This is a genomic window from Stenotrophomonas sp. S49 (assembly GCF_016624905.1).
Lineage (GTDB): Bacteria > Pseudomonadota > Gammaproteobacteria > Xanthomonadales > Xanthomonadaceae > Stenotrophomonas.
The window spans coordinates 1-55,438 of the sequence record NZ_JACVUD010000010.1 but is presented as its reverse complement, the minus strand read 5'-3'; the positions used below and the strand labels follow the sequence as shown (position 1 = coordinate 55,438).

Sequence of the window (55,438 nt, the reverse complement as noted above, 5' to 3'; positions counted from 1 at the left end):
TCGTTCTCGTTGGCGGCGTCGTTGTCGTCGAACTCGCTGCTGAACTGCAGCGGGGCGTTGGTGTTGCCGGCCGCCAGCGACTTCACGTAGATCGCCGCCAGCGGTTCTTCCTGCACGATGTCCAGCAGCTGTTCCTTGGCCAGTTCCAGCATGGCCAGGAAGGTGACCAGCACGCCCAGCTTGCCTTCCTCAGCGGTGAACAGACTTTCAAACCGGTAGAACCGGCCATCTTCCATGCGGCCCAGGATCTCGCCCATGCGCTGGCGCACGCTCAGCGCCTCGCGCTTGATCGCATGGCCAGTGAACAGCTCGGCGCGCTTGAGCACGTCGTGCAGGGCCAGCAGCATTTCCTTCAGGTCCACCGGCGGCGGCAGCTTCACCGTCGCCCGTTCCGGCATGAACGCATGCGCCACCGTGGTGTCGCGGTCCTGCCGGGGCAGGGCGTCGATATCCTCCGCCGCCTGCTTGAAACGTTCGTACTCCTGCAGCCGGCGCACCAGCTCGGCGCGCGGATCGGCCTCGTCGCCGTCCTCGCTGACCGGCCGCGGCAGCAGCATGCGCGACTTCACTTCGGCCAGGATCGCGGCCATCACCAGGTATTCGGCGGCCAGCTCGAAACGCAGCTCGCGCATCACCGTGATGTATTCCACGTACTGCCGGGTGATCTCGGCCACGGGAATGTCCAACACGTCCAGGTTCTGCCGACGGATCAGGTACAGCAGCAGGTCCAGCGGCCCTTCGAAGGCATCCAGAATGACTTCCAGCGCGTCCGGCGGGATGTACAGGTCCTGCGGAATCTGCAGGACCGGTTGCCCATGCACCACGGCCAGCGGCATTTCCTGCTGCTGGGGGGCGGGCGGCCGGGTTGGCGGGTTCGCGTCGAGCGCGAGTTCGGAAGTCATCTAATGGACGTCAGCATTGCAACGGACCAGTCGCGGTACCCGCCATGCCGGGCCAACGCCACGGCCACGGGGGCACCAGGCACGCCTGTCTCGGCGCGATTCCACACATATGAAACAGCAGCACGCGCTGCACAACAGCGGCAGCGACAAGACTACGGGGAGGTCGTCTACGTGGCCCGTCAGGAAGCGGCGGGGCGATCGTCGGGGGCTGCGGAAGCCGCGGAAACCGACGGGCTGCTGCATCCAGCCACGTGCAATTGACCCTAGGGTAAGGCTTTGCCGCGCCAGTGTCCAGCAACGGCAGGCAACCGGCTGGCATTGGCTAGAATCGGCGCACCGCAACATGAACGAGGAACCACCCCATGTGGTACGTGATTGAAGGCTATGACGGCCAGGATGTGCTGGCCCAGCGGCTGCAGGTACGCCCGCAGCACCTGGCGCGCCTGCAGGCGCTGAACGACCAGGGGCGCCTGCTGCTGGCCGGTCCATGCCCGGCCATCGACAGCGAAGACCCGGGTCCGGCCGGCTTCAGCGGCTCGGTGGTCATCGCCGCATTCGACTCGCTGGCGCAGGCACAGGAATGGGCCGAAGCCGACCCGTACGTGGCTGCGGGCGTGTACGTACGCACCCAGGTGCGTCCGTTCCGCAAGGTGCTGCCATGAACGCGCGGCGCATCGGACAGATTCGTGATGCGCTGCAACAAGCATTGGCCCCCAGCGTGCTGGAGATCGAAGACGACAGCCATCGCCATGCTGGCCATGCCGGCGCGCGCGATGGGCGCGGCCATTTCAACGTGCACGTGGTCAGCGAACGCTTCGCCGGCATGGCCCCGCTTGCGCGCCACCGCGCGGTCTACGCCGCGCTGGGCAGCCTGATGGACACCGACATCCATGCGCTGTCCATCCGTGCACATACCCCGTCAGAACAGGGCTGAAAATGACCCAGATACTGTCTTTGCAGGTCACCGTGCGGGCCTGCGCGGGACAACTTTTTGTGTCCGGAATGGGACATTCGCCTAACGGACAGTTTACAAGCGCAGATGGAAACGCTTACATTCCGCGCCAAGCTGGTAGGTCCAAGCCGTGGAGGGCGGCTTCGTGAACAAGGCAGCCATAACAATCAAAGATGTCGCACGCGAAGCCCGGGTCTCCGTGGCCACGGTTTCCCGCGCGCTCAACGGGCATGAGAACGTTGCCGAACCGGTCCGCCAGCTTGTGCTGGAAGTGGCCGCGCGGCTGCGCTACACCCCACATGCTGCCGCGCGCAGCCTCAGCAGCCGCCGTACCAATACGGTGGGCGTGGTGCTGCCCGACCTGTACGGTGAATTCTTCTCCGAACTGATGCGCGGCATCGACGGGGTGGCCCGCAGCCGCCGCCAGCACCTGCTGGTGTCCAGCTACCACGGCGACCAGGAACAGCAGGGCGCTGCGCTGCGCGCCATGCGCGGCCGCGTCGATGGCCTGCTGGTGCTGTCCCCGTATGCGGAAAGCCCGGGGTTCCTGACCGACAACCTGCCGCAGTCGCTGCCCACCGTGCTGATCAACACCTACCTGCCCACGCAGGACCACCCGGTGTTGAGCATCGACGACCACGCAGGGGCGATGGCCATGACCCGCCACCTGCTCGATGCCGGCCACCGCCGCATCGCTTTCATTTCTGGCCCGGACCTCAACTTCGACGCGCGCGAGCGCCTGCGCGGCTTCCGTGACGCGCTGGCGGCTGCTGGCAATGGCGCCGAAGGCATCGAGCTGCCCGGTGATTTCGACGAAGCTTCCGGCCATCGCGCCGGTCAGGAGTTGCTGGCAGCCGGTGCGCTGCCCGATGCCGTGTTCGCCGCCAACGACATGATGGCCCTGGGGTGTCTGTATGCGTTCGCGCAGGCAGGCGTCCACGTGCCCACCGATGTCGCCCTGGCGGGTTTCGATGACATTCCGCTGGCGCGGTTCGTACACCCATCGTTGACCACCATGCAGGTCAGTATCGCCGAGTTGGGCGATCGGGCCATGACGCGCCTGTTGCAGTTGATGGACGGCACTACCACGGAAGGGGCAGGGGACAAGCAGACGCTGGTACCCCGCCTGATCGTTCGAGATTCCACCACCTCGCCATCCGGCCGTTGAAGCCGGAGGCTTTCCTTTTCTTTTGACTGATCGCAGGAACCGCGCAAGCGGGACCACCACCCGGAGATTGAGTTGATGATGCATTCCACCATCCGCACGCCGGCACGCCGGCTGCTGAGCACCGCCCTGGTCAGCTGCCTGATGTTGGCCGCTGCCCCGAACGTGATGGCCCAGTCGGCCAACGCCAGCCTGCGTGGCCAGGTGTCCGGCGCCCAGGCCGGCGCGGAAGTGACCGCCACCAACGTGGCCACCGGTTCGGTACGTCGTGGTACCGTGCGTGCCGACGGCAGCTACTCGCTGATGGGCCTGGACCCGGGCACCTATGACGTGGTGGCCAACGGCCAGACCCAGAAGGTCACCGTCACCGTGGCCTCCACCGCCACGCTGAACTTCAGCGAAGCGGCCGCCACCGGCGGCGGCACCACCGCGGCCACCAATCTGGACACCGTGAACGTGGTCGCGCCGACCCTGCTGCAGGAAGTGCGCACCTCCGAAGTCGGCAAGACCGTCAGCCTGCAGCAGATCCAGACCACCCCGCAGGTGTCGCGCAACTTCCTGGAGTTCGCCGACGCCGTGCCGGGCATGATCTTCACCCGTGATGCCAAGGGCAACACCTCGCTGCGCGGCGGTGCCACCAATGCCGACGGCACCAACGTCTACATCGACGGCGTGGGCCAGAAGAGCTACGTGAAGGGCGGCGGCGTGGCCGGCCAGTCCGGCAGCGCCGGCAACCCGTTCCCGCAGCTGGCCATCGGCGAATACAAGGTCATCAGCGGCAACTACAAGGCCGAGTACGGCCAGGTGTCCAGCGCCGCGGTGACCGCAGCGACCAAGTCCGGTACCAATGAATTCAAGGGTGAGGCGTTCTACCGCTACACCGACGAAGACATGCGCGCCAAGACCCCGGCCGAGCGCCAGGCGGGCCAGGACAAGATGGTCTCGGCCGAGAAGGAATACGGCTTCGCCCTGGGCGGCCCGATCGTCAAGGACAAGGCCCACTTCTTCGTGACCTACGAAGCCAAGCGCTTCGACCTGCCGGTCACCATCGCGCCGGACGGTGCGGTGACCAGCAGCGTGGGTCTGCTGCCGGCTGACGGCGCTGCCGGCCTCGGCCCGGCCAGCCAGCCGTTCCAGCAGGACCTGATCTTCGCCAAGGTCGACTTCGAGCCGACCGACAACGATCGCATCGAGCTGACCTTCCAGGACCGCGACGAAACCCAGCAGCAGTTCAGTGGCCAGACCTCGCCGGAAGCCGGCCGTGAAGTGGTCAACACCGACCGCCGTTATGCGCTGCGCTGGAACCACAGCGGTGAGCGTTACTACAACGAATTGATGGTCACCCACGAAGATTCGTTCAACAACCCGACCCCGCTGACCCTGGCCAACGGCATCACCTACACCGCACCGGACGGCACCGAAGACCGCACCATCGTGAAGGTCGGTGGCGCTTCGGCACTGGATTCGCAGGTGAAGGGCCAGAAGGGCTGGTCGATCGAAGACAACCTGACCCTGGACGGCATCCAGTGGGCGGGCGACCACACCATCAAGATGGGCGTGAAGTACAAGGAAATCGATCTGTACGCGTCTGACGCGGCGCAGATCAACCCGACCTTCACCTACACCCTGGGCGATCCGGACTTCCCGTCGGACATCCCGTACAAGGCGCAGTTCGTCAAGCCGGTCACCGGCGTGTCGGGCGTGTCCGGTGAAGTGCGTTCCAAGGCCAAGCAGCTGGGTCTGTTCATCCAGGACGACTGGCAGGTCAACGACCACCTGCAGATCAACCTTGGCCTGCGCTGGGATTACGAAAAGAACCCGGCCTATCTGGATTTCGTGACCCCGCAGCAGGTGGTGGATGCCATCTACTCGCAGGACCCGCGTGCCGCCGCCGGGCAGACCTACGCCGATTCGCTGGCGCTGGGCGGCCTGGACATCAGCGATTACATCAGCAACGGCCACAACCGCAAGGCGTTCAAGGATGCCTGGCAGCCGCGCCTGGGCTTCTCGTATGACATCAACGCCGACGAGCAGCACGTGATCCACGGTGGTGCCGGCCGTTCCTACGACCGCGACCTGTTCGACAACCTGCAGCTGGAAACCACCAAGCTGGCCCTGCCGCAGCCGACCATCTACTTCCGCAACCCGGCCACCGGCACCTGCATCAACGGCCAGGCCGCCTGCTACGACTGGAACCCGAACCTGCTCAACGGCATCGGCAACCTGCAGGCCCTGGTGGGCGCCACCAGCAATGCCGGTCTGGAAGTGGACCTGCTGAACAACAAGCTGAAGGCCCCGTACTCGGATCAGTTCAGCCTGGGCATGAGCAACCAGATCGGTGACTGGCTGACCGACGCCACCATCGCCCGTACCCTGAGCTACGACGGCTTCGCCTTCACCCTGGGCAACCGTTACCCGACCGGCCAGTTCTTCGATGACCCGCGCCTGTGCGGCGGCACCGACCCGGGCCTGAGCCAGGCCTGGAGCTGCAACGTGCCGGGCTTCGGCAGCCTGATCATCGGCCAGCAGGGCATCAAGACCCGTGCCACCCAGGTGCTGCTGTCGGCGCAGAAGCCGTTCACCAAGGAAAGCGGCTGGGGCACCTCGATCGCCTACACCTGGACGACCGCGCGCCACAACCGCGACATCAATGAAAAGTACGCGTTCGACCGCGGCCTGATCGGCGATTACCCGACCATCCGTTCCAACGGCGCGCCGCGCCACCGCCTGGTGGTGACCGGTTCGTACGCGGGCTTCTGGGGCATCACCTTCGGCGGCAAGATCACCCTGGCCACCCCGACTGCCGTCAACGACTGGTACGGCATTCCGCAGGCCAGCGGCTACACCCTGCCGACCCCGCAGGCCGCCGTGCCCAACGCCAATGGCAAGTTCCTGATCGGTGGCAAGGTGTTCGGCTACCGCTCGGTCGACCTGCAGGCGACGAAGACGTTCAAGATGCCGGGTGATACCGAGCTGTACGCTCGCCTGGACATCATCAACGTGTTCAACTTCGACAACTTCTCCAGCTACAACTACATCAAGAGCAACGGCAAGCTGGAAGCCAGCTACAACGAGACCGGTGACATCATCGGTACGCCGCGCCAGATCAAGGCCGAAGTGGGCTTCCGCTTCTGATGATCGCGCTTGGTACCGCCGGTTCGCCGGCGGTACCGGTGGTGCAATGGCCGGCCGTGATGGCCGGTCCATTGCCCATGCCAGCGCACCGCGACTGCACGGTGCACTGGCATGGGCAATGACGCCGACACCCGGGCCACGGTTTTCGTGGTTTTTTAAGAGTCCGTGCTGTAAACGATTTCAGGTGTTTGGACGTTATGCTCTTCCATCGAACAGCCCACCGGAGGAACCGCGCCATGCAGGCACGCCACCTGTTGACCGCCGCTGCGATGACCCTGGCCATCGCCGCCTGCAAACCGGCCCAGCAGGAAGCGCCGGCCAAGCCCAAGCCGCAGGTGATCCTGGTCGAGGCCGACGCACCGCCGCGGCCGATGAAGCCGGAACTGCCGCCGCTGTTCGACGATATCGAGCGCCGCACCTTCCAGTTCTTCTGGGATACCACCAATGAACTGAACGGCCTGACCCCCGACCGCTATCCCTCGCGTCCGTTCGCCAGCATCGCCTCGGTGGGCTTCGCGCTGACCGCCTACCCGATCGGCATCGAGAACGGCTGGGTCAGCCGCAACCAGGCCATCGACCGCACCCTGACCACGCTGAAGTTCTTCCGCGATGTGCCGATGGGCCCGCAGCGCACCGGCAAGGCCGGTTACAAAGGCTTCTACTACCACTTCCTGGACATGCAGGAAGGCCGTCGCTACGACAGCTGGGTGGAACTGTCCTCGGTGGATACCGCACTGCTGATGATGGGCGTGCTGTTTGCCCAGTCGTACTACGACGGCGACGACCCGCGCGAAAAAGAGATCCGGCAGATCGCCGACAGCCTGTACAAGCAGGTGGACTGGCCGTGGCTGCAGCAGCGCGCACCGCTCATCTCCATGGGCTGGTTCCCCGAAAGCGGCTTCATCGACCACGACTGGATGGGCTACAACGAAGCGATGATGGTCTACATCCTCGCCCTGGGCTCGCCCAGCCACCCGGTCAGCCCGGATGCGTGGACCGTGTGGACCCGCACCTACGACAACGACTGGGGCGTCTACCAGGGCCAGGAATACCTGTCCTTCGGGCCACTGTTCGGCCACCAGTACAGCCACGTCTGGATCGATTTCCGCGATATCCAGGACGCGTACATGCGCGAACGCGGCAGCACCTACTTCCTCAACAGCCGTTCGGCGGCGCTGGCCCAGCGCGAGTACGCCATCGCCAACCCGATGAACTGGAAGGACTACGGCGAGAACGTGTGGGGCCTGACCGCCAGCGATGGCCCGCAGAACACCACTCAGGAATACCGGGGCGAGCAGCGCCAGTTCCGCCATTACTCCTCGCGCGGCGCAGGCCTGCGCGAGAACTTCGACGACGGCACCATTGCCCCGACCGCGGCGGTGTCTTCGATCGTGTTCGCACCGGAGGAAGTGATCCCGGCCACGGTGGAGATGCACAAGCGCTACGGCGACTACATCTATTCCAGCTACGGGTTCCTGGATTCGTTCAACCCCAGCTTCAACTACGACATTCCGATCAAGACCGGGCGCCTGGTGCCCGACCGCGGCTGGGTGGCCAGCGATTACATCGCCATCGACCAGGGCCCGATCCTGACCATGATCGCCAACTACCGCGATGATTTCGTCTGGGAAGTGATGAAGAAGAACCCGTACATCCGCAAGGGTCTGGAGCGGGCAGGGTTCAGTGGTGGCTGGCTGGCGCCGGAAGGCGAGTTCCAGCCGCTGCAGCTGCAGAAGGATGAGAAGGCCGCGGCGGCGCGCGCGGTGGGTATCGCAGAATCGCGCGCGGCCGCCGCGCAGGAACAGAAGAACAATGCCAACCGCAACACTGGACAGGGGAAGTAAGCCGGTGCATCCCTGGACCCACCGCCTGCGCCGCTGGGCGCTGCCGCTGCTGGCCGTGCTGGCCGTTGCCGGCTGCGCCCGCACCGAGCAGGGCACCACCACCGTGCGCTTCTGGGCCATGGGCCGCGAAGCGGAAGTGGTCAGCGAGCTGATCCACGAGTTCGAAGCCGAAAACCCCGGCATCAAGGTGGATGTGCAGAACATTCCGTGGACGGCCGCGCATGAAAAGCTGCTGACCGCCTTCGCCGCCGATGGCCTGCCCGATGTCTGCCAGCTCGGCAACACCTGGGTGCCCGAGTTCGCCGAACTGGATGCACTGACCCCGCTGCAGCCGTTCGTGCAGCGCTCGAGCGTGGTCGATCCGCAGGATTATTTCCAGGGCATATGGGATACCAACGTGATCCACGGCGAGCTGGTGGGCGTGCCGTGGTACGTCGATACGCGCCTGATCTACTACCGCAAGGACCTGCTGGCCAAGGCCGGTTTCGACCACCCGCCGCGTACCTGGGCCGAGTGGGACCAGCAGATGGCCGCGATCAAGAAGATGCAGGGGCCGAACCGCTATGCGGTGCTGATGCCGATCAACGAATTCGAGCAGCAGCTGTCGCTGGCACTGCAGCAGCCCGACCCGCTGCTGCGCGACGATGACACCCGCGGCAACTTCGCCAGCCCCGGCTTCCGCCGCACCCTGGCGTTCTACTCGAACATGTTCGAGCAGGGCTGGGCGCCGAAGATGTCCGAGACGCAGATCTCCAACGTCTGGGACGAGTTCTTCCGCGGCTTCAACGTCTTCTACATCTCCGGGCCCTGGAACATCCGCGAGTTCAAGAAGCTGCAGCCCAAGGAACTGGAAGGGCAGTGGGGCACCGCTGCGCTGCCGGGTCCGGACGGTCCGGGCGCCGGCATTGCCGGCGGCACCAGCCTGGTGATCTTCCGCAAGTCGCAGCAGAAGGAAGCCTCGTGGAAGCTGATCGAGTTCCTGTCGCGGCCGGAAATCCAGGCCCGCTTCCATTCCATCATCGGTGACCTGCCGCCGCGTCGCAGCACCTGGAACGCGCCGTCGCTGGCCGGCGATCCGCTGGCCGCGGCGTTCCGTGACCAGCTGGAGCGGGTCAAGCCCACGCCGAAGGTGCTGGAGTGGGAGCGCATCGTGCAGGAAATGCGCATCGTCACCGAAAAGGTGGTGCGCGGTGGCCTGCCGCAGGACAAGGCCGTGGAAGAGCTGGACCAGCGCGTGGACAAGGTGCTGGCCAAGCGCCGCTGGATGCATGAACAACAACGCCTGCAGGGCGGCGGTGCGCAGGCACCTGCCGATGCGCCGGCCGCAGCGGCCGGGAGCCCGCAATGAAACGTACTTCGCTTGCCGGCTGGATCTTCGCCGGCCCCTCGCTGATCGTGCTGGGCCTGTTCTTCGGCCTGCCGGTGGCCTCGGCGCTGGCGCTGAGCGTGACCGACTTCGATCTGTATGCCCTGTCCGACAGCAGCAACCTGCGGTTCGTCGGTCTGGGCAACTACATCGATCTGCTGCAGACCCCGATGTTCTGGAAGTCGCTGTGGAACACCACCTACTTCGTGCTGATCGGCGTACCGCTGTCGATCGGCGTGTCGCTGGGCGCGGCGATGCTGCTGAACGCACCGGCGGCGCGCTTCAAGGCGCTGTTCCGCACCGCGCTGTTCGCCCCGGTGGTGACCACCCTGGTGGCGGTGGCGGTGATCTGGCGCTACCTGTTCCACACCAGCTACGGCTTGGTGAACTATGGCCTGGGCCACATCGGCATCAGCCCGATCGACTGGCTGGGTGACCCGAACTGGGCCATGCCCACCATCATGCTGTTCGCCGTGTGGAAGAACTTCGGCTACAACATGGTGATCTTCCTGGCCGGCCTGCAGGCCATTCCGCATGACCTGTACGAGGCCGCGCGCATCGATGGTGCCTCGCGCTGGAAGCAGTTCCTGCACATCACCCTGCCGATGCTCGGCCCGGTGCTGCTGGTGGTCGGGGTCATTACCGTGTCCGGCTACTTCCAGCTGTTCGCCGAACCCTACGTGATGACCCGCGGCGACCCACTGCAGAGCACCGTCAGCGTGCTGTATTTCATGTTCGAGGAAGGCTTCAAGTGGTGGAACCTGGGTCGCGCCTCCGCGGTGGCGTTCCTGCTGTTCCTGATCATCCTGGCGGTGACCACCGTGATGCTGCGTTTCGGCCGCAAGAGGCAGTTGGTATGAGTCGTGAAATCGGCCAGTCGCGCTGGCACCCGTGGATGGTCAATGGTGCGTTGCTGGTGCTGGCCTTGGTCAGCCTGGCACCGCTGCTGTGGATGGTCTCGGTCTCGTTCATGCCACAGGGCGAGGCGACCCATTTCCCGCCGCCGTTGCTGCCCTCGCACGTCACCACGCGAAACTACCTGGAGTTGTTCGCGCGCACCGGCATGGGCGGCAACTTCGCCAACAGCCTGCTGGTATCGCTGGCCATCACCCTGGGTTCGCTGCTGCTCAACACCATGGCCGGCTACGCCTTCGCCAAGCTGAACTTTGTCGGCCGCGAGCGCCTGTTCCAGGTGCTGATGGCCGCGCTGGTCATTCCGGCGCAGGTGGCCATGCTGCCGCTGTTCCTGCTGATGAAGCAGCTGGGCCTGGTCAACAGCTTCGGCGGCGTGATCGTGCCGGCCCTGGCCAGCGTGTTCGGCATCTTCCTGGTGCGCCAGTACGCCCGCTCCATTCCCGATGAGCTGCTGGAAGCAGCGCGTATCGACGGGGCAGGGGAGCTGCGCATCTTCTTCCAGATCGTGCTGCCAATGCTCAAGCCGGTGCTGGTCACCCTGGCGATCTTCACCTTCATGGGTGCATGGAACGATTTCATGTGGCCGTTGATCGTGTTGACCGACCAGGAGCACTACACTTTGCCGGTGGCACTGGCCACCCTCTCGCGCGAACACATCATGGACGTGGAAATGATGATGGCCGGCGCGGTGGTCACCGTGGTTCCGGTGCTGGCGCTGTTCCTGGTGCTGCAGCGGTACTACATCCAAGGTCTGTTGCTGGGGAGTGTGAAGGGATGAAGCGTGCGATCGCCGTTGGATTGGGCCTGCTGTGGTCTTCCCTGGCGATCGCCGCACCACCGGCGCTGCCCGCGCCGAAGGTGCTGGATGACTTCGACGACATCGGCGCATGGAAGCTGGTGCTGTCCGACCAGGTCAGTGGTTCGCTGCGCCCGGTCACCGCACCGGGCGGTGGCCGCGCGCTGTGCCTGGATTACGACTTCCACAAGGTCTCCGGCTATGTGGGCCTGCGCCGTGCGCTGAACATCGAATACCCGGTCAATTACCGCTTCGGCTTCCAGCTGCGCGGCGATTCGCCGGGCAACGACCTGCAGTTCAAGCTGATCGACGCCAGCGGTGACAACGTGTGGTGGGTCAACCGCCCCGGTTACAGCTTCCCCAAGGCCTGGACGCCGGTGGAGTACCGCCGGCGCCAGATCGACAAGGCGTGGGGGCCGTCGCCGGACAAGGAGATGGCGCGCAGCGCCGCGGTCGAGTTCACCATCTACAGCAAGGTGGGTGGGCGCGGCACCGTGTGCTTCGACAAGCTGACCCTGCAGGGCCTGCCGGCGCAGGACACCTCGCCGCTGCACCCGGCGGTGATTGCCGATACCGCGCCTGCGCTGCAGGACCGCATGATCGACGGCAAGAGCGATACCTTCTGGATCAGCGGCGGGGTCAAGCAGCAGACCATCAGCCTGGATCTGCACGACACGCGCGAGATCGGCGGGGCGGTGATCGACTGGCTGCCCAGCCTGGAAGCGACCCGCTACACCGTGCGTACCTCGCAGGACGGCCGCGACTGGCGCACCGTGCGTGAGGTGACCAATGGTGGCGGTGGCCGTGATTGGCTCGCGCTGCCCGATACCGACGCGCGCTATGTGCGCTTCGACCTGCAGGGTGGCCCGAACTGGCGCTACGGCATCCGTGACATCGCGCTGAAGCCGCTGGCCTTCGCGGCTACGCCCAACGCATTCCTCTCGTCGGTGGCGGCAGACCTGCCGCGCGGCGCACTGCCGCGTGCCTTCGTGGGCGAGCAGCCGTACTGGACCCTGCTGGGCCTGGATGGTGGCCAGGAACAGGCGTTGATCAGCGAAGACGGCGCGCTGGAGCCTGCCAAGGGCAGCTTCAGCATCGAGCCGTTCGTCCGCCTGGATGGCAAGCTGCTGGACTGGTCCAACGTGGCCATCACCCAATCGCTGCAGGACCGCTACCTGCCCATCGCCAACGTCGATTGGGTGCATGAGAAGGCCGGGCTGTCGGTCACCGGTTTCGTGCAGGGCACGCCCGAGCGCGCGCAGCTGATCGGCCGCTACCGCTTGAGCAACCCGGACAAGGTGGCGCACGAATACACCCTGGCGCTGGCGATCCGGCCGTGGCAGGTGAATCCGCCGACCCAGTTCCTGAACACCACCGGCGGCTTCAGCCGCATCGACAGCCTGGACGTGGGCGAGCAGCTGGTGCGCATCAATGGCGAGCCGCGGGTCTATCCGCTGCAGGCGCCCGATGCGCGCTTCGCCACCACCTTCGATGGCAAGTTGGACGCGATGCACCTGGCCAGCGGCAAGCTGCCCGGCACCACGGCGGTGAAGGACAGCACCGGGCTGGCCTCCGGCGCCTTGCTGTACACCATCAAGCTGGAGCCGGGGCAGAGCCGCGAAGTGGCGGTGGTGCTGCCGCAGACCGGCAGCTGGGCGCCGCAGGCGCTGGACGTGGCCAAGGCACAGCAGCAGGTGGCCGCGCAGTGGCGGCAGAAGCTGGGCGTGGTGTCGCTGCAGGTGCCGGCCGCCGGCCAGCCGCTGGTGGAAACCCTGCGCACCGCCGTTGCGCACATGCTGATTTCCCGCGTGGGACCGCGCCTGCAGCCTGGCACGCGCTCCTATGCGCGCAGCTGGATCCGCGATGGCGCGATGATTTCCGAAGGGCTGCTGCGCATGGGCCGCAGCGATGCGGTGCGTGACTACGTGAACTGGTACGCGCCCTTCCAGTTCGAGAACGGCAAGGTGCCGTGCTGCGTGGATGCGCGCGGCAGCGACCCGGTGCCGGAGAACGACAGCCATGGCGAACTGATCTACAACATCGCCGAGTACTGGCGCTACACCGGCGATGGCACCTTCCTGGAACTGATGTGGCCGCATGTGCAGGGCGCCTACCAGTACATGGAACAGCTGCGCGCCAGCGAGCGCACCGAAGAGAACCGTGCGCGCAATCCCGCGTTCTACGGGATGATGCCGGCTTCGATCAGCCACGAAGGCTATTCGGCCAAGCCGATGCATTCGTACTGGGACAACTTCTGGGCGCTGCGCGGCTACAAGGACGCGGCGATCATCGCTGCGCAGCTGGGCAAGGTCGAAGCAATGCAGATCAGCGAATCGCGCGACCAGTTCCGTGATGACCTGCAGGCATCGCTGCAGTCGGCCATGCAGCAGCACCGCATCGACTTCCTGCCGGGTTCGGCCGAGCTGGGGGACTTCGATGCCACCTCCACCACCATCGCCCTGGCCCCCGGTGGTGAGCAGGGGCGCCTGCCGCAGCCCGCGCTGGACAGCACGTTCGAGCGCTACTGGAACGAATTCGTGGCGCGCCGCGACGGCAAGCGCGAATGGAAGGATTACACCCCGTACGAGTGGCGCAACGTGGCCGCGTTCGTGCGCCTGGGCTGGCGTGACCGCGCCTGGCAGGCCAGCCAGTTCTTCTTCAAGGACCGCGCGCCGCAGGCCTGGAACCAGTGGGCCGAAGTGGTCTCGCGCACGCCGCGCACGCCGTTCTTCGTGGGCGACCTGCCGCATGCCTGGGTAGCCTCGGACTTCGTGCGCTCGGCGCTGGACATGTTCGCCTACAACCGCGATGTGGATGACGCGCTGGTGCTGGCCGCAGGTATTCCCACGGCCTGGTTCCAGGGCGAGGGCATTGCCGTGCAGGGCCTGCGCACCCCGCAGGGGCAGCTGAACTACCGCCTGCAGCGCAACGACAAGCAGCTGGTGCTGGAAGTGCAGCCGGGCCTGCTGCCGCCGGTGGGTGGCGTGGTGCTGCCGTGGCCCTACAGCGGCGAACCCGGCGCGGCCACGGTCAATGGCGAGCCGGCCGAATGGGTGGACAACGAACTGCACGTACACGCGCTGCCAGCGCGTGTGGAAATTGAAGTGCCCGGTGCGGTGCGCCGCGCCGAACGCAAGGGGCAGTAAACATGGCGTTGAAGCAGGGGAGAGCGCGCGTGGCACTGCGCGCCCTGGGGTTGGCCATGGCACTGGCATTGCCCGCGTGGGCGGTGGCGCAGCAGGCAGGTGAACCTGCCGTTGCGCAGGCATCGACCGCGCCCGGCATGGGCATGGTCACCTTCAACCTGCACCATGACCGCGAAGACTGGCCAACCCGGCGGCGCACGATCTTGGCCGAGCTCAAGCGCCTGCAACCCGATGCCATTGCGCTGCAGGAAGTGATCCAGCGCCGCAACGTGCGCAACCAAGCCCAGTGGCTGGCCAGCCAGCTCGGTTACAGGTACGTCTTCGTATCCACCGATCCGGTGGGTGCACCCAAGCGTTATGGCAACGCGCTGCTGACCCGGCGCCCGATCCTGGCCCACGGCGAGCACCTGCTGCAGCCGTTGGATGACTACCGCACCGTGGCCCACCTGCGCATCGACGTGGACGGGCAGGCGGTGAACGTCTATGCCACGCATCTGAACGAGCGCAGTGACGAGCGCGGTCAGGGCATCCGCCGCAGCCAGGTGGAGGACCTGCTGCGCTTCATCACCGAAACCTCGGCCGGTGCGCCGGTGGTGATTGCCGGTGATTTCAATGCCCTGGTCGACGCCGGCGACCTGAGCGAACTGCGCAGCCACTACGGTGACAGCTACGGCAGCGTGCACGTGAACACCGACCTGGCGGCGGTCAGTACCTTGAACCGGCACTATTACCAGGCGCCCTCGCGCATCGACCACATCTTCTTCCAGCAGGACCGGATGGTGGCGCGCGAAGCCAAGATCCTGTTCGACCAGCCCGACGACAGCGGTCGCTGGGCGTCGGACCACTACGGCGTGTGGACCCGCCTGCAGTTCGCCCCGGCCCGCTGATGCCACGGGGCTTCATGCTCTGGTAGGTGCCAACCTTGGTTGGCACGGCCGCACCTGCGCGCGGTGAATCAAAGTGCCAACCAAGGTTGGCACCTACCAAGCAAGTCCCTCTCCGCGCGCATTGAATCCATGGTGCTCTGGTAGGTGCCGACCTTGGTCGGCACAGCCGTTCCGCGTGCGACCGGGCATTGGTGCGGTCCAAGGTCCGCACCCACCGGAAGTGGGCCACAGCCATTCATTGGTAGCTGCCAACCTTGGTTGGCATCCACCAAGGCCCTACGAGTCGCACAAACAAAAACGGCGGGGATCATCGATCCCCGCCGTTTCGCTTTCACGCGATCAAAGAACGATCAGTTCGCCGGCGGCGTGCGCTTGGCGGCTTCTTCGTCTTCGTCTTCGTCCGACGCCTGCGCTTCTGTCGCCTGGCTGGCTGCATCGGCGTGGCCATCGGCCACCGGGTTGATCGACGGCGTCACCACGGCTTCGACCGGAGCGGCGGCTTCGACCGGAGCGGCCTCCAGCACGACCGGGGCGACCGGCTGTTCAACAACCGGCTGAACGTCCACGACCGGCGCAGCTTCAACGACCGGAGCAGCGATCGGGGCGGCTTCGACAACCGGAGTCGGTTCAACGACCACCGGGGCGGCGTCGGTCACGACCGGAGCCGCTTCCACCACCGGAGCGGCTTCAACCACGGCCGGGGCCACCTCAGCCACCGGGGTGGCTTCAACCACGACCGGCTTCACCTCGGCCACGGGGGCGGCGGCGACCGGCTGCACCGGGGTGGCCGCATCGATGGCATCCAGCATGCTGGTCTGCACCGGGGTCGGCTTCGGCTGTTCCGGCTTCGGGGCGGCTTCGCGGGCCACCGGCACGTCCACGGACTGCACTTCGGCAACGGCTTCCAGTACGGCGCTGCTGACCGCAGCCACCGGTGCGGCAGCGGCAACAGCAGCCTGTGCGCGCGCGGGCTTCTCGGCTTCTACGCTGGCCGGCTCGATTTCGTCGTCGAAATCGAACTCGGGCTGCGAACGTGCCGGCTGCTGGGCAGCGACCGGAGCGGGCGCGCTGCTGTCGCGGTTCGGTTCGACCACGTCCTGGTCTTCGCCTTCGTCACCTTCGTCCTGGTCATCGCCCAGCACGTCGGCGCCGTTGGCGTTCTCGGCGCCACCGCGACGACGACGACGGCCACCGCGACGGCCGCGACGACGGCGGGTTGCACCTTCGCCGGCCTGCTCGCCGTTGGCCGCATCGGCTGCATCGGCCGTAGCGTCTTCATCGCCGGCAACCAGGCCTTCGGCCTCAACGGCCGGGGTCGGGGTCGGGGTCGTGTCAGCGGGGGCCGCGACATGCGCTGCCGGAGCGGCAACCGGGGTCGCCACCGGTGCGGTGGCTTCCTGCGCGGTGACCACGTTGGCGGCCACGGCAGTGGCGGCGACCGCGGCGGCCGGCACGGCGTCCACGGCCTCTTCGGCGGCGTTGCGCTGCGGCTTGTCGGTCGGCTTCTCGCCATCCTGCGGACGCGGCTGGCGCGGCTGCTTCAGCTTCGGCTGCTGCTGGCCCTGGCCCTGGTTGGGGTTCTGGCCCTGCTGCTCGTTGCGCGGCTTGTTCTGCTGCGGCTGCTGCGGCTGGGCAGCGTCCTTCTGCTGCTTGCCCTGCTGCGGCTGCTGCGCGTTGCCGTTGTTGTTGTTGTTGTTGTTGCGGCCGTCCTTGCGCTGTTCGTTGCGGTCCTTGCGGTTGCCGCCATCTTTCTGCGCGTTGCCATTGCCGCCGTTGCCACGGTTCTCGTCGCGACGGTCCTTGTTACGGTCCTTGTTGCGATCCTTGTTACGGTCCTTGCGCTGGCCGCCGTCGTGCTGCGGCTGGCGCGCGGCCGGGGCCGGCGCAGGGGCCGGGGCCGGTTCGCCACCAAAGATGCGCTTCAGCCAACCGACCACGCCGCCGCTGGCAGCGGCCGGGGCAGCCGCAGCCACCGGGGCCGGGGCCGGCGCAGCGGCCGGTTCGGCTTCGGCACGCACCGGGGCCGGCGCAGTGTGCTTGACCTGGGTGACCGCCGGCGGCGGGATGTTCAGCTGGCCCTTGGTGAGGGCATGCACCGGCAGCTTGCGCGGGGTACCGCGCTGGTAGCTGGGCTTGTTGCTCTCTTCACCCAGCTCGTTCTCGCGCAGGCGCGTAACGGTGTAGTGCGGGGTGTGCAGCTGCTCGTCGGCAACGATCACGATCGGCGCTTCGTGGCGGCGTTCGATCTCGCGCAGCGCGCTGCGCTTCTCGTTCAGCAGGTAATTGGCGATCTCCACCGGGGCCTGGACCAGCACCTGCCCGGTGTTCTCCTTCATCGCATGCTCTTCGGCCACGCGGATGATCGACAGCGACAGCGACTCGACGCTGCGCATGCGGCCATGGCCATCGCAGCGCGGGCAGACGATCTGGCTGGATTCGCCCAGGCTCGGGCGCAGGCGCTGGCGGCTCATTTCCAGCAGGCCGAAGCGCGAGATGCGGCCGACCTGCACGCGCGCACGGTCGTACTTCAGCGCGTTGGCCAGGCGGTTCTCGACCTCGCGCTGGTGCTTGTTGGAGGCCATGTCGATGAAATCGATCACCACCAGGCCGCCCAGGTCGCGCAGGCGCAGCTGGCGGGCCACTTCCTCGGCCGCTTCCAGGTTGGTCTGGAAGGCGGTGTCTTCGATGTCGCTGCCCTTGGTAGCGCGCGAGGAGTTCACGTCCACTGCGGTCAGCGCTTCGGTCTGGTCGACCACGATCGAGCCGCCCGACGGCAGGCGCACGTTGCGCTCGTAGGCACCTTCGATCTGCGATTCGATCTGGAAGCGGTTGAACAGCGGGATGTCATCCTTGTAGTGCTTGAGCTTGCGCAGGGTCTGCGGCATCACCTGCTGCATGAACTCCTTGGCGTGCTCGTACATCTCCTCGGTGTCCACCAGGATCTCGCCGATGTCGGCGCGCAGGTAGTCACGCAGGGCGCGCACGATCAGGCGCGATTCCTGGTAGATCAGGAACGGGGCCGGCTTGCTCAGGGCGGCTTCGGCAATGGCGCGCCAGACGCTCAGCAGGTAGTCCAGGTCCCACTGCAACTCTTCGGCATCGCGGCCGACGCCGGCGGTGCGGATGATCACGCCCATGTCGTCGGGGATGTTCAGCTTGTCCAGGGCGTCCTTCAACGCGGCCCGGTCTTCGCCCTCGATGCGACGGGAGACACCGCCGGCGCTGGGCGAATTCGGCATCAGCACCATGTAGCGGCCGGCCAGGGAGATGAACGTGGTCAGGGCGGCGCCCTTGTTGCCACGCTCTTCCTTGTCGACCTGCACGACCACTTCCTGGCCTTCCTTCAGCAGTTCGCGGATGCCGGCCTTGTTGTGGTCGACGCCGGCCTGGAAGTAGTCGCGGGAGATTTCCTTCAGCGGCAGGAAGCCATGGCGACCGCCGCCGTATTCGACGAAGGCCGCTTCCAGCGAGGGCTCGATGCGGAAGATACGGCCCTTGTAGATGTTGGACTTCTTCTGTTCCTTGGACGGCTGCTCGATATCGATGTCATACAACGACTGGCCATCGACGATGGCAACACGCAGCTCTTCGGCCTGCGTGGCGTTGATCAGCATTCGCTTCATTCTTGCGTTCCTCGCAAGCGGCTACCGCGCGGAACGCCATGGGGTTTCGCCTCTGGATACGGCTCGCCGCCCATTCGCGCATGCGCGGGGAGGGCAGCTTCGGTTTCCAGCGCTACGACACCACGGCAGGCCGCGGGAGCGCTTCACTCTTATGGGTTTTGGGGTGTTGCAGGGCCGCAGGCAGCTGTCAGCCAGGCTGGAGCGCCACGCGGGACATGTTCAGCTCGGTTGCGTGTCAGGCATCCGGCGATGGCCGGGAAGGCCGGTGAGCCGCTAACATGGCCGCCCCGCGGGCGGTGGTCGCGCACTGTGCCGGATTCGTCGGAAGCTGGGCTTCTGGCCCTGAGTAACTTCCAACGAAATCAATCCCTTATCTCGCCCCCCGAGTGTAACAGAATAAACAGCCCGATGACTGCATCAGACCCCACCAAGCCGGCCGGCGACAAGCCTTCCGTGCGCATGATCACCGTTCCCGAGGACCGCGCCGGCCAGCGGCTGGACAACTTCCTGCTGGGCCAGCTGAAGGGCGCCCCGCGCAGCCTGGTCTACAAGCTGGTGCGCAGCGGCCAGGTACGTGTGAATGGCGGCCGCGCCAAGGCCGAACGCAAGCTGGAGGCGGGCGACGAGGTGCGTGTGCCGCCGGTTCGTCTCACCGAAGAGGGAGACAAGGCCGGCCCGCCCGAGGCGTTCATGCGCCGGCTGGAGCAGGCGATCGTGTTCGAGGACGCGCGCCTGCTGGCCCTGAACAAGCCCACCGGCGTGGCCAGCCACGGCGGCAGCGGCATCAGCTTCGGCGCCATTGAAACCCTGCGTGCGCTGCGCCCGGGGCAGACCCTGGAGCTGGTCCACCGGTTGGATCGCGACACGTCGGGCCTGCTGATCGTGGCCAAGAAACGTTCGGCGCTGAGCGAACTGCAGGCCCTGCTGCGTGAAGACCACGGCGCCGGCATCCGCAAGCGCTACCTGACCCTGCTGGCCGGGCGCATGCCCGACGGTGTGATGACGGTGGACGCCCCGCTGCACGTGGGCCTGCGCCAGGGCGGCGAGCGCCATGTGCAGGTGAACGCGATCGGCAAGGAATCGATCAGCCACTTCCGCGTTCTTGAACGGCGCGGCGGGCATTCCTACTGCGAGGTGCGCATCGAGACCGGTCGTACCCACCAGATCCGCGTGCATGCCCAGCACCTGGGGCACCCGGTGGCTGGTGACGATAAGTACGGCGATCCTGCCGTCAACAAGCGGCTTCGTGAGCAGATCGGGCTGAAGCGCCTGTTCCTGCACGCGGCCTCGCTGGAGTTTGCGCTGGACGCGGGGAAGACCCCGTACGTGCTGAACGCGCCCCTGGCCGAAGAACTGGTGGAAGCGTTGGACCGCCTGCGCTGAGGGGAAGGTAGAGTCGAGCTTGCTCGACTGGCTTTACGCGCGACACGACCGAAGAGCCGTCGAGCAAGCTCGACGCTACGGGGCCGGGGCGGTAGATCCACGCCATGCGTGGATGCGCCGTGCGGAGGCCGTCACCACTTGAACAGCACCAGGCTGATCGCCAGCGTGCCCATGCCGGCCACCAGCCCGTACACGGTCTCGTGGCCCTTGGCATAGCGTTTGGCCGCCGGCAGCAGTTCGTCCAGCGCCAGGAACACCATCACCCCGGCAATCAGGCCGAACACCCAGCCGAACGTGGCGTGCGACAGCGCGCCCTTCAGCAGGAAATAACCGATCACCGCACCCACCGGCTCGGCCAGGCCCGACAGCAGGCTGGCGGCGAAGGCGTGCAGCTTGTTCTGCGTGGCGAAGTACACCGGCACCGCGATCGCGATGCCTTCGGGAATGTTGTGGATGGCGATGGCAAACGCCAGCGGCATGCCCACCGACGGGCTTTCCAGGGTGGCAAAGAACGTGGCCAGCCCTTCCGGGAAGTTGTGCGCGGTGATGGCGATGGCGGTCAGCAGGCCGACCCGCTTGATATACGCCTTGTTGTTGTCGCGGAACGCGGGGTCCTGCTTGTCCAGCGTCTCATGCGGGTTGGGGATCAAGTGGTCGATCACCACGATCGCCAGCATGCCCAACAGGAAGGCTGCCGTGCCGTAGGTAAAGCCGCTGCGCTCGCCGTAGGCCAGCGAGAACGAGTCGATGGCCTTGTTCAGGATTTCCGACAGCGAGACATAGACCATCGCGCCGCCGGCGAAGGCCAGGCCAAAGGCCAGCAGGCGCGGGTTGGGCCGGCGCGAGAACAGCACCAGCAGGCTGCCGATGGCCGTGGCCAAGCCGGCCGCCAGGGTGACGGCCAGCGCCATCCAGATGTTTTCAGGGGGGATCTGCAGCATGTGCCGACGCGTTCCAGGGGGGGCAGTCGACCGCCCCGGCACGGGCCGGGGCGGCAGGGGCGAGGCGGGCGTCGGCTGGCCTCGTCGCAGTCAGCGCGATCAGCCGCCGCGGCGGGCGCGCTCTTCAATGGCAAAGCACTGGTCGGGCTTGGGCTGCGGCGGGTTGAAGCTGACCGGCACCTGGATCGTGGCCGGCACCGCCGCCCCATTGCGGGTGGCGGCCTTGAACTGCCAGCCCTGCACGGCGGTGCGGGCCAGTTCGTCCAGCTGCGGGTTGCCCGCGCCGGTCAGCAGGGCCACTTCGCTGGGCTTGCCGTCGGTGCCGATCACCACCTTGAAGGTGCTGGTGCCGCCCACGCCCAGGCAGGCCAGTTCCAGCGGGTACTGCGGCGGCGGTGTCTTCACCGCGGCCACTTCGGTGGGCGGCGCGGCCGGCGCCGCCGGCGGTTCTGCGCCGCCGCAGCCGGCCAGGCCGGTGGCAGCCAACAGGGAAAGGCTCAGCAGTCGCACATTCATCACTTTTGCTCCGTCAGGGCCGAAGTCTTGGCCGCGCAGATGAAGTCGTTTTCGCTCAGGCCGCCCACGTCGTGGGTGGAATAGCGCACGACGGCACGGTCGTAGTGCACGCCCAGGTCCGGGTGGTGGTCCTCGTGGTGGGCGATCCAGGCCAGCGCGTTCACGAAGGCCATGGTTTCGTAGTAGTTCTTGAAGCGGAAGGTACGCAGCAGGGCCTGGCCGGCCTCGGCCAGCTCCCAGCCCGGCACCTGCGGCAGCAGCTCGGCCAGGCGGGCCTCGCCCAGCTTGTGGTCGCTGCCCTTTCGCGGCACGCAGTGCGCCTGTGCCAGCGGAATCAGGTCGGACATGGGTTCCTCCACCTCGTGTTGACTGAACAATGCGCCGGACAGTGTATAAAGCGAATGAGCGGCCGACGCTGACTTGGCTAGAATAGCCCGATGATCCAGATCTCCGACACTGCCCAGACCCATTTCCGCAAGCTGATCGAACGTGAGGGCGTGCCCGGCATGGGCGTGCGCCTGAGCGCCGTCGATCCCGGCACCCCACGCGCCGATGCGCGCCTGGAGTTCGCCGAGCCGACCGATCTGCTGGGCGACGAATGGGCCGTGGATTGCGACGGCTTCACCCTGTACGTCGATGCCACCAGCGTCGGCTGGCTCGATGGCGCGGAAATCGACATCGTGCCCGGCACCGCCGGTACCCAGCAGCTGACCATCAAGGCGCCGCGCATCAAGGGCGAAGCGCCCGGCGAAGCGGCTTCGCTGGTGGAGCGCGTGCATTGGGTGGTGGAAAACGAGGTGAACCCGCAGCTGGCCTCGCACGGCGGCAAGGTGGCCGTGCAGGAAGTTTCGGCCGACGGCGTGGTGCTGCTGCGCTTCGGTGGCGGCTGCCAGGGCTGCGGTATGGCCGATGTCACCCTGAAGCAGGGCATTGAAAAGACCCTGATGGGCCGGGTGCCGGGCGTGACGGCGGTGCGTGACGCCACCGACCACGACAGCGGCCACGCGCCGTACATTCCCCGCGGCAACGCCGCCTGACCGGCACCGCGTGCCTCTGCCCAGGGCTGAGCAACTTGTCGATGTGCTGCTGGCACGCCAGCAGCAGCGTCTCATTCTCGAAAAGCACACCCGCCTGCCGTATGGCTGGGCGATCTGGCTGCGCTCGCTGAAACCCCTGCCACGCCTGTTCCATGCCCGCGATGTGATTGCGGTGCTGCTGCCGCGGCCGCTGCCGGGGCGTCCGGGACGACTGCCGGCACTGTCGCCGTGGAATGCGGCGCGCCGCCTGTTCTGGCAGGACTGGGAGCCCGCGCCGCGTGACCAGCGCTGGATGCGCTGGACCTCGGCCGTGCTCAGTGCCTTGCTGCACCTGCTGTTCTTCCTGCTGCTGCTTTGGGTGGCGGTGATCCGCACCACCGAGCCCGATGCGGACGTCGCCGAAGGCGAGCGGGTGCAGATTGAATTCATCGGTGCCGGCACGCAGGAAGGCGGTGGCGACCAGGCCGGTGCCGAAGGCGCCGCTGCGGCAGCGCCAGCCGGTTCCAGCGCCGCCAGCGGTGCGCCCGGCGGTGCTGCCACTGCACCGCAGCCGCAACCGCAGCCCGTTCCGCCCGCACCTGCAACGCCCGCCGCGGCGGCTGCGGCGAGTGCGCCGCCGGTGGCAGAGCCGGCGCCTGCGGTAGAGACCGCGCCGCCGCCTTCACCGGTGCAGGCCACCGAGGTCGCTGAGGTCACGTCCGATTTCGTGGTGCCGCCAGTGACGGTGCCGCGTACCGAAGTGAGCGTGGTGCCGCGCAGTGTCACCCCCAGCGTGACCGAGCGCAGCGTGCCGCTGCTGCAGGCGCCGGCCACCCCTACGCCCGTGGCACCGACGCAGGTGGTGGTGCAGACGCCTGCACCGCGCGATATCCAGGTGCGCGAGCGCGAAGTGGCCGTGGTGGATGCACCCGTGCTGTCGCCGCAGCCGATGCGCAGCGTGGAAGTGCCGGTGTCGATGCCGCAGCGCGAAGTGCAGGTGCGCGAACGCGAAGTACAGGCGGTGGTTGATCCGCAGGTGCGCATGGCGACCGTGGCCGGCCGCGAGCCGACCGTGCGGGCGCCACAGGGCCGTGACGTGCAGGTGCGCGAGCGTGCGGTCGCCCCGGCACCGGCTGCCGCGCCGTCGTCGGCCACCGGTAATGGGGCTGCGCAGGCCGCGGCAGCCTCAGCGCAGAGCGCGGCGGCGCAGAGCGCGGCCAGCACGGCGGCCACTGCAGCGGCCACGGCCGCGGCGAAACCGGCACAGGCCGGTGCGCGGCCGGCGCCGACGCCGGGCAACTGGGCCACGCCGGCGCGCGGCGACGATTGGGGTGCCTCCAGTCGGAATCGTGACGGTGCCGCGCAGGGCAGCAGCCAGGCCAGCCGCAGTGGCCAGGGCGAGGGCTTGTTCAACGCCGACGGCAGCGTACGCGTGCCCGGCCAGGACGGCGCGGGCGCGGCCGAGCGCGGTGCCCCGGGCGGGGCCAACGATGGCTGGAGCAAGGAGCGCATCGCCCAGTCCGGCACCTGGCTCAAGCGCCCGCCGTACGACTACACGCCTACCTCGTTCGACAAGTACTGGGTGCCGCAGGAATCACTGCTGGCCGAATGGGTACGCAAGGGCATCAAGGCCATGGAGATTCCATTGCCTGGCACCAGCACGAAGATTTCCTGCGTGATCTCGATCCTGCAGGCCGGTGGCGGCTGTGGTCTGAGCGACCCGAACATGCAGGACCAGCCGGCAGTCGCGCGACCGCCGCCGGATATTCCGTTCAAGAAAGAACTACAGGAAGATAACGGCAGCCGGTAACGGAGCTGCCGCGCTGGTAAATCCACGCCATGCGTGGATGACTCGCCGAGGCCGCTGCGTGACCCTCACTCGCTCTGCGAGAGAAACACCCAGAACGGCACATCACGCCCGACCCAGTTGCGGCAGGCTTCATCCATCACGTCCAGCAGCGTGTCGAACTCCTTGCCCGCTTCGGCACGCAGGGTATCCACGTCGGCCAGGAACAGTGCATAGCCCGGCGCAGGCAGCCACTGCAGGTCGCGCAGATTGTCCGAAAGGGCATCCCAGTTGCCACCGAAGCCGGCGGGGAAGTCGAGCTGCGCCGACAGCCGCGCCAGCAATGTGCGCTTATCGGCCACGCCCTGCAGGTCGATGCGGACCACCTTCAGCTGTGCATCGCGCATGGCGGCCGACAGTGCGGCGATGTCGCCGGTATCGATGGCGTAGACGCCAGCATTGTTGATGTCGTGCAGGCCGAGGCCGAAATCATCGTGGCTCATGGGCGGTCTCCGGAAGCGGGTACGGTGAAACTGCGGAACGATTCGTAGTGGTCATCGGTGTAGTACCAGGCCTGGGCCGGGTCGCCGCCGGTAACGATGCGGCGGGCGCCGCGGTTGCGTGCGCCCGGGGTGTCGACGGTGTATTCGCGGTAATAGCCGCGGTCGCGCGGCGGCAGCCGCTGTTCGCGGTTGCCGAACGTGCTGCCATCCTGGCGGTGCGGGAACGGGCCGCCGCGCTGGATGAGGGCGATGGTCTGCCGCGCCTCGGTCGGGAGGAACGCGGGCAGCGCGTCCTGGCGGGCGCTGGCCGTGGGTGCCGTCACGGCCGGTTGGCCGGCAAGGCTGGGCGCGAACTGTGGCGGCGACGGCCGCTGCAGGAAGTGGTTGGCCAGCAGGCCCAGCAACAGCAGGGCGATGGCGGTGATCAGCAGCCGGGGGTTGCGCATGGGCGTGCGGGGCAAGGAAGGTGCATGCACTGTAGCGCCTGCGCGCTGCATCGCGCATGAGGACAGCGGCAGCGTCACCGCTGCGTAACAATTGCCGGAGGGCTCACGGGCAGGACGCAATTTCCTTTACATGCCCCTTGGTAATCTGCGCGTCTGTCCCCATCATTCAACGCGCACTGCCCGGCGACACCGCCGGGTGCCCTCGCTATCAGGAGATGCATCATGGCCTACACCCTGCCCAAGCTGTCCTACGCCTACGACGCTCTGGAACCGCATATCGATGCGGCGACGATGGAAATCCATCACACCAAGCACCACCAGACCTACATCAACAACGTCAACGCAGCGCTGGAAGGCACCGAGTACGCCGACCTGCCGGTGGACGAACTGGTGAAGAAGCTGAAGTCGCTGCCGGAAAACCTGCAGGGTCCGGTGCGCAACAACGGTGGCGGCCATGCCAACCACTCGCTGTTCTGGACCGTGATGGCCCCCAACGCCGGCGGCAACCCGGTGGGCGACGTGGCCAAGGCCATCGACAAGGACCTGGGCGGCTTCGACAAGTTCAAGGATGCCTTCACCAAGGCTGCGCTGACCCGCTTCGGCAGCGGCTGGGCCTGGCTGAGCGTCACCCCGGACAAGAAGGTCGTGGTTGAAAGCACCGGCAACCAGGACAGCCCGCTGATGGAAGGCAACACGCCGATCCTGGGCCTGGACGTGTGGGAACACGCGTACTACCTGAAGTACCAGAACCGCCGTCCGGAATACATCGGCGCGTTCTTCAACGTGATCGACTGGAACGAAGTCGAGCGTCGTTACCAGGAAGCGATCGCCTGATCGCGGCACTGGGATGAAACGAAGAGGCCGGGGCAAACCCCGGCCTTTTTGTTTGCGTGCGGTGGCATCCGCCGGGCATGGCCCGGCGCTACCGGGCGTCGGCGCGGCGCATCGGCATGCCCGGCCGGCAGGACGCGGCGATCATTCGCTGGACGCGGGCACACCCTGCAGGCGCAGCGTGGCCATCACCCCCAGCCGCACGCCGGGTGCATCCCCTGCGGCCGGCAGGTCGATGGCCTGCTGGCGGATGCCGCCGAAATGCTTGACCTGGAACAGCACGTCCAGGCCGTGCCCGCTGGCACCTCCACCATTGGCGGCCGCCGTATCCGGGCGTCCGCCGGGATTGCGCCGGGCCGGCTGGAAGCCCGGCGTGCTGCGCACCAGTTCGGTGGTGGGCGCGGCGAAGTCGCCGGCAATCAGGCTGGGCAGGCCTTCGGCGGTGGCGCCGATCCAGGCCATCAGGTCGCTGGTCTGGTGCTGGCGCGCGCTGGCCTCGTCCGCCTCAGGGCGCAGGCGCGCCACATAGACATTCAGCAGCGCCTCGCCCAGCCGCAGCCGCAGCATGCCCGCCGCACTGAAGGTGCCCGGCGGATGCAGCAGGGTCACCCCGTCTTCGCTTACTGGCAGTCGGGTCAGCATGGCGTTGCCGTGGCGCAGCGGCTGGCTTGGCGGGTCGGCGGTGACGAAGTCGCAGCTGTAACGCAGGCGGCTGGCCAGCCAGCACGCCGGGTTGCGGCCCTGTTCCTGCAGCACCTGCTGCACGGAAATCACATCGGGCTGCAGCTCGGTGAGCAGTTGCAGCACCTGTTCGCGCCGCTGCTTCCACTGCGCGTCATCGCGGCTGGGCAGTTCCAGCGCCGCCACGGTCAGCTGCCGCACGTCGCTGGCCGCGCCGGGCGCCGGCGGCAGCTGCGGGCGCGCCAGGGCAGGCAGGACCATCAGCAGCGCAAGGCTGCCGAGCACGAAGCGGGCGGGGGTGAGGGGGCGCATAACGATAAGTTTACGCTTTGGCCGTGCAGGTGCCGTGACTTCCGGCACGGTGCGGCGCGCCTGCCATGGATCGGCGGCGCTGTCATGCAGCCCTGCAGCGTGCTTCGCGGGCGCAGGTTCCGGTAACCTTCACCCTTTCGCTTTGCAGGAATGCCTTACAGGATGAGCCAAGACGCAGTCGCCCCCATCGCCGGCCAGGGAAAGATGCCGCGCCAGATTCCGTACATCATCGGCAATGAGGCCTGCGAACGGTTCAGTTTCTACGGGATGCGCAACATCCTGGTGCAGTTCCTGATCACCTCGCTGCTGCTGCAGGAAATCACTGCAGAAGGCCGCGCCGGTGAAGCCAAGGACATCATGCACAGCTTCATGATCGGCGTGTATTTCTTCCCGCTGCTCGGTGGCTGGTTGGCTGACAAGTTCTTCGGCAAGTACCACACCATCCTGTGGTTCAGCCTGGTCTACTGCGCCGGCCACCTGTGCCTGGCGCTGTTCGAGAACAGCCGCGAAGGCTTCTTCCTGGGCCTGGGCCTGATCGCGCTGGGCGCCGGTGGCATCAAGCCGCTGGTGGCCTCGTTCATGGGCGACCAGTTCGACCAGAGCAACAAGCACCTGGCCAAGATCGTCTTCGACGCCTTCTACTGGATCATCAACTTCGGCTCGCTGTTCGCCTCGCTGCTGATCCCGCTGGTGCTGAAGAACTGGGGCCCGCAGTGGGCCTTCGGCATTCCCGGCGTCCTGATGTTCATCGCCACCTTCGTGTTCTGGCTGGGCCGCAAGCGCTACGTGCTGGTGCCGCTGCCGCCGAAGGATCCGCATTCGTTCGCCAACGTGGTGCGCACCGCGCTGACCGCGCGCGTGGCCGGCCAGGGCCGTCCGGGCCTGGTGATGGCCATTGCCGGTCTGGTGCTGGCCGCCGCCTCGTTCGGCCTGGTCGGTTCGCTGGGCATCGTGATCTGCCTGTGCCTGGCGCTGGTGGCCATCCTAGCCGGCATCGGCGGCGGCACCTGGCTGCAGCTGGACCGCGCCCGCGCGCAGCATCCGGCCGAAGCCGTGGAAGGCGTGCGCGCGGTGCTGCGCGTGCTGGTCATCTTCGCCCTGACCACGCCGTTCTTCTCGCTGTTCGACCAGAAGGCCTCCACCTGGGTGCTGCAGGGCCAGCAGATGCAGATGCCGAGCTGGTTCACCGCCTCGCAGATGCAGGCGCTGAACCCGCTGCTGGTGATGATCCTGATCCCGTTCAACAACCTGGTGCTGTACCCGGCGCTGCGCCGCTTCGGCTTCGAGCCGACCGCGCTGCGCCGCATGACCGCCGGTATCGCCTTCAGCGGCCTGGCCTGGATCGTGGTGGGCGGCATCCAGGTGGTGATGGACGGTGGCAATGCCATGTCGATCTTCTGGCAGATGCTGCCGTATGCGCTGCTGACCTTCGGTGAGGTGCTGGTCTCGGCCACCGGCCTGGAGTTCGCCTACAGCCAGGCGCCGCAGGCTATGAAGGGCGTGGTGATGAGCTTCTGGAACCTGACCACCACCATCGGCAACCTGTGGGTGCTGCTGTCCAACGCGGCGGTGCGCAACGAGGCGGTGACCCACAAGATCGCCAGCACGGGCCTGAGCGAGGCGGCGTTCCTGATGTTCTTCTTCGCCGGCTTCGCCTTCATTGCGGCGTTCGCCTTCGGTTGGTACGCACGACGCTATCGTATGGTCGACAACTACCGCAGCGCCTGAGCCTGACCTGGCATGACCCCCGTCAATCTCCTGTTGATCGCCATCACCGCCGTGCTGTCCTGGATGGCGTTCAACAACCGCAAGCTGGCTGACCGCCTGATCCTGTGGCCGCCGGCGGTGGACCGCCACCGCCAGTACGACCGCCTGGTGACCTACGGCTTCATCCACGCCGACTGGCCGCACCTGATCTTCAACATGTTCACCCTGTTCTTCTTCGGGGGGTACATCGAGAGCGTGATGGTGCAGCTGACCGGCAGCTTCCTGACCTATCCGGCGTTCTATCTGGGCGCACTGCTGGTGTCGATCCTGCCCAGCTACCTGAAGAACCAGAAGAATCCGAACTACCTCAGCCTGGGCGCGTCCGGTGCGGTGTCGGCGGTGCTGTTCGCCTACATCCTGCTGAACCCCTGGAAGATCATCCTGGTGTTCTTCATTCCGGCGCCGGCGATCGTCTATGCCGCGTTCTACGTCGGCTACAGCATCTGGATGGACAAGCGCGGCGGCGATCGCATCAACCACAGCGCGCATCTGGCGGGCGCCGCGTTCGGCATCATCTTCATGCTGGCCATGCAGCCGGCCATCTTCAGCCACTTCCTGCGCGAGCTGTCCAACCCCACCTTCAGCCTGGGCGGCTGAAGCGTGCCTGGGGTCGGATCCGCTGGATCCGACCCCGGTCTACCCGGTTTCAGGCCTGGCTGGTCTGGCCGTAGGTATCCAGCAGCCGCGAATACACTTCCTCGCCGATGCGCTGGAAGTCCTGCTCTTCGGTCTGCCCTTCCACAGCCAGCTGCAGGAGGCCTTCCAGCAGGGCGCGGTCGGTATCGGATGGGGACGGGTTGGGGTGCATGACGGGCCTCCACGGCAGAGTACGGGGACATCGTTCGCAAGGGCCGTGCCAGCGCGGCCGTACCCCTGCGAAGGGGTTAGCGGCCGCCCGCGCTGCAGCTTGAGGGGCACAAACTGACGCAGCCCGGCAGTCCTTGCCCCTGTTCAGGCTTCACGCGATCATGGCGCCCGGCTGCGCACCATCCACGCAGTCGCCGCAGGAGACAGTCCCATGGCTTCGGTCACACCCCCCGGTCTGGCCTATGAGGTCGCGCATGACCAGGCCAACCACCGTTTCACCGCCCGCGTGCGCGGGCACGTGGCGGTGCTGGACTACCAGCTCAAGCGCAAGCGGATGGTGATCACCCACACCGAAGTGCCCGAGCCGATTGCCGGCCGGGGTGTTGCCGGCGAGTTGACGCGGGTGGCGCTACGCTTCGCCCGTGAGCACAAGTACAAAGTGGTGCCGGCCTGCGCGTATGCCGAGGCATTCCTGCAGCGGCATGAGGAGTTCCACGACCTGCTGGTGGGGTGATGCCGGCGGGCCACGCTTCAGCCACCGCGGGCGATGATGTACGAACATGAACAGGGGATCCCGATGAAGAACGGAAACAACCGGCCGTTGCGCGCAAGCGTGCTGGCCGGGGCAATGGGCGTGCTGCTGTTGGCCGGTTGCCAGCGCGGCGACGATGCAGCACCGGCCACCGATACCGCACCCAGCGTGGATGCCGCCGCGCCGGCCGCGGCCGATGCGCCTGCCGCCGAAGCGCCGCTGGACCTGCGCGATGTGATCGAGAACAACGAACGCGAGGTGGTGGGAATCAGCTATCCGGCCGGCATCGACCGATACCCGGGGCTGGCCCGCGCGCTGCAGGACTATGCGACCTCGGCCCGCGGCGATCTGCAGCAGGCGCTCGATGGCCTGGGCAACGACAAGCCGACCATGCCGTACGAGCTGTCGTTGAGCTTCGAGAAAGTGCTGGAAACCCCGCAGCTGGTGGTGGTCAGTGCCGATGGCAGCCGCTACACCGGTGGCGCCCACGGCGAACCGCTGGTGGCGCGCTTCGTCTGGCTGCCGCAGCAGCAGCAGATGCTGAGCGCCGACAAGCTGGTGGCCGACAGCAAGGGCTGGAAGGCGGTCAGTGATTTCGTGGCCGACCAGTTGCGCGAACGCGTGGCCACGCGCCTGAGCGGCGAAGACATGGAACCGGCCGAGCTGCAGGAATCGCTGCGCAATGCCTCGCGCATGATTGCCGAAGGCACCGGCCCGCAGGCCGACAACTTCAGCCAGTTCCAGCCGCTGACCGATGACAAGGGCCAGATCACCGCCCTGCGTTTCGTGTTCCCGCCCTACCAGGTGGGGCCGTACTCGGATGGCACGCAGACCGCCGATGTACCGGCCGCCGTGCTGTTGCCGCACGTGGCCAAGGACTACGTGGAACTGTTCGCCCGCGGTTGACCGCCCAGCAGGAGGTGTCGTGGATACAGGGTTGCAGGAGCGGGTGACCGGCCTGCTCCACGAAGCCGGGGTCCGCATTGGCGGCACCCAGCCACAGGACATCCAGGTGCATGACCCGCGCTTCTTCGCGCGGGTCATGGGCCAGGGCTCGCTCGGCCTGGGCGAAAGCTACATGGATGGCTGGTGGGACGCCAACGTGCTGGATGAATTCCTGGTGCAGCTGATGCAGGCGCATCTGGATGAGCGCGTGCACGGCTGGCGCGAAGTGGCCGATGCCTTGAAAGCGCGCCTGTTCAACCTGCAGGCCGGGCAGGGCAGCTACGAGGTGGGCCGGCGCCATTACGACCTGGGCAACGATCTCTACCAGGCCATGCTGGGCCAGTACATGGTCTACAGCTGTGGCTACTGGCGCAACGCGGTGGACCTGGATGCGGCGCAGGAGGCCAAGCTGGACCTGGTCTGCCGCAAGCTGGGGCTGCGCCCGGGCCAACGGGTGCTGGACATCGGCTGCGGCTGGGGCGAAGCACTGAAATACGCCGCCGAGCGCTACGGCGTGAGCGGTGTGGGCGTGACCATTTCCCAGGAACAGGTCGCGTTCGCCCGTGAGCGCTGTGCCGGATTGCCGATTGAGATCCGCCTGCAGGACTATCGCGAACTGGATGAACCGTTCGATGCGGTTTTCTCGATCGGCATGTTCGAACACGTGGGCGAAAAGAACTATGGCAGTTTCTTCGAGGTGGCACGGCGCTGCCTGTCGCCACGTGGCCTGCTGTTGCTGCACACCATCGGTAGCAACATTTCCCGCCACCGCACCGACCCGTGGATCGCCCGCTACATCTTCCCCAACTCGATGCTGCCCTCGGCGGTGCAGATCACCCGCGCGTTCGAAGGGCGGTTCGTGCTGGAGGACTGGCACAACTTCGGCACCGACTACGACCTGACCCTGCAGGCGTGGCGGCGGAATGTGGAAGCGGCCTGGCCGACACTGGACCCGCAGCGCTACGACGAGCGCTTCCGCCGCATGTGGCGGTTCTACCTAGCCGGTTCAATGGCCAGCTTCCGCTGCCGCCATGCGCAGCTGTGGCAGCTGGTGCTGTCGCCCGACGGCGTGCAGGGTGGATACGTCGCGCCGCGTTGAGTGCAGGCCTGGGGTCCAGGCATGGGGTCGGATCCCATTTCGTAGAAATGGGCTCTGACCCCGACCAACAAAAAACCGCCCGGTCTCCCGGGCGGTTTTCGTTTCACGCTACCAGGCGGGCGATCAGTTGCTGGCGCCGGTCAGGCCACGCTTTTCCAGCAGCGGTTCGATCTGCGGCTCGTGGCCGGCGAAATCGCGGAACAGCTGCATGGCATCCACGCTGCCGCCCTTGGACAGCAGGGTGGCGCGGAAGTGGTCGCCATTCTTGCGGCTCAGGCCGCCGTTGTCGCGGAACCACTTCTGGGTGTTGGCGTCCAGCACTTCCGACCAGATGTAGGCGTAGTAGCCGGCCGAGTAGCCGCCCATGATGTGGCTGAAGTACGGGGTCTTGTAGCGCGGCGGCACCGGCGCGTAGTAGATGCCGTCCTTTTCCAGGGCCGCACGTTCGAAGGCCATCACGTCCTTGGCCGCCGGCACCTGGTCAGCGCCGATCTGGTGCCAGCGCTGGTCCAGCATGGCCGCACCCAGGTATTCGGTGGTGGCAAAGCCCTGGTTGAACTTGGCGGCTGCCAGCACCTTGTCCAGCAGCGCCTGCGGCATGGCCGAACCGTTCTGGTAGTGCTTGGCGTAGTTCTTCAGGATGGCAGGGTTGTCCGACCACATCTCGTTCACCTGCGAGGGGAACTCGACAAAGTCACGCGGCACCGAAGTACCCGAGAAGTACGGGTACTTCACGTTGGAGAACATGCCGTGCAGGGCGTGGCCGAACTCGTGGAAGGTGGTGGTCACTTCATCCCAGGTCAGCAGGGTCGGCTGGCCGGCCGGCGGCTTGGGAATGTTCAGGTGGTTGGCCACCACCGGCTTGAAGCCGGTCAGTTCCGACTGCGAAACGTAGGAGTTCATCCACGCACCGCCACGCTTGGACGCGCGCGCGTACGGGTCGAAGATGAAGATCGCCAGCTGGCTGCCATCGGCATCGAACACGTCGTAGACGGTCACGTCATCGTGGTAGACCGGCAGGTCGGTGCGCTGCTTGAAGGTCAGGCCGAATTCCTGGTTGGCGGCGAAGAACACGCCGTTTTCCAGCACATTCTTCATTTCGAAGTACGGCTTCAGCTGCGACTCGTCGAAGTTGTACTTGGCCTGGCGCACCTTCTCGCTGTAGAACGCCCAGTCCCACGGTTCCAGGGCGAAGGTCGGCTTGCCGGCGGCCTTCTGTTCCTTGTCGATCATCGCCTGCAGGTCGGCAGCTTCGCGCTTGGCGTTGGCCACCGCGGCCGGGGCCAGCTTGCCCAGCATGGCGTTGACCGCTTCGGGGGTCTTGGCGGTCTGGTTGGTCAGGTTGTAGGCGGCGAAGTTGGCAAAGCCCATCAGCTTGGCCTTGTCGGCACGCAGCTGCATGATGCGTGAGACCAGTGCGGTGTTGTCGAACTCACCGCCACGGCTGCCGCGGCTGATCGACGCTTCGTAGATCTTTTGGCGCAGCGCGCGGTTGGCCAGGTTGGTCAGCGGCGGCTGGCCGGTGGTGTTGAGCAGGGTGATCACGTACTTGCCGTCCAGGCCACGGGCCTTGGCGGCTTCGGCAGCGGCGGCGATCTGTTCCTGCGACAGCCCGTCCAGTTCCTTCACGTCGTTGACGGTGATCGCCGAAGCATTCACTTCCGACTGCACGTTCTGGCTGAACTTGGTGCCCAGGTTGGCCAGTTCGGCATTCATCTTCTTCAGCGTGGCCTTGTCGGCCTCGGACAGCTTGGCGCCGGCGCGCACGTAGTTGTCGTAGTACTTCTCGACCAGGCGCACGCCTTCGGCATCCAGGCCCAGCTGGGTGCGGGTGTCATACAGCGCCTGGATGCGGGCGAACAGCTTGCCGTTCAGGGCGATCGCATCGCTGTGTGCGGCGAACTTCGCCGAGTAGTCGGCCTGCAGCTTCTTGCGCGCGTCGTTGGTGTCGGCGCCGACCAGGCTGAAGAAGACGGTGGTCGCGCGGTCCAGCACGTCGCCGCTCTTTTCCAGGGCGATGATGGTGTTGTCGAAGGTCGGCTTGGCCTTGTTGTTGGCAATCGCCTCCACTTCCTTCAGCTGCTGCGCCATGCCGGCGTCGAAGGCCGGGGCGAAGTCGCTGTCCTTGATCTTGTCGAACTGCGGGAAGTGCAGCGGCAGCGGGCTGTCGGCGAAGAACGGGTTGGCCTGCTGGGCGTTGGCGGCAGCGGCCGGGGTGGCAGCGCTGGCCGAATAGGCGGGCAGGGCAAGGCCGAGGGTCATGGCCACGGCAAGGGCAAGACGGGTGGTCAAGGCGGAACTCCGGTAAGACAGGCAAGGGCCCGAGCGTAACCTGCGCAGCGGGCTGGGCACTTGTGTCGAAAGGCATGGACGCCACCGGCGCGGGCGGGTCGCTGCGATTACCATGGGGTTTTCCTGTCGGAACGCTGCCATGGCCACTGCCTTCGATTTCACCTTCGTAGACTTGGACGGCCAGCCGCAGGCACTGGCCCAGTACGCCGGTCGCCCGCTGCTGTTGGTGAACGTGGCCAGCCGCTGCGGCTTCACCCCGCAGTACACCGGGCTGGAACAGCTGTGGCAGGACTACCGCGAGCGTGGCCTGGTGGTGGTCGGCTTCCCCTGCAACCAGTTCGGCGGGCAGGAGCCGGGCGATGCGGCGCAGATCCGCCGGTTCTGCTCGCTGGATTACCCGGTCAGCTTCCCGCTGTCGCAGAAGATCGAGGTCAATGGCGAAGGAGCCGACCCGCTGTGGGCGTGGCTGTCGCAGCAGAAGCGCGGGCTGCTGGGCAGCGCGCGCATCAAATGGAACTTCAGCAAGTTCCTGGTCGATCGGCAGGGCAACGTGGTGGACCGCTTCGCCCCCACCACCAAGCCCGAGCAGCTGCGCGGGGCCATCGAAGCGCTGCTGTAACCGCCCACGCCCCGGGGTAGCGCCGGGCCACGCCCCACGCCGCGCGCGCTTGCCGCCGCTCAGTCTGCTGCGGTGCCCGCCTGCGATGGGCGATTGCGCACGTCTTCAGGCAGCGCAGCGATGATTTCCTCCAGGATGCCCGGCAGGCTCGCTTCGCTGTAGCCGCGATGGGCATGGGCGACCTGTCCGTCGCGGCCGATGATGAACATGTGTGGCACCGCGGCGATGCCGTACTGCTCGGCCAAGGCGCCACGCGGATCGTGCAGGTAGTCCAGCTTGGGCCAGTCGCGGTGGCGCACCAGACGGTTGACGTCGTTGCGCGGTTCGCCCCAGTTGATCGCGTAGACCTTCATCGCGTCTTCGCCGACCACCTTCTGCAGGTGCGCCAGGATCGGCAGTTCCTTGCGGCAGGGCCCGCACCAGGACGCCCAGAAGGTCACGATGACCACCTTGCCGCGCTGGTCGGCCAGGTTGACCGGCTTGCCCTGGCGGTCGTTGCCCAGCGCCTGTGGCGGTAGGTCGCCCGGGGCGGGCGATGCGGCCAGGGCCGGAAGGGCCATGACCGCAAGCGCGGCTGCAGACATCCACGCCCGCATCAACTGCGGGAACCGCTTGTTCGTCATCCTTGAGCCCCTGTCCGGGCCGACGGCCCGTGCAGTGCAGACGATGCCGGGAAGGCGGCGTCCACGCAAGGGGCAGGGCAGGAATTACTTTTCGACGAACGCGCGCTCGAACACGTAGTGGCCCGGCTGGCCGATGCGTGGCGAGACCTGGAAGCCGCGTGCATCGAGCACCGCGCGCAGGTCGGCCAGCATCTGCGGGCTGCCGCAGATCATCGCGCGGTCGTTTTCCGGATTCAGTTCCGGCAGGCCCAGGGTGCGCTGCATTTCGCCGCTTTCCATCAGCGAGGTCAGGCGGCCCTGGTTGGCGAACGGTTCGCGGGTCACCGCCGGGTAGTACAGCAGCTTGTCGCCGATCATCTCGCCCAGGAACTCGTGCTCACGCAGTTCCTTTTCGAAGTAATCGCGGTAGGCCAGGTCCTTTTCGTAGCGCACGCCGTGGCACAGGATCACCTTGTCGAAGCGCTCGTAGGTTTCCGGGTCCTTGATGATCGACAGCCACGGCGCCATGCCGGTGCCGGTGCCCAGCAGGTACAGGTTCTTGCCCGGGTGCAGGTCGCTGATCAACAGGGTGCCGGTGGGCTTCTTGCCGACCAGTACCTTGTCGCCCGGCTTGATGTGCTGCAGGCGCGAGGTCAGCGGGCCGTCCTGCACCTTGATGCTGAAGAACTCCAGATGCTCTTCCCAGTTCGCGCTGGCGATGGAATAGGCACGCAGCAGCGGCCGCGCCTCGGTTTCCAGGCCGATCATCACAAACTGGCCGTTTTCGAAACGGAAACCGCTGTCGCGGGTCAGGGTGAAGCTGAAGTAGGCGTCGGTCCAGTGGCGGACCTCAAGCACCGTTTCGGCGCCGAAAGCAGAAGACATGGGGGTAGTCGGGGCATGGTTTCGTCCTCTCCATTCTACCCCAAATGAGAGAAGTTCTCATTGGCCGGAACGAGAGGCGTTCTCAGCGCGCCGGCACGGTTCAGCGATAGCCCGCCGCCTGCAGTTCGAACAGCTCGGCATAACGCCCGCCCTGGGCCATCAGTTCGGCGTGGGTGCCGCTGGCCTCCAGCCGACCTTCGGCCAGCACCAGGATGCGATCGGCCATGCGCACCGAAGAGAAACGGTGCGAAATGAGCACCGCGGTGCGCTGCTCGGCCAGTTCGCGGAAGCGCTGGAACACTTCGAACTCGGCGCGGGCATCCAGTGCTGCGGTGGGCTCGTCCAGGATCATCACCTGCGCATCGCGCATCCACGCGCGGGCGATGGCGATCTTCTGCCACTGCCCCCCGGACAGGTCCACGCCCTGCTTGAAGCGCCGCCCAATCAGCTGCTCGTAGCCGCCGGGCAGGGCATCGATCACTTCTTCGGCCATACCGCGGCGTGCCGCATCGGCAATGCGCGCCTGGTCGGCCATGGCCTCCACCTGGCCCACGCCGATGTTCTCGGCGGCGGTCAGGTTGTAGCGCACGAAATCCTGGAAGATCACGCCCAGGTTGGCGCGCAGGTCGTCCAGGTCGTAGTCGCGCAGGTCGCGCCCGTCCAGCAGGATGCGACCTTCATCCGGCTCGTACAGGCGTGCCAGCAGCTTCACCAGGGTGGTCTTGCCGGCGCCGTTCTCGCCCACCAGGGCCAGCACTTCGCCGGCGTGCAGCTGGAAGTCCAGGTGGCGCACCGCCCACTGCTCGGCATCGGGGTAGCGGAAGCCCACGTTGTCGAACACGAAGCCCTGCTGGATCGGGCGCGGCACCGGCAACGCGTCGGCGCGCGAATGGATTTCCGGTTGGATCTGGAAGAACGAATACAGATCGTCCAGGTACAGCGCTTGGCTGGCCACCTGCGAGAACCCGATCAGCAGCCCTTCCAGCAGCTGGCGCAGGCGCAGGAAACTGCCGGCCAGGAAGGTCAGGTCACCGATGCTGAAATCCCCGCGCACGGTGCGCCAGGCGATATAGGCGTAGGCGGTGTAGTAACCCAGCGTGCCCAGTGCCGCCAGCAGCGTGCCCCAGAACGCGCGGCGCCGCGCCAGCGAACGGTTGGCCAGGAACAGCGCCGCCGACAGCCGCCGGTAGCGCTCGACCAGGAAGCGGTGCAGGTTGAAGATCTTCACTTCCTTGGCTGTTTCCACGCTGGCGCCAAGCTGGCGCAGGTAGTCCAGCTGGCGGCGCTCGGGCGTCCACAGGAAGTTGAGGCTGTAGCCGGCCGCGTTGAAGTGCGATTCGCCAATGAAGGCGGGCACCAGGGCCAGCGCCAGCAGCACGATCAACCACGGAGCGTAGACCAGCAGGCCCACGGCCAGGCTGACCACGGTGATCGCATCCTGCACCTGGCCGAACAGCTGGCTCATCAGGTTCATCCGGCCCATGGTCTGGCGCCGGGCGCGGTCCAGCTTGTCCTGCAGGTCGGGGTCTTCGAAGTCTTCCAGGTCCAGCGTGGCGGCATGTTCCATCAAGCGCACGCTGGTGGCGTTGGCGAACAGTTCCGACAGGAGCGCGTCGGCGTAGCTGACCAGCCGCCCCAGCAGGTCCGAGGCGATGGCCAGGCCGAATTCCAGCGCCAGCAATCCCAGCAGCGGGTTCAACAGGCCGCTGGACAGCGCTTCGCCGAGCGGCGGGAAGCCGGCACCGTGCTGGCTCAGGTGCAGGGCGGTGTCGATGATCAGCTTGCCCACGTACAGCATCGCCACCGGCAGCAGGGCGCGGATGATGCGCAGGCCGAGGCTGGCCAGGGTCAATGCCGGGCTGGTCTGCCACACCTGGCGCAGGAACGGCGGCAGGTTGCGCATGGCTTTGAAGCGCTGGCGCAGGCTGGGTTTCTTTTCGTTGGCAGCAGGCATGCCGCCATTGTGCGCGCGCACGGCGTGCAGATGGGGTCAGATGGGGTCAGATCCCTTTGCAGCGCAAAGGGCTCTGACCCCGCCACCGCGCCTTGGGGTCAGAGCCCTTCGCCATGCGAAGGGAACCGACCCCATCTGAGCCCTCACATCCACGCATGAGGTGGACCCATCGTGTCGACCAAGGTCGACACCTACCACCAGCAGCGGGATATCTGTCGACGGCGGGGCGGGTCTGGTCGCAGGGGCGTGAGCCGCATGGATGCGGCGACCGAGCTTACATGGACGTACTTGCAGCGTCCCCTGCGACCTGACCCGCCCCGCCATCCCACAGAACCCCAGCTGTTGACGTTGCTCTTGCTCTGGCCGTTGCCTCTGCGGGTGCCGGGCGCAGCCCGGCCACGCAACCCCCTTACGGCAGCGGCGGCAGCAGGCCGGCACCCAGCCGGTTCCAGGCATTGATCACCGCAATGCCCATGCTCAGATCGCTGATGCCCTTCTCATCGAAGTGCGGCGCCAGTGCATCGAACGCTTCCTGCGACGGTGCGCCATCGGTCAGCCGGGTCAGCGCCTCGGCCCAGCCCAGCGCCGCGCGCTCGCGTGCATCGAAGAAGCGGCTTTCGTGCCATGCGGGCAGGGTGTCCAGCTTGCGTGGCTCGATGCCGCCCTTGCGCAGCGCGGTGCCGTGCATGTCCATGCAGTAGCCACAGCCGTTGAGCTGGGACACGCGCAGGAACACCAGTTCCATCAACGTCGGGTCGATCGAGCTGTCATGCACCGCCTTGCTGGTGGCCAGCAGGCCCTTGAAGGCCTCGGCGGCCAGGCGGGTGTAGGGAACGCGGGGAGAGGCGTGGTCGGACATGTTCGGCTCCACGGCGGCCACGATGGCCGCCTTTCACTACCAGGACGCCGCCGCGTCCGCCGCCGTGACAACCGCCGACAATTTTTCCGGATTCAGCACGCTGTAGACCTCGGCGATGCGCCCGTCCACCACCTGCACCGTGGTGACCGAATGCAGGCGCTGGCCATCGAAGCGCAGGATCGCCGGTTCGCCGTTCACATAGCCCAGCTGCGCGGTGTGGCCCAGGCCGCGCTGGGCAATGGCCCAGAACAGCCGGCCGATGCGCTCGGCGCCCAGCAGCGGCCGGATCGCGGCGGTCACCACACCGCCGCCATCGGAGACCAGGGGCGCGTTGGCATGCAGCAGGGCCTGCACGGCCTGGCTGTCGCCCTGCTGGGTGGCGTGCATGAAGCGCGCCAGCAGTTCGCGGTGCTGGCTGGCATCGGCGTTGAAGCGCGGGCGCCCGGCCTGCAGGCGCTGCCGGGCCCGATGCACCAGCTGGCGGCAGTTGGCCTGGCTGTGGCCGATCAGCTCGGCGATCTCGGCATAGTCGTGGTCGAACACCTCTTTCAGCAGGAACGCGGCGCGCTCTTCCGGTCCCAACTGTTCCAGCAGGGTCAGGAAGGCCACCGACACGTCGTCGGCCAGCGCATGGCGCTGCGCCGGGCCAGGCGCCGGGTCGGGTTCCAGGCTGATCGCCAGCGGTTCGGCCAGCCACGGTCCCACGTAGTGCGCGCGCTCGCGCCGGGCCGCGCGCAGGCGGTCCAGGCCCAGCCGCGTGGTGGCGGTCACCAGCCAGGCCTCGGCATCGCGCACGCTGGCCGGGTCGGCGCCGGACCAGCGCAGCCAGGCGTCCTGCACCACGTCCTCGGCGTCGGCGCGGCTGCCCAGCAGGCGGTAAGCCAGCGCCATCAGGCGCGGGCGGTGGGTCTGGAAGGTCGATTCAGCGTTCATGTTGGCAGGGACGCCAGAGAGGGCAGGGGCGTGACAGAGGGGGCGGGGTCAGAGCCCTTTCCCGCGGAAAGGGATCTGACCCCTGCGAATCTACGCGCAGTCGGCGGAGGGGGTAAAATGGGCGGATTACCCCCGCCAGCCTTGAGCAAGCGAGCAAGCCGTGACATCGATCAAGCAGGAAGACCTCATCCAGTCCATCGCCGACGCGCTGCAGTACATCTCGTACTACCACCCGGTCGACTACATCAAGAACCTCGCCGCTGCCTACGAGCGCGAAGAGTCGCCGGCCGCGAAGGAAGCGATGGCCCAGATCCTGATCAATTCGCGGATGTGCGCCGAAGGCCACCGTCCGATCTGCCAGGACACCGGCATCGTCACCGTGTTCCTGGAAATCGGCATGGACGTGCGCTGGGACGACGCCACCATGGGCGTGGAAGACATGGCCAATGAAGGCGTGCGCCGTGCCTACCTGCACCCGGACAACAAGCTGCGTGCCTCGGTGCTGGCCGATCCGGCGGGCAAGCGCATCAACACCAAGGACAACACCCCGGGCGTGGTGAACGTGAAGGTGGTGCCGGGCAACACGGTCGATGTGATCGTGGCCGCCAAGGGCGGTGGTTCGGAAGCCAAGACCAAGTTCGCCATGCTCAACCCGTCCGACTCCATCGTCGACTGGGTGCTGAAGACCGTGCCGACCATGGGCGCTGGCTGGTGCCCGCCGGGCATGCTCGGCATCGGCATTGGCGGCACCGCCGAAAAGGCGATGCTGCTGGCCAAGGAAGCGCTGATGGAGCCGATCGACATCACCGAGCTGCAGGCCCGTGGTGCATCCAACCGCATTGAAGAGCTGCGCCTGGAACTGTACGAAAAGGTCAATGCGCTGGGCATCGGCGCGCAGGGCCTGGGCGGCCTGACCACCGTGCTGGACATCAAGATCAACGATTACCCGACCCACGCGGCCAACCTGCCGGTGGCGATGATCCCGAACTGCGCGGCCACCCGCCATGCGCACTTCACCCTGGATGGCAGCGGCCCGGTGATGCTGGACCCGCCGTCGCTGGAAGACTGGCCGAAGCTGACCTACGACGCGTCCAAGGGCACCCGCGTGGACCTGGATACGATCACCCCCGAAGACGTGGCCAACTGGAAGCCGGGCCAGACCCTGCTGCTCAACGGCAAGCTGCTGACCGGCCGCGACGCCGCGCACAAGCGCATGGTCGACATGCTCAACAAGGGTGAGGAACTGCCGGTCGACCTGAAGGGTCGCTTCATCTACTACGTCGGCCCGGTCGATCCGGTGCGCGATGAAGTGGTGGGCCCGGCCGGCCCGACCACCGCCACCCGCATGGACAAGTTCACCGAACAGGTGTTGGCGCAGACCGGCCTGCTGGGCATGGTCGGCAAGGCCGAGCGCGGCCCGGCCGCGATCGAGGCGATCAAGAAGCACAAGTCGGCTTACCTGATGGCCGTCGGTGGTTCGGCCTACCTGGTGTCCAAGGCGATCAAGGCGGCCAAGGTGGTCGGTTTCGCAGATCTGGGCATGGAAGCGATCTACGAATTCACCGTGCAGGACATGCCGGTGACCGTGGCAGTCGATTCCACCGGCGAATCGGTGCACAAGACCGGCCCGCGCGAATGGCAGGCCCGCATCGGCAAGATTCCGGTGGTGGTGGAGTAATCCACAACGGAATTACGGAAAACGGCGCCGCAGGGCGCCGTTTTTCGTTGACCGCCCATGATCGCCCGCGACGCGACGGGGTAGAGTCGACTGTCAGTCGACTATCGCGCGCAGCGCGGGGTTTTCGTGGCCTGCGCGAAGGGCAGTCGACTGACAGTCGACTCTACCGAGCGTGCACGGTCGCCGGATCGGACGTGCATCGTCGCGCGATTGCCCGCTGCTACAGCAGCTCCAGCACGGTTTCCGGCGGGCGGCACAGCCGCGTGCCCTTGGGCGTGCGCACCACGGGCCGATTGATCAGCCGCGGGTGTTCGGCCATGGCGGCCAACAGCGTGGCGTCATCCGCGTCAGCCAGGCCCAGTCCGGTGAACTGCGCCTCCTTGCTGCGCACCAGCTCACCGGCGCTCAGGCCGGATTCGGCCAGCACCGCACGCAGGCTTGCGATGTCAGGCGGGGTGCCCAGGTAATCGACCACCACCGGTTCGATGCCAGCGTCGCGGATCAGGGCCAGGGCCCCGCGCGAATTGCTGCATGCCGGGTTGTGCCAGATCGTCACGGTCATCAGAACCACTCCAGCAGCGACACGCCCACGCCCACGTAGGTGGCCTTGTGGTTGTAGTCGATCAGGCTTTCGCCGTAGCCGTCGAAGATCTGCACGTGGCCGCGCAGCAGATTGCTGATCGGGAAGCCGTAATCGAGCTGCAGCGCGCCGTGCGAGCGGTCGCCGGTGCGCAGCGAATGGCGTGCCATCAGCGAGACCTCGTGGCCGTTGCGGTTCCAGATGAGGGTGGCATCGCCACGGCCCATGTAGTCTTCAATGTCCGGGTTGTTGTCGTCGCTGCGCGTTTCCGGAATGCGGTACCAGGGCCGCAGCACCAACGCCCAGTTCTCGCGGTCCAGGCCGATGTTGAGCATCACCCGGTTCCAGCTGCGCGACAGCGGGTCGGCGCGGCCGTTGGACTGGTGGTTCAGGCTGATTCCGGTCATGCGCCCGCGCCAGCCGCCGATCGAATAGCCGTTGCGGAACACCATCATCACTTCCGGCTCGTAGTTCGTTTCGCGGAAGGGGCGGGAATTCTCGGCGTTGTAGGCCTGCCAGCGCGAGCTTTGGGTGTAGCCGGCCCAGATATCGCCGTTGTCGCCGAACAGGTTCTCGGCGATCTTGGTCTTGAAGCTGATCTGGAACTTGAGCTCGGTGCTGTCCAGCACCTGCGGCGTGGTCACGCTGTTGACCGGGTTCGGCGACTGCGGCATCTGGTTCTTGTCGCTGGTCCAGAACGCGGGCAGCAGGTACACCGGCTTGTAGGCGCGCAGCTGGAACGGGCCCAGCTTGGAGTCTTCGGCCAGTTCCCAGCGGCTGTCCAGCAGCGAGCCGCGCCCGGCGTTGGCCAGCGCGCTGTCATCCGGGGCAGGGCGGAAGATGTCGCCCACGCGGGCGCGCAGGTTCTCTTCGCCCTGGCTCAGGCGCGCGGCGCGGCGTTGTTCGCGCAGGGCCTGTGCGGCCTCCTGCGCGGCCGCATCGGCGGCGGCGGTGGCTTCGGCACTGCGGCCGAACAGCCGGTCGTAGCAGGCCAGGCGGGCGGCATCGGTGTCGATGGCCGCGCAACCGGCCGGTGTGGTGGTGGCGGTCGGCACGATCTCCTGCGCGGCCACGGGCGCGGCGGCCAGGGCCAGCGCCAGCGGAGCAAGGCGGGGGAGCAGAGCGGGGAGGGTCATTGCAGCAGGCCCTTCAGGATGAATACGGTGGATGCACAGTGTGGCGGCTGCCCGCACCCGCGGCCAGCCCCTTCGGTTTATGCCCGGCACCGGCGTGCGCGGGGTGTGAAGACGGGGCACTAGATGAACCAGGCAAAGGCGAACAGCCCCAGCATGGCGATGACCAGCGCCAGCTTCAGTGCCAGCCCCAGCAGGATGCCCAGCCAGGTGGCCAGGCCCACCTTGGTGGAACGGCCCAGCTCGCGGCTGTGCCAGTACTCGCCCAGCAGGGCGCCCACCAGCGGGCCGGCGAACAGGCCGATGGGCATGAAGAACAGGCCCACGATGCTGCCCACGAAGGTGCCCCACAGCGCCTTGCGGCTGGCGCCGACCCGTTGCGCACCCACCACCGTCGCCAGCACGTCGACCAGCAGCGACAGCACGGTCAACACGGCCAGGATCACCAGCGTGGGCCAGCCCACATGCGTGAAACCGTCAGCCCAGGCCGCCAGCAGCAGGCCCAGGAACACCAGCGGCACCCCCGGAAGGGCCGGCAGCACGATGCCGGCCAGGCCGACCAGGACAGAAATGACCGCTAGCAGATACAAGATGAATGAGAGGTCCATGCTGTTCCGTATGGTTGGCTTTTTGGGGTTGACAGTGAAGGATTTTGCCAGTTGCTTTTTCGTTTTGGTCGGGTTAAGTTGCAGTCGCTGAGCTTGGCAAGGTCACCGTGGATCGTGGCCTGATGAAGCAAGATCTCACCGATCCGCTGCATCGTTGCACCTCGCTTCCCCCTTGCTTGTCAGCCGCCCAACCAGGCGTATCCAACAACAAGAGAGAGTCACCAGGGAGTTAGTGAGATGTCTGATCGCGAGAGCGGTACCGTCAAGTGGTTCAACGATGCGAAGGGCTTCGGCTTCATCAGCCGTGAAAACGGCGAAGATGTGTTCGTGCACTTCCGTGCCATCCAGACCCAGGGCTTCAAGAGCCTGAAGGAAGGCCAGAAGGTCACCTTCACCGTCGTGCAGGGCCAGAAGGGCCTGCAGGCCGATGCCGTGCAGCCGGTCTGACCGGAGCGCATCGCGTTGAACGAAAAAGGCCCGCGCAAGCGGGCCTTTTTCTTTGCCAGTGGCCCGGGGCAGGTCAGCGCAGGATCACCCGGCCGTTGACCACGCGCACGTAGGTGTTCTCGCGGATGCCGGCCAGGTCGCGCTGGTTCACCACCACGGTGCGGCCATCATCCATGCGCACGGTGATGTCGTAGGTATCGCTGGTCACGTTCTTCTGGATCTGGTTGCCGGCCAGCGCGCCACCCACCGCGCCTGCGGCGGCGGCGATGTTCTTGTTGCCGCGGCTGCCGCCGGTGTGGTCGGAAATCTCATGGCCGGCAACGGCGCCGACCAGGCCGCCCAGGATGGCGCCGGTGGCGGCCGGTGCGGTGCGGCCCGAGGCCACGGTGTTGATGCGGGTGACGATGCCGCAGTCCGCGCAACGGCCTTGGTTGTATCCGGAGTTGTTGCCGTAGCCGCCGTTGTTGTAGCCATTGTTGTAACCACCGCCGCCGTAGCCGGGCGAGGTGGCGCAGCCGGCCAGCGCGAGGGTGGCGATGGTGGCGGCAGCGATGAGCTGGATCTTCATGGGGCGTCTCCTGGCCGTGAAGGCGGGTGCGGGTGGTACTGCGTCATGCAGCAGGGTGGCTGGAATCGTCCGCTTTCACACGTGAACAAGGTGCCAACCGCGACAGCGCATTCCGGCTGGAAGATGAATCAGCGGAAATCCTGGTGACAGGCGCGGCAATCGTCCTGCACCCCCTGCACCAGTGTTGCCAGCGCCGTGCAGTCGGCCGGCGGCGCGGCCAGCGCGTCGTTGAGCCTGCCGCGGTAGGCACTGGCATGGGCCTGGAAGCGGCGGTCGTGCTGCAGCTGCGGGAAGGCCAGATCCAGGTCGTTGGACAGCAGGCGCAAGGCCTGCAGGCGCGGCACGCTGTCGGCCAGGCTGCAGCGGTTCTGCTGCTGGGCCTGCTGCAGCAGTTGCGACTGCCGCTCCATCACCTGCATCAGGCTGTCGGGAAACGGATCGCGACGGGCCTGCAGGGCACGGCCCACCATCACCGTGGCCACCAGGCCTATCAGCAGGCCCAGGGCCAGCACGAACAGATATCGGTAGGCCGTGGTCTGGCCGGGGGAGGGGCTGGCAGTCATGCGGGCACTCCGGGCATGCAACGGTGGGTTCGGTTGCGGCGCGCTGTGGCGACCGGCGCCTGCACGTTAAAATAGCCGCATGAACGAACAGGTCAAAGAACGCTTCGCCGGCATTGAACGGCTGTATGGCGTGGGTGCGCTCGAGCGCCTGCAGGGCAGCCGCGTGGCGGTGGTGGGCATGGGCGGCGTCGGCTCGTGGGTGGTCGAAGCGCTGGCGCGTTCGGCGGTGGGGCACCTGACCCTGATCGATGCCGACGATATCTGCGTGTCCAACACCAACCGCCAGTTGCCGGCCATGGAAGGCAACTACGGGCGCAACAAGTCGGTGGCGATGGCCGAGCGCTGCCGTGCCATCAATCCGCAGATCGAGGTGGATGCGGTGGAGGCGTTCCTGACCACCGGCAACATGGCCGAACTGCTGGACCGCGGCTTCGATCTGGTCATCGACGCCTGCGACAGCTTCCGGGTGAAGGTGGAAACCATTGCTTGGTGCCGCCGCCGCAAGCTGCCGCTGTTGACCGTGGGCGCAGCCGGTGGCCGCACCGACCCCACCCTGGTGCGCATCCGCGATGTCTCGCGCACCGAACATGACGCCATGCTGGCGCTGATCCGCAAGAAGCTGCGCAGCGAGTTCAACTTCCCCAAGAACGCCAAGCGCTACTTCGGTGTGCCGGCGGTGTATTCGCTGGAAAACGTGAAGTACCCGCAGGCCGATGGCAGCGTCTGCGGCCTGCGCCCCAACCTGGGTGCCGATGCGGCGCTGAAGCTGGATTGCGGTGCCGGCCTGGGTGCGGCCACGCACATCACCGGCGCCTTCGCCTTCGCAGCAGTGGGCAAGGCCCTGGAGATGCTGCTGGAGCCGAAGAAAGTGAAGGCCGAAGTAGACGCCGCCCAGGACCGGTAGCGCCGGGCCATGCCCGGCGACGTGTCACACCGCGGGCAGGTTGAACAACCGCCGGGCGTTGTCGGCGGTCGCCCGGGCCACTGCATCCTTGTCCATGCCGCGCAGCGCGGCCACGTGCCCGGCAATCACCGCCAGCCGCGCCGGCTCATTGCGCTGCCCGCGAATGCCGGCATCGGGCTGGTCGGGTGCGTCGGTTTCCAGCAGCAGCTGTTCCAGCGGTAGTTCGCGCACCAGCCGGTGCAGGCGCTGGGCGCGCTCATGGGTCAGCGGCCCGCCCAGCCCCAGCAGAAAGCCCTGCTTGTGCAGCTGCACGGCCTGTTCCGGGCTGCCGGAATAGCTGTGCACCACCCCGCGCAGCCCGCCGATGCGGCGGATTGCGGCGATCACCGCATCCACCGCCTTGCGCGCGTGCACGATCACCGGCAGGTCGAATTCCCGCGCCAGCTGCAACTGGCCCAGGAAATAGTCCTGCTGGGCCTGCATATCCAGATCGCCCGCGAAGAAATCCAGGCCGCATTCGCCGATCGCACACGGGCGCTCGCGCTCGATCCAGGCGCGCAGCTGCTGCAGATGCTCGGGCCGGTGTTGGGCCAGGAACATCGGGTGCAGGCCGTACGCCGGGTACAGTCCTGGCGCCTGCTGGCAGACCTGGCGCAGCTTCGGCCAGCTGGCCGCAGTAACCGCCGGCACCACCTGGGCCTGCACGCCGGCCGCCTGGGCGCGCGCGATCACCGCATCGCGGTCGGGGTCGAATTCGCTGGCATCCAGGTGGCAATGGCTGTCGATCAGCACGCTCAACCCTGCTGCAACGGCGGCGGCACGGCCGCGCCGCGCTGCTTCCAGTTGGCCAGCAGCAGCGTGCCCAGGCCCAGCAGCAGCTCATCCACGAACGGAATCGGGTCCGGGATGAAGAAGGTGATGGCAAACAGACCGGCGGTCAGCTTGAACAGGGTGGGGTAGCGCAGCCGGCGTGCCCATTGCAGAACCGGCAGCAGCATCGGGTTGACCATGGTGGAAATCCATGCGGGGAATGTGCAAACGCTACCACGGGCACAGCATTTCCAGATGCTGAATGGGTTAGGGCCATGAGCAGGAAATGTGGAGATTCCGTTCAGGCGGACCATGCTGCAATCTGTTCCAAGAACGTTGCGGATCGTCCGCAGGGAGCAGGTCATGAAAAGCACAACTACAACGGTCCTGGTCGCAGCAGGCGCACTGCTGGTCGGTGGTATCGCTACCGCCGCCTTCATGAAGAGCGGCTCGTCGGCCGACGTGGCCGGTTCGGCCCAGCCCTCGGCGGAATCCCGCCTGGCCGATGGCAACGCGGCCGATGACGGCGCGCGCACCGATACGCTCGACCCGAGCGCGCCGCGTGGGCTGGAATACGCCGATGTGCTGAAGGTCGATCCGATCACTGAAAAGCAGAAGGCCTACGCCACGGTCATCGGCACCGATGCGGTGCGCGAGACCTCCACCACCCAGACCCCGCACGAAGTCTGCCAGGACGTGGTGGTGCAGGAGCGCCTGCCCGAGCGTGATGGCAACGTCGGTGGCACCGTGGTCGGCGCCGTGGTTGGTGGCCTGCTGGGCAACCAGGTCGGTGGCGGCAACGGCAAGAAGGCCGCCACCGCTGCCGGTGCCGTGGCCGGTGGCTTCATCGGCAACCAGGTGGACAAGCGCCACGTGGGTGGCCGGGTGGTGAACCGCACCGAGCGGCAGTGCCACACCGAAACGGCCACCTCGGAATCCAGCCGCGTGACCGGCTACAACGTGACCTACCGCAACGAAGACGGCACCACCGGCACGATGCGCATGGCCAGCAAGCCGGGCAACCGCATCGCCATGGGCACCAACGACGTGGTGAAGGGTTACAACGTGACCTACCGCTACGACGGCGCCGAAAAGACCGTGCGCCTGGACAACAAGCCGGCCAGCGATCGCCTGCCGGTGGTCGATGGCCAGCTGGTCACCCAGACCGCAGCAGCGGGCGATACGGCCGCCAACCGCCAGTAACGCACGCGGGGCAATACGTATCGGACAGGCCGGCATTCGCCGGCCTGTTTCGTTTCCGGGTCTGGATTCCGGGCCGGTATCGACGATGATGTCCGGCCATGGTCTGGCAGAGGAACCGGCATGAGCATCTTCGATCTGCGCATCGAAACCGAGCGGCTGATCCTGCGTCCGCCGCAGGCGCAGGACCTGCAGCCTTACCTGGCCTTCTGTGCCGATGAGGAGGTGATGCGCAGCCTGGGCGGGGTGCAACCACCGTCGGTGGCCTGGCGCAGCTTCTGCAGCCTGGCCGGCGCCTGGCAGTTGTTCGGGTACTCGATGTTCAGCGTGATCGAAAAAGCCAGCGGCGAGTGGGTCGGCCGCATGGGCCCCTGGCAGCCGCTGGGCTGGCCCGGCCCGGAAGTGGGTTGGAGCATCCGCCGCGCCAGTTGGGGCCAGGGCTATGCGCCGGAGGCGGCGGTGGCGGCCATCGATTGGGCCTTCGCCACGCAGGACTGGCAGGAAGTGATCCATACCATTGCCGAGGACAACGAAAAATCCAGGGCCGTGGCGCGCAAGCTGGGCAGCCAGCTGCTGCGCATGGGCCAGTTGCCGCCGCCCTACCAGGGCCCGCCGCTGCAGATCTGGGGGCAGTCGCGCGCGCAGTGGCAGCAGCGCCCGCGCTGATTGTGTGACGGCCTGCGCGGCGATGCTGCATCCGCGCTTGGCAGCGCTGCCGGCAGTTGCCAGACTGCACCCAGCCGGCCGTCGGCCGGGTTTCGCTGGAGCAGGCAATGGTGGAAGAACGCGTTCCGTTGACGGTGCATGGCATGTCGGTGTCCGGCAACTGCCACAAGGTGCGATTGCTGCTGGAACAGGTGGGCAGCCGCTACCGCTGGGTGGAAGTGGACAGTGCGCATGGCCAGACCCACACGCCTGAATTCCTGGCGCTCAATCCCAATGCCAAAGTGCCGTTGATCGTGCGCGATGACGGCCGCGTACTGACCGAATCCAACGCGATCCTGTTCTGGCTGGCCGAAGGCACCCCGTACCTGCCGGTCGATGGTTGGGAGCGCGCGCAGGCGCTGAGCTGGATGTTCTTCGAGCAGTACACCCATGAGCCCTGCATCGCGGTGGCGCGCTTCATCCGCGGCTGGACCGAGCAGGATTCGCCGCGCCGGGCCGAGCTGCCGCGCCTGCACGAGCGTGCGCAGCACGCGCTGGCGGTGATGGAACAGCACCTGCGGCAGGCGATGTGGTTCACCGGCAGCCATTACGGTGTTGCCGATATCGCGCTGTTCGCCTACACGCATGTGGCCGAAGACGGTGGCATCAGCCTGCAGCCGTTCGCGGAAGTACGCGGCTGGCTGCAGCGGGTACGCGAACAGCCGCGCTTCGTGCCCATGCCGGCGGTCACCGCCGAGGTGCAGGCACGACTGGATGCACGCGCGTAGAGTCGAGCTTGCTCGACTGGTTTCCAGCGTAGTCGAGCAAGCTCGACGCTACGAAAGCTGGGCCGCGTGCCATGCCCGGCGAAATGCAGCAACGACACGGAGGGTGTTCGATGTTTGCAGTCGTTCCAGATCCGATTCCCGCACGCATGCGCGCGCTGAACCGCGCCGAGGTGTGTGACGTCAATTTCCTTGAAGCGGTGCGTGGATGGGACGGGGTGCCGCGACAGCGCCCGGCACCGGATGCACCGATCCTGCCCGGCAGCGGTCTGGGCGCCGCTGCGTTCGGCGAGCTGTTCGAATCACAGCTGGCCAGCCGCCAGCTGGACCTGATGGCCCGTGTGCTGCGGGTGCAGAACAAGGTCTTCTATACCATCGGTTCGTCCGGGCATGAAGGCAACGCGTTGCTGGCGCGGGCGTGCCGGCACACCGATCCGGCCTTCCTGCACTATCGCTCCGGGGCGTTCATGATCGAGCGTTCGCGGCATGTGCCCGGCTTGGACCCGCTGCGCGATGCGGCGCTGTCCTTCGCCGCCAGCGCCGAAGACCCGGCCAGCGGGGGGCGGCACAAGGTCTGGGGCAGCCGCCCGCTGTGGGTGCTGCCGCAGACATCGACCATCGCTTCGCACCTGCCCAAGGCGGTCGGCACCGCCTTTGCCATCGAGAGCGGCAAGCGCCTGGGGCAGCCACTGCCCATTCCGGCCGACAGCCTTGTGCTGTGTTCCTTTGGCGATGCCTCGGCCAACCATGCCACCGCGCAGACCGCCTTCAACACCGCCATGTGGGCCGCCTACCAGAAGCTGCCGGTGCCGGTGCTGTTCGTCTGCGAAGACAACGGCCTGGGTATTTCGGTGAAGACGCCCGAAGGCTGGATCGCCGAACGCTTCAGCCGCCAGCCGGGCCTGGACTACTTCTTTGCCGATGGCCTGGACCTGGCCGCCGGCCACAGCCAGGTGCAGGCCGCGGTGGAGCACTGCCGGCGCACGCGGCGGCCCACCTTCCTGCACCTGCGCACCACGCGGCTGATGGGCCACGCCGGCACCGATTTCGAAGTGGAATGGCGCGCGCTGGCCGACCTGTGCGCGGCCGAGGCGCAGGACCCGCTGCTGCGCTCGGTGCAGATTGCGCTGGAATCGGGCTGGATGACCGCTGCGCAGATCGAGCAGGCCTACGAAGACCTGCGCGCGAGCTGCCTGGCAGCCGCCCACCAGGCTGATGCACGGCCCAAGCTGCAGTCGCTGGACGAAGTGCTGGCGCCGCTGGCGCCGTACTCGCCGGCCGCGGTGCAGGCCGAAGCGGAGCGGGTGCTGGCGCCGGCACTGCGTGAATCGATGTACGGCGGCGCCGACCATCTACCCGAGGTGCAGCCGCCACGGCATCTGGTGGTGCAGATCAACCAGGCCCTGCAGGAGCTGCTGGGCAAGTATCCGCAGGCGGTGCTGTTCGGCGAAGACGTGGCGCAGAAAGGCGGGGTCTACACCGTCACCCGCGACCTGCTGCGCCGCTTTGGTCCACGCCGGGTGTTCAACACCCTGCTGGATGAAACCATGATCCTGGGCATGGCCCAGGGCCTGGCCAACCTGGGCCTGCTGCCGATACCGGAAATCCAGTACCTGGCTTACCTGCACAACGCCATCGACCAGCTGCGTGGCGAGGCCTGCTCGCTGCAGTTTTTCTCCAACGACCAGTTCCGCAACCCGATGCTGGTGCGGGTGGCCGGCCTGGGCTACCAGAAAGGCTTCGGCGGCCACTTCCACAACGACAACTCCATTACCGCCCTGCGCGATATTCCCGGGCTGGTGGTCGGCTGCCCCTCGCGCGGCGACGATGCGGTGATGATGCTGCGCACGCTGGCAGCGCTGGCGCGGGTGGATGGGCGGGTGTCGGTGTTCCTGGAGCCGATCGCGCTGTACATGACCAAGGACCTGCACGCAGCAGGCGATGGCCAGTGGCTGTTCGACTATCCGCCGCCGGGGCAGGCACTGGTGCCCGGCGAAGGGCGCATCTATGCGCCCGAGGCCCAGGACCTGCTGGTGATCACCTATGGCAACGGCGTGCCGATGGCCCTGCGCGCGGCACGCAGTATCGAGCATCAGCTGGGCTGGCAGGTGCGCGTGCTCGACCTGCGCTGGCTGGTGCCGCTGCCGGCGGCGTTCATTGCCGCCCAGGCCGCCGACGCACGGCGGGTGCTGGTGCTGGACGAGGGCCGCCACAGCGGCGGGGTGGGCGAGGGCGTGGTGACCGCCCTGGTCGAGGCCGGGCTGGGCCACCTGCCGCTGCGCCGGGTCTGCGGCGCCGATACCTATACGCCGCTGGCGGGGGCAGCAATGTTCGGGCTTCCAAGCGACAATGCAGTGGTTGGCGCCGCCCTGGACCTGGCGCAGGAAACCTGATGCATGTGTGGATTGGCGGGAATGTTGTTGCCGGCGGCGCAGGCCCCGGCCGAGCAGCTGCAGGCGCAGGCGCTGGCCATGGGCCAGGCGCTGCACCACCGTGGGCCCGATGACGGTGGCACCTGGGTGGACGCGGCCGCCGGCATTGCCCTGGCCCACCGGCGGCTGAGCATCCTCGACCTGTCGCCGCTGGGGCATCAGCCCATGGCGTCCAGCGATGGCCGTTACGTGATGGCCTACAACGGCGAGGTCTACAACTTCGCCACGCTGCGTGCCGAGCTGGAACCGCTGGGCCACAGCTTCCGCGGTCATTCCGATACCGAAGTGCTGCTGGCGGCGGTGCTGCAATGGGGCGTGGAAGATACCCTGCAGCGCGCCAACGGCATGTTCGCCATCGCCCTGTGGGACCGCCAGCAGCAGTGCCTGTGGCTGGCCCGCGACCGGGTGGGCAAGAAACCGCTGTACTACGGCTGGGCCGGCGACACCCTGGTGTTCGGCTCGGAGCTGAAGGCGCTGTGGCAGCACCCGGAGTTCGACAACGAGATCGACCGCGATGCGCTGACCCTGCTGCTGCGCCTGGATTACATTCCCGCCCCGCACAGCATCCACCAGCGCTGCTTCAAGCTGATGCCCGGCCGGGTGCTGCGGCTGGATGCGGCCACGGTGGCCGCCGGTGCGGCCGCACACCGCCCCGAGCAGGCGCAGCGGCCGTACTGGGACGCGCGTGCGCGCATGCAGTCGGCGCTGGCCGCACCGTTCCAGGGAACCATCGAGGAGGCCGAACAACAGCTCGACGGCCTGCTGCGCGATGCGGTATCGCTGCGCATGGTGGCCGACGTGCCGGTGGGCGTGTTCCTGTCCGGCGGCACCGACTCCTCGCTGGTGGCCGCGCTGATGCAGGCGCAGAGCGCCACGCCGGTTCACAGCTTCAGCATCGGCTTTACCGGTTCGCACCACGACGAGGCGCCGCTGGCGCGGGAACTGGCCACCCACCTGGGCTGCGACCACACCGAACTGTATGTGAGCGGCGCCGATGCGCTGGCGGTGGTGCCGCAGTTGCCGGCCATGTTCGATGAACCCTTCGCCGATGCCTCGCAGGTGCCGACCGCACTGGTCGCGCGGCTGGCGCGGCAGGGCGTGACCGTGGCGCTGTCTGGTGACGGTGGCGACGAACTGTTCTTTGGCTACATGCGCTACGTGCGCGCGCTGCGCAACTGGCAGATGCTGGGGCGCGTGCCGGCGCCGCTGCGGCGCTGGATGGGCGCGCGTGCGCACCAGCAGGGCGAGGCCTCGCGTACCGGTGGGCTGGCCGCGCTGCTGGCCGAAACCGGCGCGCGCGGCATTGGCGATGTGTACCGCAACCGCATTTCGCGCTGGCGCGACCCGGCGGCGGCGGTGATCGGTGCACGCGAGGCGGGCAGCTTCTACGACCTGGCCGACCCGCTGCACGGGGCCGGCACGCCGGCCGACGCGATGATGCTGGCCGATTTCGTTTCCTACCTGCCCGACGATCTGCTGTGCAAGGTGGACCGCACCTCGATGGCGGTCAGCCTGGAGGCGCGGGCACCGCTGCTGGATTGGCGGGTGGCCGAGTTTGCCTGGTCGCTGCCGCTGGCATTCAAGCGCAGCCAGGACACCAGCAAAGTGCTGCTCAAGCGCGTGCTCGGCCGTTACGTGCCGCAGACCATGGTGCATCGACCCAAGCGCGGCTTTGGCGCACCGGTGAGCGACTGGTTGAAGGGCGACCTGCGCCCGTGGGCCGACGATCTGCTGCAACCGGCGCGGCTGGAGTGCGAAGGCGTGCTGTCGGCGGCGGCGGTGCAGCCGCTGTGGCAGCAGTTCCTGGGCGGCCAGCGCAAGTGGCATACCCATCTGTGGAACGTGCTGATGTTCCAGGCTTGGCAGGACCACTGGCGGCAGGTGCGCGCAGGCGTCACCCGCGGCTGATCTTCACCGGGGCACATCGGGCCGGCCGCTAGGCTGGTCCTTTCCCCGTCAGGAGTGTGCCGCCATGCCTGTACCCACCATCGCCGTGTTCGTTGGCAGCCTGCGCAAGGAATCGTGCAACCGCCGGCTGGCGCTGGCCCTGGAGAAGTTGGCCGGTTCGCGCGCGCGGTTCCAGTACGTGCGCATCGACGATCTGCCGCTGTACAACCAGGATTTCGATGGCAGCTACCCGGCCCAGGGCACCCGTCTGAAGGATGAGGTGCGCGGCGCCGACGCGGTGTTGTTCGTCACCCCCGAATACAACCGCTCGGTGCCGGGCGTGCTGAAGAACGCCATCGACATCGGCTCGCGGCCATATGGCGACAGCGCCTTCGGCGGCAAACCGGCGGCGGTGATCGGTGCCTCCATCGGCCAGATCGGCACGGCCGTGGCCCAGCAGCACCTGCGCAACAGCCTGGCCTTCCTGGACATGCACGTGCTCGGCCAGCCCGAAGCGTTCATCCACTTCAAGGATGAGCTGATCGGCGCCGATGGCACGATCCACAACGAGGGCACGCAGAAGTTCCTGCAGGGCTATGTGGACCGCTTCCTGCAGTTGATCGCGGTGCATGCCAAGGGCGATTGAGGTTGCCAGCGGGGTCAGAGCCCTCTGTTGCGCAGAGGGATCTGACCCCTCGCTGCCGGGGGGGGGGGGGGGGGGGGGGGGGGGGGGGGCGCGGGGGGCGGGGGCCCGGGGC

At 67.0% G+C, this 55,438-nt stretch carries 51 protein-coding genes (1 of these 51 cut by a window edge); 29 read left to right on the top strand and 22 right to left on the bottom strand.

The window, feature by feature from the left end; all coding sequences use genetic code 11:
* Positions 1–902: the 5' portion of a ScpA family protein gene (locus IAE58_RS03885; RefSeq protein WP_108750099.1), read on the bottom strand. It extends 4 nt beyond the left edge of the window; 902 of the gene's 906 nt are visible here — the first part of the coding sequence; it begins with the start codon at positions 900–902; its stop codon lies beyond the left edge, outside the window.
* A gap of 362 nt (positions 903–1,264) precedes the next feature.
* Between IAE58_RS03885 and IAE58_RS03880 the strand changes: the two genes are divergently transcribed.
* The 10 genes from IAE58_RS03880 to IAE58_RS03835 all read left to right on the top strand — a co-directional run bounded on the left by IAE58_RS03880 (position 1,265) and on the right by IAE58_RS03835 (position 15,108).
* Complete coding sequence (locus IAE58_RS03880) at positions 1,265–1,564, top strand: YciI family protein (protein ID WP_108762442.1); 300 nt, start codon at positions 1,265–1,267, stop codon at positions 1,562–1,564.
* On the top strand, positions 1,561–1,836 hold the full coding sequence (locus IAE58_RS03875; RefSeq protein ID WP_199932634.1) for a BolA family protein: 276 nt from the start codon (positions 1,561–1,563) through the stop codon (positions 1,834–1,836). The genes IAE58_RS03880 and IAE58_RS03875 overlap by 4 nt, the downstream gene beginning before the upstream one ends.
* Positions 1,837–1,984: 148 nt before the next feature.
* Positions 1,985–3,022, top strand: coding sequence for a LacI family DNA-binding transcriptional regulator (locus IAE58_RS03870; protein WP_108750096.1), 1,038 nt, complete (start codon positions 1,985–1,987; stop codon positions 3,020–3,022).
* 75 nt (positions 3,023–3,097) lie between these two features.
* Positions 3,098–6,154: a TonB-dependent receptor gene (locus IAE58_RS03865; RefSeq protein WP_108753597.1), complete on the top strand. Its 3,057-nt coding sequence runs from the start codon at positions 3,098–3,100 to the stop codon at positions 6,152–6,154.
* A 236-nt stretch (positions 6,155–6,390) separates the two neighbouring features.
* Complete coding sequence (locus tag IAE58_RS03860) at positions 6,391–7,998, top strand: glucoamylase family protein (protein ID WP_108750094.1); 1,608 nt, start codon at positions 6,391–6,393, stop codon at positions 7,996–7,998.
* Complete coding sequence (locus IAE58_RS03855; RefSeq protein WP_199932635.1) at positions 7,967–9,346, top strand: sugar ABC transporter substrate-binding protein; 1,380 nt, start codon at positions 7,967–7,969, stop codon at positions 9,344–9,346. The genes IAE58_RS03860 and IAE58_RS03855 overlap by 32 nt, the downstream gene beginning before the upstream one ends.
* Complete coding sequence (locus IAE58_RS03850; protein ID WP_108750093.1) at positions 9,343–10,224, top strand: sugar ABC transporter permease; 882 nt, start codon at positions 9,343–9,345, stop codon at positions 10,222–10,224. Before IAE58_RS03855 ends, IAE58_RS03850 begins: the two co-directional genes overlap by 4 nt.
* Positions 10,221–11,057 (top strand): carbohydrate ABC transporter permease, encoded by an 837-nt coding sequence (locus IAE58_RS03845; RefSeq protein ID WP_108750092.1) that lies wholly within the window; start codon positions 10,221–10,223, stop codon positions 11,055–11,057. The genes IAE58_RS03850 and IAE58_RS03845 overlap by 4 nt, the downstream gene beginning before the upstream one ends.
* A complete protein-coding gene (locus tag IAE58_RS03840) occupies positions 11,054–14,221 on the top strand; it encodes a discoidin domain-containing protein (protein ID WP_199932636.1) in 3,168 nt (1,055 codons plus the stop codon). Before IAE58_RS03845 ends, IAE58_RS03840 begins: the two co-directional genes overlap by 4 nt.
* Positions 14,222–14,223: 2 nt before the next feature.
* Complete coding sequence (locus IAE58_RS03835; RefSeq protein WP_199932637.1) at positions 14,224–15,108, top strand: endonuclease/exonuclease/phosphatase family protein; 885 nt, start codon at positions 14,224–14,226, stop codon at positions 15,106–15,108.
* Between the two features lie 350 nt (positions 15,109–15,458).
* On the opposite strand, the gene IAE58_RS03830 is transcribed toward IAE58_RS03835, so the two are convergent.
* The gene (locus tag IAE58_RS03830; RefSeq protein ID WP_199932638.1) at positions 15,459–18,731 is read right to left on the bottom strand and encodes an Rne/Rng family ribonuclease; all 3,273 of its coding nucleotides are present in this window, start codon (positions 18,729–18,731) and stop codon (positions 15,459–15,461) included.
* Positions 18,732–19,139: 408 nt separating this feature from the next.
* On the opposite strand from IAE58_RS03830, the gene IAE58_RS03825 reads away from it, so the two are divergent.
* Positions 19,140–20,114: an RluA family pseudouridine synthase gene (locus IAE58_RS03825; RefSeq protein WP_108771912.1), complete on the top strand. Its 975-nt coding sequence runs from the start codon at positions 19,140–19,142 to the stop codon at positions 20,112–20,114.
* 131 nt (positions 20,115–20,245) lie between these two features.
* On the opposite strand, the gene zupT is transcribed toward IAE58_RS03825, so the two are convergent.
* From zupT to IAE58_RS03810, 3 genes are all read right to left on the bottom strand, one after another.
* On the bottom strand, positions 20,246–21,055 hold the full coding sequence (gene zupT, locus IAE58_RS03820; RefSeq protein ID WP_108750087.1) for a zinc transporter ZupT: 810 nt from the start codon (positions 21,053–21,055) through the stop codon (positions 20,246–20,248).
* Positions 21,056–21,154: 99 nt separating this feature from the next.
* Positions 21,155–21,571 (bottom strand): energy transducer TonB, encoded by a 417-nt coding sequence (locus IAE58_RS03815; RefSeq protein ID WP_199932639.1) that lies wholly within the window; start codon positions 21,569–21,571, stop codon positions 21,155–21,157.
* Positions 21,571–21,918 (bottom strand): 4a-hydroxytetrahydrobiopterin dehydratase, encoded by a 348-nt coding sequence (locus tag IAE58_RS03810; RefSeq protein WP_108750085.1) that lies wholly within the window; start codon positions 21,916–21,918, stop codon positions 21,571–21,573. The genes IAE58_RS03815 and IAE58_RS03810 overlap by 1 nt, the downstream gene beginning before the upstream one ends.
* A 90-nt stretch (positions 21,919–22,008) precedes the next feature.
* On the opposite strand from IAE58_RS03810, the gene IAE58_RS03805 reads away from it, so the two are divergent.
* The gene (locus tag IAE58_RS03805; protein ID WP_108753590.1) at positions 22,009–22,608 is read left to right on the top strand and encodes an NfuA family Fe-S biogenesis protein; all 600 of its coding nucleotides are present in this window, start codon (positions 22,009–22,011) and stop codon (positions 22,606–22,608) included.
* A gap of 10 nt (positions 22,609–22,618) precedes the next feature.
* On the top strand, positions 22,619–24,397 hold the full coding sequence (locus IAE58_RS03800) for a hypothetical protein (RefSeq protein ID WP_199932640.1): 1,779 nt from the start codon (positions 22,619–22,621) through the stop codon (positions 24,395–24,397).
* Positions 24,398–24,462: 65 nt separating this feature from the next.
* Here IAE58_RS03800 and IAE58_RS03795 read toward each other — a convergent pair whose 3' ends face one another.
* Both IAE58_RS03795 and IAE58_RS03790 read right to left on the bottom strand, forming a co-directional pair.
* Positions 24,463–24,876: a barstar family protein gene (locus IAE58_RS03795; RefSeq protein WP_199932641.1), complete on the bottom strand. Its 414-nt coding sequence runs from the start codon at positions 24,874–24,876 to the stop codon at positions 24,463–24,465.
* Positions 24,873–25,322, bottom strand: a complete 450-nt coding sequence (locus IAE58_RS03790; protein ID WP_199932642.1) for a ribonuclease domain-containing protein — start codon at positions 25,320–25,322, stop codon at positions 24,873–24,875. The genes IAE58_RS03795 and IAE58_RS03790 overlap by 4 nt, the downstream gene beginning before the upstream one ends.
* Before the next feature lie 222 nt (positions 25,323–25,544).
* Between IAE58_RS03790 and IAE58_RS03785 the strand changes: the two genes are divergently transcribed.
* Positions 25,545–26,156: a superoxide dismutase gene (locus IAE58_RS03785; RefSeq protein WP_108750080.1), complete on the top strand. Its 612-nt coding sequence runs from the start codon at positions 25,545–25,547 to the stop codon at positions 26,154–26,156.
* Between the two features lie 141 nt (positions 26,157–26,297).
* Here the strand turns inward: IAE58_RS03785 and IAE58_RS03780 are convergent, their stop codons facing one another.
* Positions 26,298–27,146, bottom strand: a complete 849-nt coding sequence (locus tag IAE58_RS03780) for an endonuclease/exonuclease/phosphatase family protein (RefSeq protein WP_199932643.1) — start codon at positions 27,144–27,146, stop codon at positions 26,298–26,300.
* A 162-nt stretch (positions 27,147–27,308) separates the two neighbouring features.
* On the opposite strand from IAE58_RS03780, the gene IAE58_RS03775 reads away from it, so the two are divergent.
* Entirely contained in the window at positions 27,309–28,874 is a 1,566-nt protein-coding gene (locus tag IAE58_RS03775) for an oligopeptide:H+ symporter (RefSeq protein ID WP_199932644.1), read from the top strand.
* Positions 28,875–28,886: 12 nt separating this feature from the next.
* On the top strand, positions 28,887–29,510 hold the full coding sequence (locus IAE58_RS03770) for a rhomboid family intramembrane serine protease (protein ID WP_108750077.1): 624 nt from the start codon (positions 28,887–28,889) through the stop codon (positions 29,508–29,510).
* 49 nt (positions 29,511–29,559) lie between these two features.
* On the opposite strand, the gene IAE58_RS03765 is transcribed toward IAE58_RS03770, so the two are convergent.
* Positions 29,560–29,721, bottom strand: a complete 162-nt coding sequence (locus IAE58_RS03765) for a hypothetical protein (protein ID WP_199911370.1) — start codon at positions 29,719–29,721, stop codon at positions 29,560–29,562.
* Positions 29,722–29,931: 210 nt separating this feature from the next.
* Here IAE58_RS03765 and IAE58_RS03760 point away from each other — a divergent pair, with 210 nt between their 5' ends.
* From IAE58_RS03760 to cfa, 3 genes are read left to right on the top strand one after another with little or no spacing between them, the layout of a single operon-like run.
* A complete protein-coding gene (locus IAE58_RS03760; RefSeq protein ID WP_108750076.1) occupies positions 29,932–30,234 on the top strand; it encodes a GNAT family N-acetyltransferase in 303 nt (100 codons plus the stop codon).
* 36 nt (positions 30,235–30,270) lie between these two features.
* On the top strand, positions 30,271–31,158 hold the full coding sequence (locus tag IAE58_RS03755; RefSeq protein WP_199932663.1) for a DUF3298 and DUF4163 domain-containing protein: 888 nt from the start codon (positions 30,271–30,273) through the stop codon (positions 31,156–31,158).
* Positions 31,159–31,177: 19 nt separating this feature from the next.
* Positions 31,178–32,296: a cyclopropane fatty acyl phospholipid synthase gene (gene cfa / locus IAE58_RS03750; protein WP_199932645.1), complete on the top strand. Its 1,119-nt coding sequence runs from the start codon at positions 31,178–31,180 to the stop codon at positions 32,294–32,296.
* Positions 32,297–32,419: 123 nt separating this feature from the next.
* On the opposite strand, the gene IAE58_RS03745 is transcribed toward cfa, so the two are convergent.
* Positions 32,420–34,588 carry a M3 family metallopeptidase gene (locus IAE58_RS03745; RefSeq protein ID WP_199932646.1) on the bottom strand — a complete coding sequence of 723 codons (2,169 nt, stop codon included), beginning with the start codon at positions 34,586–34,588 and terminating at the stop codon, positions 32,420–32,422.
* 139 nt (positions 34,589–34,727) lie between these two features.
* Here IAE58_RS03745 and IAE58_RS03740 point away from each other — a divergent pair, with 139 nt between their 5' ends.
* Positions 34,728–35,207: a glutathione peroxidase gene (locus IAE58_RS03740; RefSeq protein ID WP_199932647.1), complete on the top strand. Its 480-nt coding sequence runs from the start codon at positions 34,728–34,730 to the stop codon at positions 35,205–35,207.
* Between the two features lie 59 nt (positions 35,208–35,266).
* On the opposite strand, the gene IAE58_RS03735 is transcribed toward IAE58_RS03740, so the two are convergent.
* The 5 genes from IAE58_RS03735 to IAE58_RS03715 all read right to left on the bottom strand — a co-directional run bounded on the left by IAE58_RS03735 (position 35,267) and on the right by IAE58_RS03715 (position 40,440).
* Positions 35,267–35,830, bottom strand: a complete 564-nt coding sequence (locus tag IAE58_RS03735) for a TlpA disulfide reductase family protein (protein ID WP_233614617.1) — start codon at positions 35,828–35,830, stop codon at positions 35,267–35,269.
* An 84-nt stretch (positions 35,831–35,914) separates the two neighbouring features.
* Positions 35,915–36,694: a ferredoxin--NADP reductase gene (locus tag IAE58_RS03730; RefSeq protein ID WP_199932648.1), complete on the bottom strand. Its 780-nt coding sequence runs from the start codon at positions 36,692–36,694 to the stop codon at positions 35,915–35,917.
* A 100-nt stretch (positions 36,695–36,794) separates the two neighbouring features.
* Positions 36,795–38,648 carry an ABC transporter ATP-binding protein gene (locus IAE58_RS03725; RefSeq protein WP_199932649.1) on the bottom strand — a complete coding sequence of 618 codons (1,854 nt, stop codon included), beginning with the start codon at positions 38,646–38,648 and terminating at the stop codon, positions 36,795–36,797.
* A gap of 409 nt (positions 38,649–39,057) precedes the next feature.
* Positions 39,058–39,507 (bottom strand): carboxymuconolactone decarboxylase family protein, encoded by a 450-nt coding sequence (locus IAE58_RS03720; RefSeq protein ID WP_108751586.1) that lies wholly within the window; start codon positions 39,505–39,507, stop codon positions 39,058–39,060.
* A gap of 36 nt (positions 39,508–39,543) precedes the next feature.
* Entirely contained in the window at positions 39,544–40,440 is an 897-nt protein-coding gene (locus IAE58_RS03715) for an RNA polymerase sigma-70 factor (RefSeq protein ID WP_199932650.1), read from the bottom strand.
* Positions 40,441–40,600: 160 nt separating this feature from the next.
* On the opposite strand from IAE58_RS03715, the gene IAE58_RS03710 reads away from it, so the two are divergent.
* Positions 40,601–42,118 (top strand): fumarate hydratase, encoded by a 1,518-nt coding sequence (locus IAE58_RS03710; protein WP_108753578.1) that lies wholly within the window; start codon positions 40,601–40,603, stop codon positions 42,116–42,118.
* A gap of 220 nt (positions 42,119–42,338) precedes the next feature.
* On the opposite strand, the gene arsC is transcribed toward IAE58_RS03710, so the two are convergent.
* The 3 genes from arsC to IAE58_RS03695 all read right to left on the bottom strand — a co-directional run bounded on the left by arsC (position 42,339) and on the right by IAE58_RS03695 (position 44,439).
* Positions 42,339–42,680, bottom strand: a complete 342-nt coding sequence (arsC, locus tag IAE58_RS03705) for an arsenate reductase (glutaredoxin) (protein WP_199932651.1) — start codon at positions 42,678–42,680, stop codon at positions 42,339–42,341.
* Positions 42,680–43,834 (bottom strand): phospholipase A, encoded by a 1,155-nt coding sequence (locus tag IAE58_RS03700; protein ID WP_199932652.1) that lies wholly within the window; start codon positions 43,832–43,834, stop codon positions 42,680–42,682. The genes arsC and IAE58_RS03700 overlap by 1 nt, the downstream gene beginning before the upstream one ends.
* A 119-nt stretch (positions 43,835–43,953) precedes the next feature.
* Entirely contained in the window at positions 43,954–44,439 is a 486-nt protein-coding gene (locus IAE58_RS03695; protein WP_199932653.1) for a DUF456 domain-containing protein, read from the bottom strand.
* 237 nt (positions 44,440–44,676) lie between these two features.
* On the opposite strand from IAE58_RS03695, the gene IAE58_RS03690 reads away from it, so the two are divergent.
* Positions 44,677–44,886 carry a cold-shock protein gene (locus tag IAE58_RS03690; RefSeq protein WP_065197592.1) on the top strand — a complete coding sequence of 70 codons (210 nt, stop codon included), beginning with the start codon at positions 44,677–44,679 and terminating at the stop codon, positions 44,884–44,886.
* Positions 44,887–44,959: 73 nt separating this feature from the next.
* On the opposite strand, the gene IAE58_RS03685 is transcribed toward IAE58_RS03690, so the two are convergent.
* A complete protein-coding gene (locus IAE58_RS03685) occupies positions 44,960–45,454 on the bottom strand; it encodes a glycine zipper 2TM domain-containing protein (protein WP_108750065.1) in 495 nt (164 codons plus the stop codon).
* A 128-nt stretch (positions 45,455–45,582) separates the two neighbouring features.
* Entirely contained in the window at positions 45,583–46,017 is a 435-nt protein-coding gene (locus IAE58_RS03680; RefSeq protein ID WP_199932654.1) for a cytochrome c, read from the bottom strand.
* 79 nt (positions 46,018–46,096) lie between these two features.
* On the opposite strand from IAE58_RS03680, the gene IAE58_RS03675 reads away from it, so the two are divergent.
* On the top strand, positions 46,097–46,921 hold the full coding sequence (locus IAE58_RS03675; protein WP_199932655.1) for a tRNA threonylcarbamoyladenosine dehydratase: 825 nt from the start codon (positions 46,097–46,099) through the stop codon (positions 46,919–46,921).
* 24 nt (positions 46,922–46,945) lie between these two features.
* Here IAE58_RS03675 and IAE58_RS03670 read toward each other — a convergent pair whose 3' ends face one another.
* Both IAE58_RS03670 and IAE58_RS03665 read right to left on the bottom strand, forming a co-directional pair.
* Positions 46,946–47,719 (bottom strand): TatD family hydrolase, encoded by a 774-nt coding sequence (locus tag IAE58_RS03670; protein WP_199932656.1) that lies wholly within the window; start codon positions 47,717–47,719, stop codon positions 46,946–46,948.
* Complete coding sequence (locus IAE58_RS03665; RefSeq protein WP_199932657.1) at positions 47,716–47,931, bottom strand: DUF6116 family protein; 216 nt, start codon at positions 47,929–47,931, stop codon at positions 47,716–47,718. Before IAE58_RS03665 ends, IAE58_RS03670 begins: the two co-directional genes overlap by 4 nt.
* A gap of 163 nt (positions 47,932–48,094) precedes the next feature.
* Between IAE58_RS03665 and IAE58_RS03660 the strand changes: the two genes are divergently transcribed.
* The 6 genes from IAE58_RS03660 (at position 48,095) to IAE58_RS03635 (ending at position 55,326) form a co-directional block, all read left to right on the top strand.
* Complete coding sequence (locus IAE58_RS03660; RefSeq protein ID WP_108753570.1) at positions 48,095–48,934, top strand: glycine zipper 2TM domain-containing protein; 840 nt, start codon at positions 48,095–48,097, stop codon at positions 48,932–48,934.
* Positions 48,935–49,054: 120 nt separating this feature from the next.
* Positions 49,055–49,597: a GNAT family N-acetyltransferase gene (locus tag IAE58_RS03655; RefSeq protein WP_199932658.1), complete on the top strand. Its 543-nt coding sequence runs from the start codon at positions 49,055–49,057 to the stop codon at positions 49,595–49,597.
* Between the two features lie 107 nt (positions 49,598–49,704).
* The gene (locus IAE58_RS03650; RefSeq protein WP_199932659.1) at positions 49,705–50,364 is read left to right on the top strand and encodes a glutathione S-transferase family protein; all 660 of its coding nucleotides are present in this window, start codon (positions 49,705–49,707) and stop codon (positions 50,362–50,364) included.
* A 110-nt stretch (positions 50,365–50,474) separates the two neighbouring features.
* Positions 50,475–52,754 (top strand): thiamine pyrophosphate-dependent enzyme, encoded by a 2,280-nt coding sequence (locus IAE58_RS03645; protein WP_199932660.1) that lies wholly within the window; start codon positions 50,475–50,477, stop codon positions 52,752–52,754.
* A gap of 3 nt (positions 52,755–52,757) precedes the next feature.
* Positions 52,758–54,701, top strand: a complete 1,944-nt coding sequence (gene asnB / locus IAE58_RS03640) for an asparagine synthase (glutamine-hydrolyzing) (protein WP_199932661.1) — start codon at positions 52,758–52,760, stop codon at positions 54,699–54,701.
* A 64-nt stretch (positions 54,702–54,765) separates the two neighbouring features.
* The gene (locus IAE58_RS03635; RefSeq protein ID WP_108753565.1) at positions 54,766–55,326 is read left to right on the top strand and encodes an NADPH-dependent FMN reductase; all 561 of its coding nucleotides are present in this window, start codon (positions 54,766–54,768) and stop codon (positions 55,324–55,326) included.
* The last annotated feature ends 112 nt before the right edge of the window (positions 55,327–55,438 follow it).

What these genes read in the sequence shown, in the direction of transcription:
- IAE58_RS03880 (WP_108762442.1), top strand. Translation starts at nt 1,265, where the DNA reads ATGTGGTACGTGATTGAAGGCTATGACGGCCAGGATGTGCTGGCCCAG.
- IAE58_RS03875 (WP_199932634.1), top strand. Translation starts at nt 1,561, where the DNA reads ATGAACGCGCGGCGCATCGGACAGATTCGTGATGCGCTGCAACAAGCA.
- IAE58_RS03865 (WP_108753597.1), top strand. Translation starts at nt 3,098, where the DNA reads ATGATGCATTCCACCATCCGCACGCCGGCACGCCGGCTGCTGAGCACC.
- IAE58_RS03860 (WP_108750094.1), top strand. Translation starts at nt 6,391, where the DNA reads ATGCAGGCACGCCACCTGTTGACCGCCGCTGCGATGACCCTGGCCATC.
- IAE58_RS03855 (WP_199932635.1), top strand. Translation starts at nt 7,967, where the DNA reads ATGCCAACCGCAACACTGGACAGGGGAAGTAAGCCGGTGCATCCCTGG.
- IAE58_RS03850 (WP_108750093.1), top strand. Translation starts at nt 9,343, where the DNA reads ATGAAACGTACTTCGCTTGCCGGCTGGATCTTCGCCGGCCCCTCGCTG.
- IAE58_RS03845 (WP_108750092.1), top strand. Translation starts at nt 10,221, where the DNA reads ATGAGTCGTGAAATCGGCCAGTCGCGCTGGCACCCGTGGATGGTCAAT.
- IAE58_RS03840 (WP_199932636.1), top strand. Translation starts at nt 11,054, where the DNA reads ATGAAGCGTGCGATCGCCGTTGGATTGGGCCTGCTGTGGTCTTCCCTG.
- IAE58_RS03835 (WP_199932637.1), top strand. Translation starts at nt 14,224, where the DNA reads ATGGCGTTGAAGCAGGGGAGAGCGCGCGTGGCACTGCGCGCCCTGGGG.
- IAE58_RS03830 (WP_199932638.1), bottom strand. Translation starts at nt 18,731, where the DNA reads ATGAAGCGAATGCTGATCAACGCCACGCAGGCCGAAGAGCTGCGTGTT.
- IAE58_RS03825 (WP_108771912.1), top strand. Translation starts at nt 19,140, where the DNA reads ATGACTGCATCAGACCCCACCAAGCCGGCCGGCGACAAGCCTTCCGTG.
- zupT (WP_108750087.1), bottom strand. Translation starts at nt 21,055, where the DNA reads ATGCTGCAGATCCCCCCTGAAAACATCTGGATGGCGCTGGCCGTCACC.
- IAE58_RS03815 (WP_199932639.1), bottom strand. Translation starts at nt 21,571, where the DNA reads ATGAATGTGCGACTGCTGAGCCTTTCCCTGTTGGCTGCCACCGGCCTG.
- IAE58_RS03810 (WP_108750085.1), bottom strand. Translation starts at nt 21,918, where the DNA reads ATGTCCGACCTGATTCCGCTGGCACAGGCGCACTGCGTGCCGCGAAAG.
- IAE58_RS03805 (WP_108753590.1), top strand. Translation starts at nt 22,009, where the DNA reads ATGATCCAGATCTCCGACACTGCCCAGACCCATTTCCGCAAGCTGATC.
- IAE58_RS03795 (WP_199932641.1), bottom strand. Translation starts at nt 24,876, where the DNA reads ATGAGCCACGATGATTTCGGCCTCGGCCTGCACGACATCAACAATGCT.
- IAE58_RS03790 (WP_199932642.1), bottom strand. Translation starts at nt 25,322, where the DNA reads ATGCGCAACCCCCGGCTGCTGATCACCGCCATCGCCCTGCTGTTGCTG.
- IAE58_RS03785 (WP_108750080.1), top strand. Translation starts at nt 25,545, where the DNA reads ATGGCCTACACCCTGCCCAAGCTGTCCTACGCCTACGACGCTCTGGAA.
- IAE58_RS03780 (WP_199932643.1), bottom strand. Translation starts at nt 27,146, where the DNA reads ATGCGCCCCCTCACCCCCGCCCGCTTCGTGCTCGGCAGCCTTGCGCTG.
- IAE58_RS03775 (WP_199932644.1), top strand. Translation starts at nt 27,309, where the DNA reads ATGAGCCAAGACGCAGTCGCCCCCATCGCCGGCCAGGGAAAGATGCCG.
- IAE58_RS03770 (WP_108750077.1), top strand. Translation starts at nt 28,887, where the DNA reads ATGACCCCCGTCAATCTCCTGTTGATCGCCATCACCGCCGTGCTGTCC.
- IAE58_RS03765 (WP_199911370.1), bottom strand. Translation starts at nt 29,721, where the DNA reads ATGCACCCCAACCCGTCCCCATCCGATACCGACCGCGCCCTGCTGGAA.
- IAE58_RS03760 (WP_108750076.1), top strand. Translation starts at nt 29,932, where the DNA reads ATGGCTTCGGTCACACCCCCCGGTCTGGCCTATGAGGTCGCGCATGAC.
- IAE58_RS03755 (WP_199932663.1), top strand. Translation starts at nt 30,271, where the DNA reads ATGTACGAACATGAACAGGGGATCCCGATGAAGAACGGAAACAACCGG.
- IAE58_RS03740 (WP_199932647.1), top strand. Translation starts at nt 34,728, where the DNA reads ATGGCCACTGCCTTCGATTTCACCTTCGTAGACTTGGACGGCCAGCCG.
- IAE58_RS03735 (WP_233614617.1), bottom strand. Translation starts at nt 35,830, where the DNA reads ATGACGAACAAGCGGTTCCCGCAGTTGATGCGGGCGTGGATGTCTGCA.
- IAE58_RS03730 (WP_199932648.1), bottom strand. Translation starts at nt 36,694, where the DNA reads ATGTCTTCTGCTTTCGGCGCCGAAACGGTGCTTGAGGTCCGCCACTGG.
- IAE58_RS03725 (WP_199932649.1), bottom strand. Translation starts at nt 38,648, where the DNA reads ATGCCTGCTGCCAACGAAAAGAAACCCAGCCTGCGCCAGCGCTTCAAA.
- IAE58_RS03720 (WP_108751586.1), bottom strand. Translation starts at nt 39,507, where the DNA reads ATGTCCGACCACGCCTCTCCCCGCGTTCCCTACACCCGCCTGGCCGCC.
- IAE58_RS03715 (WP_199932650.1), bottom strand. Translation starts at nt 40,440, where the DNA reads ATGAACGCTGAATCGACCTTCCAGACCCACCGCCCGCGCCTGATGGCG.
- arsC (WP_199932651.1), bottom strand. Translation starts at nt 42,680, where the DNA reads ATGACCGTGACGATCTGGCACAACCCGGCATGCAGCAATTCGCGCGGG.
- IAE58_RS03700 (WP_199932652.1), bottom strand. Translation starts at nt 43,834, where the DNA reads ATGACCCTCCCCGCTCTGCTCCCCCGCCTTGCTCCGCTGGCGCTGGCC.
- IAE58_RS03695 (WP_199932653.1), bottom strand. Translation starts at nt 44,439, where the DNA reads ATGGACCTCTCATTCATCTTGTATCTGCTAGCGGTCATTTCTGTCCTG.
- IAE58_RS03690 (WP_065197592.1), top strand. Translation starts at nt 44,677, where the DNA reads ATGTCTGATCGCGAGAGCGGTACCGTCAAGTGGTTCAACGATGCGAAG.
- IAE58_RS03685 (WP_108750065.1), bottom strand. Translation starts at nt 45,454, where the DNA reads ATGAAGATCCAGCTCATCGCTGCCGCCACCATCGCCACCCTCGCGCTG.
- IAE58_RS03680 (WP_199932654.1), bottom strand. Translation starts at nt 46,017, where the DNA reads ATGACTGCCAGCCCCTCCCCCGGCCAGACCACGGCCTACCGATATCTG.
- IAE58_RS03675 (WP_199932655.1), top strand. Translation starts at nt 46,097, where the DNA reads ATGAACGAACAGGTCAAAGAACGCTTCGCCGGCATTGAACGGCTGTAT.
- IAE58_RS03665 (WP_199932657.1), bottom strand. Translation starts at nt 47,931, where the DNA reads ATGGTCAACCCGATGCTGCTGCCGGTTCTGCAATGGGCACGCCGGCTG.
- IAE58_RS03660 (WP_108753570.1), top strand. Translation starts at nt 48,095, where the DNA reads ATGAAAAGCACAACTACAACGGTCCTGGTCGCAGCAGGCGCACTGCTG.
- IAE58_RS03655 (WP_199932658.1), top strand. Translation starts at nt 49,055, where the DNA reads ATGAGCATCTTCGATCTGCGCATCGAAACCGAGCGGCTGATCCTGCGT.
- IAE58_RS03650 (WP_199932659.1), top strand. Translation starts at nt 49,705, where the DNA reads ATGGTGGAAGAACGCGTTCCGTTGACGGTGCATGGCATGTCGGTGTCC.
- IAE58_RS03645 (WP_199932660.1), top strand. Translation starts at nt 50,475, where the DNA reads ATGTTTGCAGTCGTTCCAGATCCGATTCCCGCACGCATGCGCGCGCTG.
- asnB (WP_199932661.1), top strand. Translation starts at nt 52,758, where the DNA reads ATGTGTGGATTGGCGGGAATGTTGTTGCCGGCGGCGCAGGCCCCGGCC.
- IAE58_RS03635 (WP_108753565.1), top strand. Translation starts at nt 54,766, where the DNA reads ATGCCTGTACCCACCATCGCCGTGTTCGTTGGCAGCCTGCGCAAGGAA.